The sequence below is a fragment of the Streptomyces sp. NPDC039480 genome (genome assembly GCF_055597165.1).
In genome coordinates this window covers 486,501-541,076 of sequence record NZ_JBVITX010000002.1, presented here as the reverse complement: position 1 = coordinate 541,076, position 54,576 = coordinate 486,501, and the positions used below count along the sequence as shown (strand labels likewise).

Below are 54,576 nucleotides of genomic sequence, written 5' to 3'. Positions count from 1 at the left end.
GCGACCTGGCCCAGGTCGGCGGGGCCCTCGGCGAGCAGCGGCAGGATCGAGAGCGCGCGGTCGACGGTCTGGCTCATGGGTTACGTACCTCCTCGTCGGCCTCGGTGTCCTCCGGGGCGTGATCCGTCCAGCCGGGGCCGAGACGAAGTGTCTCCCAGGCGGCGTCGTCCAGGGCGGCGAGGCGGTCGGCGTGTGCGCGGGCGGGGGGAGGGGCGAGATCGCCGGGGACGGTGAGGGCGGCGGCGGCCATCAGATGGCCGTGGCGCAGGCGGTGCGCGGGGGGCAGCCCGCGCAGGGTGGCGGAGAGGAAGCCGGCGGCGAAGGCGTCACCGGCGCCGACGGGGGCGACGACGGCCACGCGCAGGGCGGCCTGGAACACGGGGTCCTCGCCGTGCCGGAAGACGGTCGCGCCGCGGCTGCCCTGCTTGACGACGAGGGTGGCGGGCTCGGGCAGGGCGGCGCGGATCGCGTCCGGGCCGCCGGTCACACCCCAGGCCGTCGCGGCCTCGTCCTCGCCGACGAAGACGAGGTCGGCGCCGCGTGCGAGGTCGAGCAGGACGGCGGGCCCTTCCGGGGCGCCCTTCCACAGTCCGGGGCGGTGGTTGACGTCGAAGGAGACGAGCGGGCCGCGGTCGGCGCGCCGGGCGCAGAGGTGGCGTACGAGATCCAGGCAGTCGGCGGAGAGCGCGGGCGTGATGCCCGACAGGTGCAGGATGCGGGCGGCGGTGAGGGCGCCCTCGTCGACGGAGCCCGGGGACATGGCGGAGGCGGCGGAGCCCGCGCGGTAGTAGACGACCTCGTGGGTGGCGGTGTCGCGGTCGTCGGCGGTGCGGAAGTAGATGCCGGTGGGGCGGTGCGGGTCGCGGCCCACGGCGGAGGTGTCCACTCCGTAGCGCGCGATCGTCTCGACGAGGTGGTCGCCGAAGCCGTCGGTGCCGACGCGGCTGACCCAGCGGGCGGTGTGCCCGGCGGCGGCGAGCGCGCACACGACGTTGGACTCGGCGCCGCCGATCCCGCGGTCGAAGGAGGGCACGTCGGCGAGGCGTCCCGGCCGTGCGGGCAGGAAGGTGACCATGGACTCGCCGAGCGCCACGACGTCCACCGCCGCGCGGGCGTTCGTCTCCTCGGCGGGCCGTGCGGCTGCCTGTGCGGTCACGATCTTCCAGCCCCTCAACCGACTCTCCGGATCCGTTGACCCGGCGTTGGCTCGGATGTTAGACAGCGGTAAGCGACATACGCAATCACTGTTGCACATGCTGCAACGCACCTCTGGAGGAGGCGCCCATGGCCGCCGACGACGCCGTCGACACCGCCCCCGAAACCGCCGGCGACCGGTCCGCCGACGCGCTGGCCGCGCTCGCGGACGAGCGGGTCGACCACCGCTTCAAGGGGTTGCCGCCGGACGCGGCGGGCCTCACCGTCGGCGAGCTCGCGGCCCAGCGCAGGAACCTCTTCACCGGCGGCTTCACCACCCCGGTCCTCGCACTCTCCGCCGAGCGCCTGGAGCACAACCTCGCTCTCATGGAGACGTACGCCGAGCGCCACGGCCTCGCCTTCGCGCCGCACGGCAAGACGTCCATGGCCCCCCAGCTCTTCGCCCGCCAGATGGAGCGCGGCGCCTGGGGCATCACGCTGGCCGTCCCCCACCAGGTGCGCGTGGCACGGGCGTTCGGCACCCCCCGGATCTTCCTCGCGAACGAACTGGTCGACGCGGCCGCGCTGCGGTGGGTGGCCGGCGAGCTGGACTCCGACCCCTCCTTCCGCTTCATCTGTTACGTCGACTCCGTCCGCGGCGTCGAACTGATGCACGCCGCCCTCGGCGAGGCGGGCGCGAGCCGCCCGGTGGACGTCGTCATCGAGCTGGCCGCGGGCGACGGGGCGCGCACGGGTGTGCGGACCGAGGCGGAGTGCTTCGAGATCGCCAACGCCGTCGCCGCCGCGGACACGCTGCGGCTCGTGGGCGTCGCCGGGTACGAGGGGGAGGTGCCGGAGGCGTCGGCCGAGGCGGTCACGGCGTGGCTGCGCCGGCTCGTCGCACTCCTCGTCGACCTCGACAAGGCGGGACGGTTCGCGGACCTGCCGGAGGTCGTGGTCAGCGCGGGCGGCAGCGCGTGGTTCGACGCCGTGGCGTCGGTCTTCGCGGAGGTCCCCGAACTGTCGCTGCCCGTCCTGAAGTTGCTGCGCTCCGGTGCGTACGTCTCCCACGACGACGGTCACTACCGGCATCTCACGCCCTTCAACCGCGTCCCCGAGGAGGGTGCGCTGGAGCCCGCCTTCCGGCTCTGGGCGCAGGTCGTATCGCGGCCCTCCGCGGAGCAGGCGTTCACCAACGCGGGGAAGCGGGACGCGGCGTACGACCTGGACCTGCCCGTGGCGCAGGTCGTCCACCGGGACGGGGTGGAGCGCCCCGCGACCGGGATCACGGTCTCCGGTCTCTCCGACCAGCACGGGTGGCTGCGGACCTCGCCGGAGGCGGAGCTTGCGGTGGGCGACTGGCTCGGCATGGGTCTTTCGCACCCGTGCACGGTGTTCGACAAGTGGCAGTTGATTCCGGTGGTGGAGGGGGATGGGGCGGTCGTCTCCTACATCCGCACATTTTTCTGACGGGGGCGTCTGGGGGGGTGTCCTGTCCCGCCGCTCCGCGGCGGATACCTCCCACCCACCCACCCGTTCACCCCGCACCGCAGAGCGGGAGTAGGGGCCGGCCACCCCTGGCGGCCCGGGGCCACCTGCGGCCCTCGGGTGGACACCCCTGACCCGCCGCTCCGCGGCGGAAACCTCCCACCCACCCACCCGTTCACCCCCACCGCAGAGCGGGAGTAGGGGCTACACCCACCCACTCACCCCATCGCCGCCGACGGCGGGCCACCCCCGCTGGGGCCACCCGCACCCGACGACGAAAGTCGCACGGGTGGTGCGGGTGGGAACAGTAAGCCCCGGCCGGAGGCCGGGGGCACCACCGAGCACCCGCAGTCAAACGCAATGCAGAGGAAGGCACCCCCATGGACCTGGTGATCCGGGACGCACGCGTCATAGACGGCACCGGAGGTGCCTCCTACCGCGCCGACGTCGGCGTACAGGACGGAAGGATCGTCGAGATCCATCGGGAGGGGGAGGCGGCGGGGCCCCGCCCGACAGGGCAGGCCACCCTCGACGCGCAAGGCCTCGCACTGGCACCCGGCTTCATAGACATGCACGCCCACAGCGACCTCGCCCTCCTCCGAGACCCCGAACACACCGCGAAGGCCGCCCAGGGCGTCACCCTGGAGGTCATCGGCCAGGACGGCCTGAGCTACGCCCCCGTGGACGACCGCACGCTCGCCCAGGTCCGTCAGGCCATCACCGGGTGGAACGGGGACGGCAGCGACATCGACTTCTCATGGCGTACCGTCGGCGGCTATCTCGACGCCCTCGACTCCGCCCACGGCGGCCGCGGCACCGCCGTCAACGCCGCCTACCTCATCCCCCAGGGCACCGTCCGCATGTACGCGCTGGGCTGGGACGACCGCCCGGCGACCCCCGCCGAGCTGGAGCGGATGAAGCAGCTCGTGGCGGAAGGGATGAGCGAGGGCGCGGTCGGGATGTCGTCCGGCCTCACCTACACCCCCGGCATGTACGCCGACGACTCCGAGCTGACTGAACTCTGCAGAGTCGTGGCGGCCCACGGCGGCTACTACTGCCCTCATCACCGCAGTTACGGCGCCGGCGCCCTCCAGGCGTACGAGGAGATGGTGACCCTCACCCGGACCGCCCGCTGCCCGCTCCACCTGGCCCACGCCACCATGAACTTCGGTGTGAACAAGGGGAAGGCGCCGGACCTGCTCGCCCTCCTCGACGAGGCGCTCGCGGACGGCGCGGACATCACCCTCGACACGTACCCGTACACCCCGGGCTGCACGACCCTCGTCGCCATGCTGCCGAGCTGGGCGAGCGAGGGCGGGCCCGACGCGATCCTCGCCCGGCTCCGGGACGACGCGACCGCCGAGAAGATCCGCCACCACATGGAGGTCATCGGCGCCGACGGCTGTCACGGCGTACCCATCGAGTGGGACACGATCGAGATCTCCGGAGTGAGCGATCCGGGGCTCGCGTCCTGCGTGGGGAAGACGATCCAGCAGTCCGCCGACGCACGCGGCGAGGCCCCCTGGATCACCGCGCGGCGTCTGCTCATCAACGACAATCTGGGTTCGACGATCCTTCAGCACGTCGGCCATGAGGAGAACGTCCAGGCGATCATGCGGCACCGTGTGCACACGGGCGGCAGCGACGGCATCCTGCAGGGCTACAAGCCGCACCCGCGCGCGTACGGCACGTTCCCGCAGTATCTCGGGCGGTACGCGCGGGAGCTCGGCGTCATGTCGCTCGAAGAGACCGTCGCCCACCTCACCGCACGGCCCGCCGCGCGCCTCCGGCTCCCCGACCGGGGTGTCGTCCGGGAGGGCTACCGCGCCGACCTGGTGCTCTTCGACCCGGAGACGGTCGCCGCGGGGTCGACGTTCGAGGCTCCGCGGACGTATCCGACCGGCATTCCGCACGTCCTGATCGACGGCCGGTTCGTGATGCGGGACGGCCGGCGCACGGACGTCCTCGCGGGACGCGCCGTACGCCGGACGCCGTGACGCGTCAGGCAGGACGGGGCAGCTTGCAGCCCTTGCGGCCCAGGTCGATCTTGCTGCCCTTGCCGACGCAGGGCACGATGCCGTACGTCTGCTGGGCGTAGTTGATGCCCTTGCGCACGGTGACGTTGCCCTTGCGGTCGATCTCACAGGGGTTGTTGACGGTGCAGCGCTCGCCGTCCTCGTTCCCCGTGTTGTTGACCGCGGTGACCTTGCCGGTCTTGTGGTCGATCACCGGCGAGCCGGACGTGCCGCCGATGGTCTGGCAGGCGGGGGTGTAGCGGACCGAGTCCTTCCAGGTCCACTCGCCCTCCTTCATGCGGTACACGAATCCGTCGATGTTGCAGCTGTAGGTCTTCTTCCAGTACCCGGAGACCACCGTGACGGCCCGCCCCTTCACCGGGTGGTCGTCCTCCAGCTCCAGCGGCTTGATGCCGTACTTCCGCGTGATGTCGCGGTAGCTGCTGGTGAGCCGGTAGAGGGTGATGTCGGTGTCCGTCATGGTCGCGTAGGCGATCTTGGACGCCTTGAGCGTGGCGACGTCGTTCGCCTCCGCGTCGAGCAGCTTGAAGGTGCGGGTGGACGGCCGGTCCACGACGACCTCACCGGCGGCGGGGAACCCGGTCTCCAGGCAGTGGCCGTTGGTGAGGACGAGCGCCGGGTCGCTCGCCTTCGACTTGGGCGCGCGGACGACGGAGCCGGAACAGTTGCTGAGCGCGACCGTCCCCGCGAAGTCGACCGCCTTGGGCTTGGCCTTGCCCTGCGCCTGCCGGGCCGGCCGGTCGTTCCCCCCGGTGTTCCCCGCGAACGCGGGTATCGCGCTCGCCCCGGTCAGCGCCAGGGCGAGCAGTCCGCCCGCGACCACGTTGCTCTTCTTGCCCATCTGTGGAGCCCCCCTCATGACGTACGCCTGTCGTGTGATTGTCAGACGGCATTCTTGGGGTCCCTGTGCAGCCGGAACAAGGGGTGGAACTCTTCCATTTCACCCACGTGGTGTGATGCGGACAGAGTGCGCACCGGGGCCCGAACGGAGCGTCAAGGTGCGGGACTTGGGGCGCCAGGACTGCTGCTCGCCGCCCGTCACCCGCGCTCCCTCGGGGAAATGCCGCGCCGGCAGATACACCTCCGTACCGCCCCGCACGCCCGCCTTCCCCCGCCAGCCGACGGTCAGCGTCTTCCGCGCCTCGTCCCAGCGGTACGCGACCGGGTCCCCCGCGACGGCCCGCGGGTAGGGCCGGTCGAGGACGGGCAGCAGCGCGGTCGGCCGCATCTCGGTGTCCCACGGCGCCCAGCTCCCGGGGTCGTTGGACCAGTACGCGAACCCCGCCCCCATCCCGTCGGCCATCCGCTGCACCTTCTCGACGTACTCCATGGCTCCCGGCAGCCCCACGTCGAGCCCGAACTCGCCGATGACCACGGGCGCCCCGAGCCGCCGCGCGGTCTTCTCCGTCTGCTCGCGCCAGGACCGCAGGGACGCGTCGACCTGCCCCTTGGCGCTGCCGGTGTAGCCGCCGCCGAGGTCCATGGGGAGGGGGTAGAGGTGGGGCGCGTACGCGATGCGCGCCGCGTCGCCGTCGCCCCGCGGGTCGTCGAGGCGCGGAAGCCCGGTGGCGAAGCCCCAGTTGGCGCCGATGGCGGACGGTTCGACGAAGAGCCAGTGGTCGCGGTCGACGGTGCGGATGGCGTCGATGCCGTCCTGGTAGAGCCGGGCCAGCGGCCCCGACTCGAACGCGGGGCCCTGCACGCTGCCGCCCCACGGCTCGTTCATCAGGTCGTAGCCGATGACGGTGTCGTCGTCGGCGAAGTGCCTGGCCACCTCCCGCAGGGCGCCGACGTAGTGCTTCCGCAGGTCACGCCCGCCGCCTTCGACCGTCCCCCAGAAACGGTCGAAGGCGCGGACGGTCCCGGGCTCGGCGTAGCCGAGTTCCCAGGGGTCGGTGGGGGCGGACGTCAGCCCGTCCGTCTCCGTGGCCCACGGGGGCGCGCCGTTTCCCCCGACGCGCGGGCCGTACAGGTCCTGGTGCATGTCGAGCAGCACGTGGTAGCCGCGCTCGCCGTACCACCGCACCCGCTCGGCGACCCGCTTCAGATACGTCCTGTCGTACGTCCCCGGAGCCGGCTCGACCTTGCGCCACTGGAGGAGGAAGCGGACGAAATTCGTGCCCAGCTCGCGCCGTTCACGTGCGACGTCCTTCTCCGCGATCCACGGCATGCCGTCCGCCGCCTGCTTGGCGCTGCTCGCCGTGGACAGCCCCCGCAGGACCAGGGCGCGCCCCTGCCGGTCGGTGATCCACCGGTGGCCGCTCGCGGTGTCGGCGCGCCCCGCCCCCGCGCCCTCCGGGCCGACGGCGACCAGCAGCGCGGCCGCGACGGCGAGCACCACCGCACCGACCGCCCAAGTGCGCCATGCGGCAAGGGACTTCATGGCCGGGATGGTAGATCGCGCGACCCCCGCCGCAACAGACCTGAGCATTGTTCACTTTTTCCGGCCGGGACCCTGCCCGCGGCGGCCGTGGCGGCCTACAGTGGCGCGCCATGCGGACGACGATCGACGCGGTGCGGGCACGGGCGGACGCCACGGCGGTGGTGGCCGGTGTCTGTCTGCTGCTCGTCCTGGCGCACGGCAGTGCCACGCTGCTCACCGCGTTCACGGCGCGGGCGGGTCTCTCGGTCGTGCCGAGCGCGCTCGGTGTGCCCTTCGCGCTGCCGGGCCTGCGGGCGACACCGCTGGGCGCGACGGACTGGTCCTGGCAGCTCTGCGAGAACTTCGCCGCCCTGCTCCTGATCGCGGCGGCCGCCGCGCGCATGCGCCGTCACCTGCGCGTGCGCCCCGGCGCGGGCAGGGGCCGCCGGCTGCTCGCGGGCTGGACGGCGCTCATCGCGGGCGCGGCAGTGGCGGGCGCGTGGCGTGGTCTGGTCGCGGCCCGCATGATCGAGGCGGACGCCTTGGGCTGGCTGCTGCTCCCGGTGACGGGTGCCCTGTTCGGCGCCCTGTGGGGGCTGCTTCTCGGCTGGCTGCCGGGCGCGGCGGCACTCGCGACGCGACGCCCGGCACACGCCGCGCCTATGTGAGCCGACCCGTCAGACGATGGTCGTGGGCCACGCCGTCTCGACGGGCTCGGGCGCGGCCGGGGCCGGTGCGGGGCGGCAGGTGAAGCCGAGGCCCGTCAGCGCCCTGGTGACCTCGGCGGCCGAGAAGTCGCGGCGGTCCTGCCGGGTGACCACTTCCCCCACCTGCTTGACGGGGTAGTGGCGGCGGCCGATGATCACGGACTCGCCCGTGACGGGTTCGGGCTTGACGCCCTTCATGGCCGCTTCGACCTCGCTCTTGAAGAGGTCGAAGGGGAAGCGGGCGATGACGCAGCGCATGGTGCCTCACAGAGGGAGAGGGCCGGTGAGTGAGTCGAACGGGGCTCCGGGCCTGCCGGGCAGGCAGGCCCGGTCCGGGTTCAGGCCGCGGAGTCGGTCCGCGTGCGGGCGGCGTAGGCGCGGCGCGCGCGGCCGTCGCGGGGGCGGCGGCCGCGGGAGGAGGAGGAACCGCCGCGTTCGGAGGCCGCCTTCGGCGGTGCCGGGATGGTCACCGGGGTGCCCGAGGGGGCCTGGGCGCCGGTGATGCGCGCCAGTTCCGGCTCGCCGGAGGCCACTTGGGCGGTATGCGGCCGGATGCCGGCGGCGGCAAGGAGGCGGCTCATGTCGCGCCGCTGCGCCGAGGTGACCAGGGTGACGACGCTGCCCGAGCCGCCGGCGCGGGCGGTGCGGCCGCCGCGGTGCAGGTAATCCTTGTGGTCGGCGGGCGGGTCGACGTTGACGACGAGGTCGAGGTCGTCGACGTGGATGCCGCGCGCCGCGACGTTCGTGGCGACGAGCGCGGTGACCTGGCCGGACTTGAACTGGGCCAGCGTGCGGGTGCGCTGGGGCTGGGACTTGCCGCCGTGCAGGGCCGCCGCGCGCACGCCGCTGCTCAGCAGGTGCGTGGTGAGCCGGTCGACCGCGTGCTTGGTGTCGAGGAAGAGGATCACCCGGCCGTCGCGGGCGGCGATCTCCGTGGTGGTGGCGTACTTGTCGGCGCCCTGGACGTGCAGCACGTGGTGCTCCATCGTCGTGACCGCGCCGGCCGACGGGTCGACCGAGTGGACGACGGGGTCGCTGAGGTAGCGGCGGACCAGCAGGTCGACATTGCGGTCCAGGGTGGCCGAGAACAGCATCCGCTGCCCGTCGGGCCGCACCTGGTCGAGGAGCTCGGTGACCTGGGGCAGGAAGCCCATGTCGGCCATCTGGTCGGCCTCGTCGAGGACGGTGACGGCGACCTGGTCCAGGTGGCAGTCGCGGCGCTCGATGAGGTCCTTGAGCCGTCCCGGCGTCGCGACGACGACCTCGGCCCCGGCGCGCAGCGCGCCTGCCTGCCGGCCGATCGACATGCCGCCGACCACGGTGGCGAGGCGCAGCTTCACCGATCTGGCGTACGGGGTGAGGGCGTCCGTCACCTGCTGGGCGAGCTCGCGGGTGGGGACGAGGATCAGGGCGAGCGGGCGGCGCGGCTCGGCGCGCAGGCCCGCCGTGCGGGTGAGCACCGCGAGGCCGAAGGCGAGGGTCTTGCCCGATCCGGTGCGGCCGCGGCCGAGGACGTCACGGCCCGCGAGGGAGTTCGGCAGCGTGGCGGCCTGGATCGGGAAGGGGGTGGTGACGCCGAGTCCGGTGAGGGTCTTCAGCACGCCGTCCGGCAGGCCGAGCGCGGCGAAGTCCTCGACGGGGGGCAGGGCCGGGGTGACGGTGACCGGCAGCGCGAACTCCCCCTGGAGGGCGGCGGGGCGGCGGCCTCGTCCCTTGGCGCGGTTGTCCGGGCGTCGGCTGTTTGTGCGACTTGAGCGGTTCATGAAGAACCTTCCTCGATGCGGCGCGTATCGAGGAATTCTCAGAGGCACCGACCGGTGCCGAGAATCGCTGGAACGGCCGGGGTAAATGAAAAAACATTCCCGGCCGCCGGTGAATTAATCCCGAATCGGCCGGTGAAAAGCGTCGCACTCTCCGATGGGACCACCGGGGTGCCGACCGCTCGAAACCTCGAACCATCAATCTGCCGGGGAGACGGACTCCCCGGAAACGCAACGAGCTGGGGCCCGCACCCAAGGTGCGGGCCCCAGCTACGAAGTACGCGTGAGCGTCAGCGTCAGCGTCAGGCGGGAACGATGTTCTCGGCCTGCGGGCCCTTCTGGCCCTGCGTGACGTCGAAGTTCACCTTCTGGCCCTCCTGCAGCTCACGGAAGCCCTGGGTGGCGATGTTCGAGTAGTGGGCGAAGACGTCAGCGCCGCCGCCGTCCTGCTCGATGAAGCCGAAGCCCTTTTCCGCGTTGAACCACTTCACGGTGCCAGTAGCCATGTCATATCTCCTTCGGGGCAGTGCCCAGTGGAGCCCACACTGTGCGGACTCCGCGTCGCCGCGATGATTACCCCGTCCGGAAATGACCGGCAATACAAAGTGCCCCAACCGGCACATAAAGCCGACGGGAGCACTTGGAGTCTCTGGAAACCACAACTGCAACTGATAACGACAGTAGCACGGCATCGCGCCCGGCGCATGGTTTTCCATATCGCTCGCCGGTCGGCTGATAAACCCTCATCGCGCATCACGCGAAATTCTCCATTTGCCGTCACAGATATGTGGTCGGCGCGAGACAGCGTTTGGCGGGCGAAGGCCCGGGAGACGGCCGGCCTCAGGACGCGGGCGCCCCCTCGGACTCGGACCCGGCGGGACGGCGCAGCTCCTCGTTCATCCGCAGGGCGTCCTCCAGCTGGTCCTCGAGGATGACGATGCGGCAGGCCGCCTCGATCGGCGTGCCCTGGTCGACGAGCTCACGGGCGCGCGCCGCGACCCGCAGCTGATAGCGCGAGTAGCGACGGTGGCCGCCCTCGGACCGCAGCGGCGTGATCAGGCGGGCTTCGCCGACCGCCCGGAGGAAGCCGGGCGTGGCGCCGATCATCTCGGCGGCCCGGCCCATGGTGTAGGCGGGGTAGTCGTCGTCATCGAACCTGTCGTTGCCGTGCGAGGGGTTCTCTGGGGGCATTTGCACCTCTTCTGGAACGCGTCTAGGGGCCTGGTGCCGTACAGCACCAGGCCCCGAGGGGTTTTCACGCCATCTACCGGCCCCGCGGGCCGGACATCTGTTACCGCATGGGCGCCCGGCTGAACGGACGGGCACTGCTCTTCGTATGGCTATGTCAGGAACTCTAACAACGGGACTTCCGCATGTCTATTCCAGCCGCGATAGATTTTCGGAAGCGGAGGAGGAGGTATCCGAGCACCCACCGGCCCCGCCACGTCGGTAGGCTGACCAGTCATGTCGAAGCCTGACGAGCTGCTCGTTGACATCGCCACCCTGGTGGAGTCCGAGCACAGCAATCAGATGTCCCTCACCGTGGTCGTCGCCGGCGCGGTCATCACCGGACGACTGGCCCCCGAAGCCCTGTGGCGGCGCCGTGTCGCCGAAGTCCTGAAGGACTCCGACCGGCTGGCCCCCTTCGCCTCCGCGTTCGTGGCCCCCGAAGCGGAATCCGGCCCGCCGCGGGACACCGAGCCGCCCACCCACCTGCACTTCCACCTGGCCCGGATCCTCCAGGGCAGCGTGGGCCTGCCCGAGACCGGCGGTATGTACCGCATCGCCCTCCGGGACGTGAGCGCCTGGACCGTGGGAGACCTCAGCTACTCCGACAGCTGACCGCCCACTCCCCAGCCGAACCGAAACCCGTCACCGCTCCCGTCGACAAGCCCCGCCTCAGCGCAGACCTGAGTCGGGGCTTGTCAATTTTCCTCCTCCGGGCTATATAGATTTCCGTAGGGCATCGCACCCAGCACCTGAGGAGAGGAGTGACCCGTGATGCTCATGCGTACCGACCCCTTCCGCGAGTTCGACCGTCTCGCCCACCAGGCCTTCAGCAGCGCCCGCCCGGCCGGCATGCAGATGGACGCCTACCGCCGGGGCGACGACTTCGTGGTCCATTTCGACCTGCCGGGCGTCGACCCCGAGTCGATCGACCTGGACGTCGAGCGCCACGTGCTGAACGTACGGGCCGAGCGCCGCTCCCCCGCCCCCGAGGGCGTGGAGATGATCGCGGCCGAGCGGCCCACCGGCAGCTACTCCCGCCAGCTGTTCCTCGGCGACACCCTGGACACGGAGCGGATCGACGCCTCGTACGAGGCCGGTGTCCTGACGCTCCGCATCCCGGTGGCCGAGCGGGCCAAGCCACGGAAGATCCACATCAGCGGCGGCGGCGACCGCAAGCAGATCGACAGCTGACCGCACGGCTCAACCGCACAGCCGACGCGAACGATCGACGACGACAACGAAACGGAGGAGAAGGGCACGATGGGGTGGAGCGAACTCATCGAGACGGTGAGGGAATCCGGCCAGTACGGGAGCGCCGCGGAGGCCGAGCGCGTGACGCGCGTCGTGCTGGCCGCACTCGGCGGCCACGTCATCGGGGACGAACGCGTCGATCTGGCGCGGCAGTTGCCCCCGGAGGCGGCGAAGCTGGTCGCCGAGCAGATTCCCGCCGTGCGGCCGCTCACGGCCGCGGAGTTCGTCGAAAGCGTGGCGCTGCGTCTGGAGGGGGCCACGCCGGCGACCGCCCGATGGGACGTCAGCTCCGTCCTCACCGCCGTGGCGCGGGCGGTCGACGCCGACCTCGTCGACCGTCTGCTCTGCCTGCTGCCGTCCGGCTACGCCCTGCTGTTCGGCAGGGCCGAGCTGGCACCGGCCGCCTGAGGGCCCGCCGCCCTGAGGCCTGAGCGCCTGAGCGCCTGACGCACGGGTGCCGCCCGGGAGCCCTGGGAAACGGGGCTTCCGGGCGGCACCCGCGGCCATGACCGCGGCGGCTCACCGTGCGGTTGCGGCTACTTGACCCCGGCGGGCTTCGGCAGCTGACAGCCCGCGCGGCTCAGGTCGATCTTGTTGCCCGCGCCGACGCAGGGCACGATCCAGTACGTCTGCTGCGCGTAGTTGATGCCCTCGCGAACGGTGATCCGGCCGTTCTCGTCGACCTCGCACGGGTTGTTGTCCGTGCACCTGCCACCGCTCTCGTTGCCGGTGTTGTTGACGGCGACGACCTTGCCGGTCGCGTCGTCGATCACCGGGGAGCCCGATGTGCCGCCGATCGTCTGGCAGGCGGGGGTGTAGCGGACCGAGTCCTTCCAGGTCCAGCTCCCCTCCTTGAGGCGGTAGGCGAAGCCGTCGATGTTGCACTTGTACAGCCTTTTCCAGTAGCCGGACGCGACGGTGATCGCCCGGCCCTGCTCGGGCCGCGCCGCGTTCAGCTCAAGCGCCTTGATGCCGTACCGGCTCTCGATGTCGCGGTAGGTGCTGGTGAGTTGGTAGAGCGACATGTCCGTGTCGGTCATCGTGCCGTACGCGATCTTGCTCGCCCGGACCGTTCCCGCGTTGCCTCCGGAGGCGTTGAGCAGGGTGAAGCTGCGGGACGACGCCTTGTTGACGATGACCTGTCCCGGCGCGGGGAAGCCGCCTTCCAGGCAGTGCCCGTTGGACAGGACGAGCGCCGGGTCGCCGGGCTGCGAGGAGGGCACACGGACGACGGATCCGGAGCAGTTGCTGAGCGCCACCGTTCCCGCGAAGTTGACGGCCTTGGCCTTGACCTCGGCCGCGGCCTTCGGTGCGGCGGGCGGTTCGTTGCCGACGGCCGCCGCTGGTGCCGCCGTCGCTCCGAGTATCAGAGCGGCGAAGCACACACCGACGAGAGGCTTCTTCATGTGGGGGGTCCCCTCTGAATGACTGAGTGACCGAAATTCCTTCGGTTTTGTCATGCGCATTGTTGAGGTACCCGGGGTGCGAGGACAAGACCGCGAACGGACACAACCGACCGCTGACAGGACACTCCCCCAGCGCCCCCGCACGCCCCTCTTGTGTCCGAAAACACGAAGCGGCACGTCCCGCCCGGCCTTAAGCTCGCGGACATGCAGGTCATCCAGTCGACGAAGCTCTCCAACGTCTGTTACGAGATCCGGGGCCCGGTCCTCGAGGAGGCGATGCGGCTGGAGGCGGCCGGGCACCGCATCCTCAAGCTCAACACCGGCAATCCCGCGGCCTTCGGCTTCGAGTGCCCCCCGGAGATCCTGGAGGACATCCTCCGCAACGTCGGCGACGCGCATGGCTACGGCGACGCGAAGGGCCTCCTGGCCGCCCGCCGCGCGGTCGTCATGCACAACCAGACCCTGGGCATCGAGACCGACGTCGAGCACGTCTTCATCGGCAACGGCGTCTCCGAGCTCATCGTGATGGCCATGCAGGGCCTGCTCGACGACGGCGACGAGGTCCTCGTACCGGCGCCCGACTATCCGCTGTGGACCGCGGCCGTGTCGCTCTCCGGCGGCACCGCCGTGCACTACCGCTGCGACGAGCAGTCGGACTGGATGCCGGACCTCGTCGACATCGAGCGCAAGATCACCGACCGCACCAAGGCGCTCGTGATCATCAACCCGAACAACCCGACCGGCGCGGTCTACGACGACGCGATGCTCCGCGGCCTCACCGACATCGCCCGCCGGCACAACCTCCTGGTCTGCTCGGACGAGATCTACGACAAGATCCTCTACGACGGCGCGACGCACACGCCGACCGCCGCCATCGCCCCGGACCTCCTCACCCTCACCTTCAACGGCATGTCGAAGGCGTACCGCGTGGCGGGCTACCGCGTCGGCTGGATGGCGATCTCGGGCCCGAAGGCGCACGCCTCCTCGTACATCGAGGGCCTGACGATCCTCGCCAACATGCGCCTCTGCGCGAACATGCCCGGCCAGCACGGCGTCGTCGCCGCGCTGAGCGGACGGCAGACGATCAACGACCTCGTACTGCCGGGCGGCCGGCTCCTGGAGCAGCGCGACACGGCGTACGACCTGCTGACACAGATCCCCGGCGTGAGCTGTGTGAAGCCGAAGGGGTCGCTCTACCTCTTCCCGCGGCTCGATCCGAAGGTCTTCAAGATCAAGGACGACCGGCAGCTGGTGCTCGATCTGCTGCGCGCCGAGAAGATCATGGTCGTGCACGGCACGGGCTTCAACTGGCCGGAGCCCGACCACTTCCGCGTCGTGACGCTGCCGAGCGCGCCGGATCTCGCGGAGGCGGTCACCCGGATCGGCCGTTTCCTCGACGGCTACAGCCAACCGTGACCGGCCGACATTGGGACCTACTCAACTTTAGACAGGATCTAAGCTAGGATGGCTTTCAAGCAACCGTCTGGAGGCCGTCCCATGTATGAGCCGATCCGCACCAAGTCGGTCCACTCGATGGCCGACGACGCGGGCTACCCCCACCGCTCCCGCGAGGAGGAGCTGGACATCCAGCTCGCCGGGCACCTCGCCGCGCTGCTCGCCGTCACGGACGAGCTGCGCGCCCTGACCCCGTCCGCCGACCTGGACGACGCCGCCGAGCAGCTGGCGCACCAGGTGGCGCGGCTGCGCGGCGGCGCGCTCCCGCCCAGGTCCGCGGTCGCAGCCGCGATTCACGAACCCCACCTGTCCGCCCTGCACCAGCGCGCCCACGCCCTCGCGGGCCGCGCCCTGGTCGTGGCGGCCTCCCGCGCCGACACCGCGGCGGCGATCCTGGCCGCCGGCCGCATGGACGCCCACGCGGACGCCACGCGCCTGGTCGGCGCCCCCTGATCGGCCCCGGTCCGCGGCCGGGAAGGCCGCGGACCGGGCGCCACCAACCCCGGCGGCGGCCGGGGTGCCCGCCGCCTAGCCGGTGATCCTCACGGTGGCCCGCGCGGTCGAGGCCTCGTGCAGCGCGTCGCCCGCGTAGCTCACCTCGTAGACCGTCCTGCCCCGCTTGCTCGGCAGGTCCCTGAGCTTGAACGTGCCGTCGGCCGCGACCGGCGCGGACGTCAGCTCACCCGTCGTGCCGAAGCGGTCGGTCCGCGTCACCTTCAGGCTGATCCCGGACGGCAGCGCGCGGCCCTGCCCGGTCAGCCTGCCGGTGATCTCCACGCCGCCCGCCCGGGTCGCCTCGGCGGGCGCGGTCAGCTCGACCGCCGTCGGGGCCTTGGCCACGTCCACCGTGACCGTGACGTCCTCGGCCGGGCGGTGGGTGACGTCGCCGAGGAACCGCAGCGTGTACGTCGCCTCGCCGAGCCGGTCCGGCACGTCGAGGACGGTGAAGCTGCCGTCGGCCGCGACCTTGGCCGCCGCCACCTCCTGCGTACCGTCGGCGTCCTTGCGGACCGCGGTGACCTTCACGGGCTCCGCGGGCGCGGTCCCGTCCAGCTCCAGCCTGCCGCGGATACCGAGGGGTTCACCGACCACGGGCTTCGCAGGCGTGGTGCCGATCGTGCCGGTGAAGCGCGAGTCGTACTGCGCGGCGGGCGGCTGGATGATGTGGAGCCAGTACTCGTGTCCCGCGGCGCTGGTGGTGACGGCGAACAGCCGCTTCCCGTCCTTCGACCAGTCGAGACCGCGCGGCACGACACGGTTGCCGTCGAGCGGCCCCTCGAAGGCGAACTCGAACGGCGTCACCCCGTCCGCCGGGTCGGCGGGCTGCACCAGCAGGTCGGCGGTGCTCCCGGTGGCGGCCGCACCGCGTGCCACGTACTTCCCGTCGCCGCTGAACGCCACCGCGGAGGACGTGGCCCCCTCGGGCAGCGCCTGGTAGGGCGTGCCGGCGTCCGACAGGTCACCGGCGTTCAGGAGCCGGGTGCCGTACGCGGCGTCCGCGACCGCCACCCGCTTGCCGTCCGCGCTGACCGCCAGGTCCTTCAGCTGCAGCGCCCCCTTGCCCTCGCTGTCGCCGAAGCGGCGCACGGCGTCGCGCACGGGGTTGTCGCCCTCGGCGTCGAAGGCGGCCAGGAACGGGTCCTTCTCCGTGGAGCTGGGCTCCTGGCCCATGAAGAACCGCTTCGTGTCGCCCGGCGCGGCCTCCAGGGCGAGCCTGCCCCTGGCGTTCCAGCCGGTCCGGCCGTGGACGCCGCCCACCAGGCCGTCCAGGTCGCTCCGCGTCTCGGGGCAGTCGGACACATAGGAGCCGGACTGGGTCGTCCACCAGGCCTTGTCGCCGGTGACGGCCACCTCGCGGCCGCAGGTCTCCTCGTACGCGTTGGAGACCACGGTCGGCTTGAGCGTGGCCGCGTCGTACGTCACGATCCTGGCGCGCTCGCCGGTGTAGAGCGTGTTGCCGTCCGCGCTCAGCGCGAGGCCCGAGACCCGGGTGTCCGTGGTCTTCTTGGAGACGAGGTGCCCCTCGAAGTCGTAGACGGCGATGACGCCCTTGTTGTCCCAGCTGCCGCGATTGTTGTCCGAGACGTAGACCCGGTCGTGCACGGAGTCCACGGCGATCGCCGAGTACGAGGAGATCGGCAGCTTCACGACCTCGTCCGACGCGGTGGCGGCGTGCGCCGCGGGCGTGCCCACCGCGACGAGCCCGGCCGAGCCGAGCGCCGCGACGACCGCCGCCCCCGTCGCGCGCCTCAACCGCTGAGTCTTCTTCAACTTGGCCCCCCACAGGCTTGTTTGACGGCCCGTGACGATCACCGGCCCCCGTGCGGGTCATTGAAACATGTGAGAGTCATGTAAAGGCAAGGTGTGAAAGTTGCGAATGTCGGCGGTCGGGGACGGGTGCGGACACGCGGAGGGGCCCCGCACGCCGTTGTGCGGGGCCCCTCCGGGATGCGCGGGGATTCGTCAGCCGAGGCGCTTCACCAGCGCGCGGTACTCGTCCCACAGCTCCTTGGGCGTGTGGTCGCCGAAGGTGTTGAGGTGCTCGGGGACCAGGGAGGCCTCCTCGCGCCAGACCTCCTTGTCGACCGTGAGCAGGAACTCCAGGTCGTCCTTGGCCAGGTCGAGACCGTCGGTGTCCAGCGAGTCGACCGTCGGCAGGATGCCGATGGGGGTCTCGACGCCCTCGGCCCTGCCGTCCAGGCGCTCCACGATCCACTTCAGGACGCGGCTGTTCTCGCCGAAGCCGGGCCACACGAACTTGCCGTCCGCGTTCTTCCGGAACCAGTTGACGTAGTAGATCTTCGGCAGCTTGGACTGGTCCTTGTCCGCGCCGACCTTCACCCAGTGCGCCATGTAGTCGCCCATGTTGTAGCCGCAGAACGGCAGCATGGCGAACGGGTCGCGGCGCAGCTCGCCGACCTTGCCCTCGGCGGCGGCGGTCTTCTCGGAGGCGACGTTCGCACCGAGGAAGACGCCGTGCTGCCAGTCGAAGGACTCCGTCACCAGCGGCACCGCGCTGGCGCGACGGCCGCCGAAGAGGATCGCCGAGATCGGCACGCCCTTGGGGTCCTCCCACTCGGGCGCGATGATCGGGCACTGCGAGGCGGGGGTGGTGAAGCGGGCGTTGGGGTGGGCCGCGGGGACGCCCGCCTCCGGGGTCCAATCGTTGCCCTTCCAGTCCGTGAGGTGCGCCGGAGTCTCTTCCGTCATCCCCTCCCACCAGACATCGCCGTCGTCCGTCAGCGCGACGTTCGTGAAGACGGAGTTGCCCCACAGCGTCTTCATGGCGTTGGCGTTGGTGTGCTCGCCGGTGCCGGGCGCGACGCCGAAGAAGCCGGCCTCGGGGTTGATCGCGTAGAGCCGGCCGTCCTCGCCGAACCGCATCCAGGCGATGTCGTCGCCGATGGTCTCCACGGTCCAGCCGGAGATCGTGGGCTCCAGCATGGCGAGGTTCGTCTTGCCGCAGGCGGACGGGAACGCGGCGGCGACGTACTTCGACTCGCCCTGCGGCGGGGTCAGCTTGAGGATCAGCATGTGCTCGGCCAGCCAGCCCTCGTCGCGGGCCATGACGGAGGCGATGCGCAGGGCGTAGCACTTCTTGCCGAGCAGGGCGTTCCCGCCGTAGCCCGAGCCGTACGACCAGATCTCGCGGTCCTCGGGGAAGTGCGAGATGTACTTCGTGGAGTTGCAGGGCCACGGGACGTCGGCCTCGCCCTCCTGGAGGGGCGCGCCGAGCGTGTGGACGGCCTTCACGAAGAAGCCGTCCTCGCCGAGCTCGTCCAGGACGTGCTGACCCATCCGGGTCATGGTGCGCATGGACACGGCGACGTACGCCGAATCGGTGATCTCGACGCCGATCGCGGACAGCGGCGAGCCGACCGGGCCCATGCAGAAGGGCACGACGTACATGGTGCGGCCGCACATGGAGCCGCGGAAGACACCGCCCCGCTCGTCCTTGCCGCGGAAGATCTCCCGCATCTCCGCGGGGGCCTTCCAGTGGTTGGTCGGGCCCGCGTCCTCCTCCTTCTCGGAGCAGATGAAGGTGCGGTCCTCGACGCGCGCGACGTCGGTCGGGTCGGAGGCCGCGTAGTACGAGTTCGGGCGCAGAGTCGGGTCGAGCTTCTTGAAGGTGCCCTTGGTGACGAGCTCCTCGCACAGGCGCTCGTACTCGGCCTCGGATCCGTCGCACCACACGACGCGGTCGGGCTGCGTCAGTTCGGCGATCTCGTTGACCCAGGAGACGAGCTCCCGGTGGTTGGTCGGGGCAGTGCCCAAGGACAGGGGAGCCGCGATGTCGCGCGCCACGATTGCTCCTAATCGAGGGGTTTTCAGGATGTATGCCCCGTGGGGGCTGCGACCCGGACGCTTCACGTGTACGTACTTTGGCGCTCATCCGGTGCCGACCGCACTCATTTGATCATCCGACGCTCGCGCGCATCTGTCCAGAGGGCTTCACACCTGAGCGGCGTGAGCATCGCCACTTGTACGGGTACGGGTGCGAGGGCGCGGTTCCGTCCCCTTCTGGCGTGGAACCGTCCCCTGTGGCCGGGGCCGCTCCCCCTGTGGCCGGGAACCCTCCCCCCGTGGCCGAGAACTCCCCGCCTGATTCCGGACTTACGGGCCCGTAGGTACGATGCGACACATGACCGCTCACGTCCCCGAAGCGATCCCGCAGCCCGCGGACGACCACTCGGCCGACTCCGACAACCCCTCGCTCGTCCCGTCCCCGGACTCCATGCCGCTCCCCGTGAAGCCGAAGATGCGCGGCTGGCTGCACGCGGGCATGTTTCCCGCGGTGGTGGTCGCGGGCCTGGTGCTCACCGCGCTCGCGGACTCCTCCCGCGGCCGCCTCGCCTGCGGCATCTTCGCCCTGACCGCGTGCCTGCTGTTCGGCGTGAGCGCGCTCTACCACCGGGGCGACTGGAGCCCGAGGGCCGACGGCGTCCTGCGCCGGCTCGACCACGCCAACATCTTCCTGATCATCGCGGGCACGTACACCCCGCTGACCCTGCTGCTGCTCCCCGACGCGAAGGGGCGGTGGCTGATGTGGGGCATCTGGGGGGCGGCCGTCGCCGGCATCGCCTTCCGGGTCTTCTGGGTCGGCGCCCCGCGCTGGCTCTACACCCCGTGCTACATCGCGATGGGCTGGGCCGCGGTCTTCTTCCTGCCGGACTTCATGCGCACGGGCGGCATCGCGGTGCTCGTCCTGGTCATCGTCGGCGGCGTGCTCTACAGCGTGGGCGGCGTGATCTACGGCATCAAGCGCCCGAACCCCTCCCCTCGCTTCTTCGGCTTCCACGAGGTCTTCCACTCGCTGACCCTGGCGGCCTTCGCCGTGCACTACGTGGGCATCTCCCTGGTGGCCTACCAACACGGCTGACGCTCCCCCTGCCATGTGAGTGGCCGCGACTCCCCAGTCGCGGCCACTTTTTTCATGCCCGCGACGGCGACTGATATTGACAGCACGCATCTTTTGACAGTTACTCTCATTTCATGGTGACTGTCACAGGTAACTCCGCCGCCGTGCGGCAGGACCCCCGCCGCTGGTGGGCCCTCGCCGCCCTGGTCGCGAGCATGCTCGTGCTCGGCTTCGACATGACGATCCTCAATGTGGCGCTGCCGACGATGGCCGAGCAGCTCGGCGCGAGCACGGGCGAGCAGCAGTGGATGGCGGACGCCTACGTGGTGGTCTTCGCCGCCCTGATGCTGCCCGCCGGGCTCCTCGGCGACCGGTTCGGACGCCGCAGGATGCTGATGACCGGGCTAGGGATCTTCCTGGCCGGCTCGCTGATCGGCGCGCTCGCCGAAGACGTCTCGCTGGTCGTCGTGGCCCGTGCCGTCATGGGCGTGGGCGCCGCCCTCGTCATGCCGCTCGCCATGGCCGTCCTGCCCGCCCTCTTCGGGCCCGGCGAGCGGACCAAGGCCGTCGGCATCGTCTCGGCCGCCTCCGCGCTCGGCGCGCCGCTGGGGCCGATCGTCGGCGGCTGGCTCCTCGACCACTTCTGGTGGGGCTCGATCTTCCTGATCAACGTCCCCATGGTCGCGATCGGCCTCGCCGCCTGTCTGTTCCTGCTCCCCGAGACCAGCGACCCCGCCGCCCCGAAGGTCGACGTCGTCTCCACCGCCCTGACCGCCGCCGGTCTCGGCGCCCTCATCTACGGCGTCATCGAGGCGCCGGGGCGCGGCTGGGGCGACCCGCTGGTCGTCGCGATGCTCGCCGGTGCCGCCCTTCTCGTCGCCGCGCTCGTGCTGCGGGAGCGACGGGCGGCGCGGCCCATGCTCGACATGTCTCTGCTGCGCAACCGCGGCTTCTTCCTGAACACGATGGCGGCGACGCTGGTGATGTTCGTGCTGTCGGGCCTGATGTTCGTGCTGCCGCAGTACCTCCAGGCCGTGCTCGGCAACGACGCCTTCGGCACCGGCGTGCGGATGCTGCCGATGATGGGCGGTCTCCTCGTCGCCGCGAAGGGCGCGGAGCCGGTCGTCCGGCGCTTCGGGGCGCGGGCGGTGATCAGCGGCGGGCTCGTCGTCCTCGCCTTCGCCGCGATACTCGGCAGCCGCACGGACGTCGACAGCGGCTACGGCTTCACCGCGCTGTGGCTCTCGATCGCCGGTCTCGGCTTCGGCTTCGCGATCGTGCCGGCCATGGACTCGGCGCTCGGCGCGCTGCCCGTGGAGCGCGCGGGCTCCGGCTCGGGGCTGCTCATGACCGTACGACAGGTGGGCGGCGCCCTCGGGATCGCGCTGCTCGGCTCGCTGCTCGCCGGGGCCTACACCGACCGGCTCGACACCGGCGGCCTGCCGGGACCCGCGGCCGACGCCGCCGGTGACTCGGTGGTCGCCGCGCACGGGGTCGCCGAACGGGCCGGGGCACCGGGGCTCGTCGAGTCCGCGAACTCCGCGTACGTCCACGGCATGGGCCTCGTCCTGCTGGTCAGCGGAGTCGCCGCCCTGGTGACCGCGCTGTTCGTCGCCGCGCTGCTGCCCAGGGCCGGGGCCGATGCACGACAATGACGTCATGACGGCCGCACGTATCCCCGCACCCACGGGCGCCCCCCGGCCGGGCCTCCGTGAGCGCAAGAAGCTCAAGACCCGCCTCGCGATCCGTGAGGCGACATACCGGCTGATCCGGGCGCAGGGGTACGAGGCGACGACGGTCGAGCAGATCGCGGAGGCGGCGGAGGTGTCCCCCTCCACCGTCTTCCGCTACTTCCCGACCAAGGAGGACATCGTCCTCACCGACGAGTTCGACCCGCTCCTGGAGCAGGAGTTGCGGGAGCGTCCCGCCGACGAGCCGATCGTGGAGTCCCTGCGGCACGTGCTGCGGCGGGCCGTCGGCCTCGGTCACACCGAGGAGCCCGAGGTGTCGCGGCTGCGGACGAAGCTGATGATCGAGGTGCCCGCCGTGCGCTCCCGGATGCTGGAGAGCATGTCGGTCACCGGCGGCATCCTGCGCCGCGTCATCGCGGAGCGCACCGGCCGGGACGCGGACGAGCTGGAGGTGCGGACCTTCGCGATGGGGCTGATCGGCGCGCTCACCGAGACCGCCGCGTACTGGGCGGAGCACGACCACAAGGACGACCTGACCGCGCTCGTGGACCGGACCCTCGACATGCTGGCGCACGGGTTCCCGGAGGCGGGAAATTCCCGGTGACGCCCGGCCCGGCATGCCATCCTGACGGCATGAACGGTCCGGAGATCTCCATCAGTTTCGCCCCCGAGCTGGGGATTTTCGTCCCGCAGACACGCAGGGGCGGGCCCACCGCGGCCGTCACGGACGGGGTGTCCACGCTCGGGCACGTCGTCGAGTCGCTCGGCGTCCCGCTGACGGAGGTCGGCGCGCTCGTCGTGGACGGCCGCGGGGTCGCCGCCGGACACGTGCCCGCGGCGGGCGAGACGGTGACCGTGCGCGCGGTGACGCGCCCGCAGCCGGTGCCGGGCGCCCCGCTCCGTTTCCTCCTCGACGTCCATCTCGGCACGCTGGCCCGCCGCTTGCGGCTGCTCGGCGTCGACGCGGCGTACGAGAGCACCGACATCGGCGACCCGGCCCTCGCCGCGCGCTCGGCGGCCGAGCGGCGCGTCCTGCTGAGCCGCGACCGCGGCCTGCTGCGCCGCCGCGAGCTGTGGGCGGGGGCGTACGTCTACAGCGACCGCCCCGACGACCAACTCCGCGACATCCTCGGCCGGTTCGCCCCCGAGCTGCGCCCCTGGACCCGCTGCAGCGCCTGCAACGGCACGCTCAGGCCGGCCACGAAGGAGGAGGTGGCGGACCTCCTGAAGGGCGGCACCCGCGGCACGTACGACGTCTTCGCCCAGTGCGAGAGCTGCGCCCGGGTGTTCTGGCGCGGCGCCCACCACGACCACCTGGAAGACATCGTGGACCGCGCGATGGAGGAGTTCGGCACCCCGGCCCACCGCTCCGCGGCACGGACGGCCTAGGCGGCACCCCCCGGCTCGAACGCCCGCGCCACCGCCAGGCTGTCCTCGTAGACGTGGTGCCGGGTGACGAGCCCGTCCTCGACCGTGAGGTGCAGGGCGAACCGCGCGCGGTACGCACGTCCCGTGGGGCGGGCGGTCTGGCGGATCTCGCCGAGCACCACCGCGTCGGCGCCGTCGACGAGGACGCGCTCGACTTCCGTCGCCACCTCCTCGGGCACGTGGTGCTCGGCGAGTTCGCGGTAGTGCGCGGCGGCGTCGGCCCGGGTGGTCCGGTGCCGGATCCACGGCGTGGCCGCCCTGCCGTGCTCGGACTCCGGCCAGTCCAGCTTCCAGTCGCCCCGCTCGGCGTACAGCTCGGCGATCCGCTCGGGGTCGCCCTCACCGATCCGCCGCAGCAGTTCCTCGACGACTGCGCGGGTGCTCCGGCCTGCGGTTGTGGGTGTGGGTGTGGGTGTGGACGTGGGTGCGGGTGCGGGCGTGGCGGACATGGCCGGCCTCTCCGTTCCGGCCCGCGCCCCGTCCGGCGCGGGAAGATCGCCAGTCTTTCCTGCGCGGACGGGGCGGGCGATTACCTCGCGGGTAATGGCGGCCCGGCGACGGTTGCGGGCTAGGAGAGCAGGCTCGCCAGCTCCGCCGGGTCCGTCGTCGGGGCCGTGCAGACGAAGCCGCGGCAGACGTACGCCGTCGGGCGTCCCTCGACCAGGGGGCGGTCGGCGAGCAGCGGGAGTTCGGTGCTGCCCGCCGGGCCCGCGGCGACGACGGCGCCGGGTGCGGTGCCGAGCAGTGCCGTGCGGTGCAGGTCGCCGAGGATCTCGCCCACGACCGCCACCTCGCGCGGTCCGTCGAGCGCCGCCTCTGCGACCGCGAGGCCGTGGCCGATGAAGCGCGGCACGCGCGGGCCGAGCGCCTTGACGATGCCCAGCGCACGCTCCGCCGCCGTGCGGTGCGGCTCGGCGCCGGTGTGGGCCGCGTACGAGAGGAGCGCGCCCGCGGCGGCCGTCCACCCGGACGGCGCCGCGTTGTCCGTCGGGTCCTGCGGGCGCCGGATGAGCCGCTCCGCGTCCGCCGCCGTGTCGTACAGCGCGCCGCTCTCCGCGTCCACGAACTGCGCGAGGACATGGTCGAGGAGGAAGCCGGCGAACTCCAGCCAGACCCCCTCACCGGTGACCCCGGCCAGCGCGAGGAAGCCCTCCGCCACGTCCGCGTAGTCCTCCAGGACGCCCGCGTTGGCGCCGACCTGGCCGTCCTTGGAGGTGCGGGCGATCCGTGCGCGCGGGTCCATGTGGAGACGTACGAGAAGATCGCCCGCGGCGACGGCGGCCGCGATCAGGTCAGGACGGTCGAAGTACGCACCGACCTCCGCGAGCGCGGCGATCGCGAGGCCGTTCCAGGCGGCGACCACCTTGTCGTCACGGCCCGGCGCGGGCCGCTCGGCACGCGCCGCGAGCAGCCGCTCCCGCACGGAGGCGAGGCGGGAGGCGTCCGCCAAGGGGGCGTCCAGGGCGGGGAGTTGGAGGACCGACGCGCCCTTTTCGAACGTGCCCTCCTCCGTCACACCGAAGCAGGTCATCGCCAGCTCCGCGTCCTCCTCCCCCAGGACCTCCCGCAGCTGCCCCGGCGTCCACACGTAGTACGCGCCCTCGACATGCGCGCCCGTCGCCGGGTCCTCGCTGTCCGCGTCGAGCGCGGAGGCGAAACCGCCCTCGTTCGTACGGAGTTCGCGGACCATGAAGTCCGCGGTCTCCAGGGCGACTCGCCGCGCGAGCTCGGAGCCGGTGGCCCGCCACAGATGGGCGTAGGCGCGGCACAGCAGCGCGTTGTCGTACAGCATCTTCTCGAAGTGCGGCACGACCCACTCACGGTCGACGGAGTAGCGCGCGAAGCCCCCGCCGAGCTGGTCGTAGATGCCGCCGCGCGCCATCCGCTCGCACGTGTCGGCGGCCATCTGCAGCGCGCCCTCCGCGCCCGTGCGGCCGTAGTGCCGCAGCAGGAACTCGACCGCCATGGACGGCGGGAACTTCGGTGCGCCGCCGAACCCGCCGTGTGTCGCGTCGTAGTCCCGGGTCAGGCCGAGCAGCGCCTGCGCGAGCTCGTCCTCGCCGGGCTTCTCGCCCGAGCCGTGGGTGAGCTGCCGCTCCCCGAGGTCCCGCACGATCTTCCCGGCGACCTCGGCGACCTCGCCGCGCCGGTCCGTCCACGCCCGGTGGACGCCGTCGAGGACCTGCGCGAACGACGGCATGCCGTGCCGCGGCTCCGGCGGGAAGTACGTACCGAAGTAGAAGGGCTCGGCGTCGGCGGTGAGGAAGACGGTCATGGGCCAGCCGCCCTGGCCCGTCGCGGCCTGCACGGCCTCCATGTAGACGGCGTCGACGTCCGGCCGCTCCTCGCGGTCGACCTTGATGTTCACGAACTTCTCGTTCATGAGCGCGGCCGTCGCCTCGTCCTCGAAGGACTCGTGCGCCATGACGTGGCACCAGTGGCAGCTGCTGTATCCCACGCTCAGCAGCACCGGCACGCCACGCTCGCGCGCCTCCTCGAAGGCCTCGGCCGACCAGGGCCACCAGTCGACGGGGTTGTCGGCGTGCTGAAGGAGGTAGGGGGACGTCTCATGGGCCAGTCGGTTCGGCATGCCCCCCATCCTCGCGCACACCGGGCCCCGATCCGCGGACGCCCTCGCGCCGGGGCCCCGTACGCAGGACACTTGTGACCGCAGGCAACTGTTGCTCTCGGAGGGGGAACCCATATGCGGGACAGCCATCGGGCCGAGGCCGAGCGGCTGTTGGCACGGGCCGTGGAGGAGGAGGTCCGGCGGTCGGGCGGGCGCGTCGACGGGAGCGTCCTGCTCTCGCGGGCGCGCGGCGCGCTGGACGCCATGGCGCAGACGGCCGCCGAGGAGTACACGGCGTACACCGGCGCGCTCGACGAGGCGGACGCCGGCCGCCTCACCTTCGGCCAGCGGTACGCGAAGGAGGGCGCCGGAACTCCACTGCTCGTGGCGGTGGTTGCGGCGCTCGCGGCGGGCGTGTCCGACCTGTCGTTCGGCACGAGCGTCGGCACGGCGCTCGGCACCGGCGCGGTCGTCGCCGTGGCGGGCGCGGCGGCGACGGTCGTGAAGGTGACGGCCTCCCACGTGCCCGCGGCGAGCCGCCGCGCGGGTGAGCTCAGCAGGCCCGGCGGGCCCGAACAGCTGCGGCTGCAGTGGCTCACGGCCCTCGAGGTGCGCGGCATCCGGCCCTTCCTCGACCAGCAGCGGGTCCTCGCCGCATCGACCGGCTCGCACGCCGCGAAGAAGCCGGCGCCCCAGCTGCGCGGCACGGACAAGAGCGCGGCGGCCCGGCGGCGCAATGTGCTGCAGCAGTCCTTCGCGCAACTCCCGGAGACCGCCGCGCCCTTCGTGGGACGGCGGACCGAGCTGGGACAGATCGCGCGGTGGGTGCACGCGGCGCGCGCCAGCACCGACACCCGGCCCACGGTCGTCGTGCTGCACGGCGCGCCGGGCTCCGGGCGGACCTCGCTGGCGGTGCGGGCGGCGCACGACCTGCGGGACCAGTTCCGCGGCGCCTGCGTGGTGGACCTGCGCGGCGACAGCCCGCAGGAGTCCCCGATGTCCACGCGCGACGCCCTGATGCATCTGCTGAATCGGTTGGGCGCCCCCCGCGAGCAGCTGCTCTTCCGGGAGCGGTCCTCGCAGGAGCAGCAGCTCAAGCGGCTCAGCGAGCTCTACCACCAGTATCTGACGGGCGTCGCGGTGACGATCGTCCTCGACGACGCCGGCGACGCCGAGCAGATCCGCACGCTGATCCCGGAGCGTTCGGACAGCCTCGTCCTGGTCACCGCCCGCGAGCCGCTGGAGCTGCCCGCGGACCTGCCCGCCTGGGTGCACCGGCTGCCGGTCGACGCGCTGGACGAGGCGGGCGCCGAGGAGCTGCTGCGCGAGTCCGCGGAGGACCTCTCCGGGCCCTACGACGCCGAATCGGCGGACGTGCTGCGGGAGTTGTGCGGCGGGCTGCCGCTGGCGCTGCGCGCCGCGGGCTCCTCGCTCGGTCCGCGGACGCCGCGCCAGCTGGCCGCCGACCTGTCGGCGTACGGACCGGCCGACAAGGTCGGTCCTGTCGAGCGCGTCCTGTGGCTGCGCTACTCCGACCAGACGGAACCGGCGAGGCGGCTGCTGCGCCGGCTCGCGCTCGCCGGGCGCGCCTCGCTGGGCACGGCCGCCGCGGCGGCGCTGCTCGGCACGGACGAGCAGGAGGCGGCCCGGCAGCTGACCGCGCTGTCCCGCGCGGGCCTGCTCGACCGCCCCCGCCCCCGCAGCGCCCCCGGCGAGGGCGCCGACGCCCCGGCCGGCCGCTACCGCCTGCACGACGTCGTCCGCTCCTTCGCCCGGGCCCGCCTCCTCGACGAGGAGGAGCCCGCCGAGCGCACCGCCGCGCAGGAGCGCCTCATCGCCAGCTATGGGGAGCTGGCCGACACGGTGATCCGGCTGGTCGACGGCAAGACGTCCACGCGCGCCCATCAGTTCGGGCAGCACGGTTTCGCCTCGCTCGACGCGGCCCTGCGCTGGCTCGACGACGAGTCGACGTTCATCACAGCGGCCCTGCGGCACGCGGAGGGCGTCGACCAGCGGGCCGTGCTCAACCTCCTCGGCGCGCTGTGCGACTACTGCCTGCTGCGCGGCGACCTCTACCGCCTCGGTGAGATCAACGAACTGACGCAGGCCATCGACCAGGGCCTGCTCGGCCGCAGCGTGCAGTGGCGCACGGGCATCGCGGCCCGTCAGCTCGGCGAGCTCGACCAGTCGCGCACGACGCTGAACTCCGTCGTCGACCTGTACTTCGAGGCCCACCAGGACGCGGCCGCCGCCCGCGCCCTCGGCTCCCTCGGCATCACCCTGCACCACCAGGGCAATCTCACGGAGGCGGCGGCCCGCCTCACGGAGGCGCTCGACCTCCAGGCCGCCGACGAGCTGGCGGGCGACCGCGCCTGGACGCTGCACGCGCTGGCCGCCGTCGAGCGGGACCGCGCCCACCTGGCGCACGCCCTCGGCATGCTGGAGACGGCGCTCGCGCTGCACCGCGACAGCGGCTCTGTGCACGGCGAGGCCTGGACGCACTTCCAGCTCGGCCAGCTCTGCCTGCGCATGGGCGACGTGCCGCGCGCGGAGGGCGAGCTGCGCACCGCCCTCGACCTGTACGGCCGCACACGGGACGCGCGCGGCGAGGCCTGGGCGCTCACGCAGCTGGCGCGGGCCCGCCTGGTGGACGGCGACCCGTCCCCCGCCGTCGACGGGCTGCGCCACGCGGTGTCCCGGCACCGCGACAACGACGACGCGCGCGGCGAGGCCTGGTCGCTGTACTACCTCGGCCAGTCCTTGGAGGAGACGGGCAGCCTGGACCAGGCGGTGCGGGAGCTGGAGCGGGCCCGCACGATGTTCTCCCGGATGCGGGACGTGTACGGCCTGGCGTGCGCGCGGCACCACTCCGCGCGGGTGACCCGCGACCAGCGGGCCGCCCAGACGGGCTCCCTGCGCAATTCCGGCTTCGCCCGGCAGCTCCTCGTGGACGCCCGCGCCGACTTCCAGCGCATCGGCGTCGCGCACGGCGAGGCCTGGACGTGTCTGGAGCTGGTCGTCGTCGACGCGGGCAACAACCGCAGCCAGCAGGCGCTCGCCCTGTGCGACGAGGCCATCGAACTCTTCGCCTCCTACGGCGACCGGCGCGGCGGCGACTGGGCCCGCTTCCTGCGCTGCACCCTGCTGCCGTACGCGTCGCCGGGCGGCTGGGAGATCGGCACGGCGGTCGCCCAGGAGGAGCTCGGTCAACTCGCCAGGGCCGGCCATCCGACGCGGGACGGCAAGCTCGCCGAGTACGTCCAGGCGTACGGCCTGCTCCTGGAGCGCGGCGCCGAGCTGGAGACGGGCTGGCAGGCGTGGCGGCTCGGCATGGTGCCGAGCCGGCATGCGCGCGAGGTGATGGGGGTCGACGTACCGCAGCCGAGCTGAGCCGACGCGTCACAACCAAGCTGCGCCCGAAATGACACGAAAGAGGTCATTATTCCTACTGTCGGCCTACGACCGGTGTCGCCGTGCCTGAGCCCGGGTGACGCTCGCAGAGTCCGCTTCTCCTCCTACGAAGAGGTATTCATGCGTACTCGCTCCATCCTCACCACAGCCGCCTTCGCCGCCGTCACCGTGATCGGCGGTGCCGGCGCGGCCGTCGCCGACCCCGACCCGGTCAACGCGGAGGTCTCCAACTCCCCCGGCATCATCAGCGGAAACGCGGTCCAGGTCCCGGTCGACGTCGACGTCCCCATCTGCGGCAACACGATCGACATCGTCGGACTGCTCAACCCCGCGACCGGCAACCACTGCAAGACCAACTGACGGTCGACGCACACAAGAGGAAGGCCCCGCCGGTGCGGGGCCTTCCTTCTTTCCTGTCGCCTGTCGGTTATCGGCGCGGCGCCGGGTACCGTCCGGCGGCGGCCCTGAGTGCGGCGACGGTGAGCGCCACGACCAGCAGGGAGGCCAGCGTCGCGACCGCCGCCGACAGGGTCGGCAGGGGCGCGGTCACCCCGTCGGGCCGCAGTACGTACCTGAGCGTCGTGGAGTCGACCCGGCCGTCCACGAGATGGCCGAGGGTCAGCCCGCCCGCCACGAGGGTGCTCGCCACGGCCACGAGCGGAGACCCGCTCAGGAAGAGGGCCACGCCCGCCGCCGCGCAGACGGCGGAGACGGCGATCGCGGCCGGGAGGCCGAGGCTCGGCGCGTCCGACCAGTTCAGCGGGAAATGAGCGGCCGCACAGAGCAGCAGGAGTACGCCTGCCACGCGACGCAGCCAGACGAGCCGTGTGCTGTCCTGCGCGGCGAGCGGCACCGCGCCGGGGACCGTGCCGGACGAGGACCGGACGGCCTCGTCGGACGGCGTGGCCGTCGTGCCAGCGGTTTCTGCGGCCGCGGCTTCGGCGGCCGCTTCCGCGTCGGCCTCGGCGTCCGCGTTCCTGTGCTCCTTGAGATCGCCGATCAGCTGCATCAGCTCCTCGACGGACCTGGTCGTGCCGGCGGCGTGCACCACCTCGGCGCCGCTGTGCGGATCGTGCGGGGGCCGGGACAGCAGGTGGACGAGCCGGCTCACCTCCGGAATGGGGCGTTCCTCGGCGGCGTGCCGGATGGCCTGGTTCATGGGCTCGGCGGGGTGCTCCGGCGGACCGAGCAGCTCCACCAGCCGGGTGACGTCGTCGACGGACCGGGCCACGGCTGCCAGGCGGAGCACCGACGCGGCGGTCGGCATGTTTGCCGGTGACTGCTCCAGGCGGGTGACGAGGTCGACGACGTCGTCCAGCGGCCTGGAGACCACGGCGACGCGTATGAGGTCGGCCACCGCGCCCTCGTCGGTCTCCGGCACCACCTGTGCCGGGGGTCCGTCGTCGACGTCGTCGTCGTAGGCGGGCGGGTCCTGCCGGACGACGTCGCGGTCGAGCTCGACGGCTCCGTCCACGGTCGGGTCGGGTGTCGGGTCGGCTGTGGGGTCTGCCGTCCGGGGCCACGGGGCGGGCTGGTCACGCGTTGGGGCGCCGAGCTGCGCGGTACCCCAGTGGACCGACGTCGAGAGCAGCGGTTCGCCGGTACCGGGAGAATCCCCAGCGGCGGCAGAGAATGACTCAGCGGCCATCTTCTCTTCTCCATTCCAGCGGGACGTCCTCGCCCCGCGCGTGAGCGTGTATCCCGTTCTATGCACGCTTCATGCGCCCCGCCACTGGAGAAGCCGCCCGGCGGCACGTACTCGATCACTGGGGAGATGGGGGGAGCGCTCGCCGTCGGTGCCCACGGACGAGCGGCTCTGTTCCGGCACACGGCCCACGATCGTTTTGCCCGCGGGCCGGGCCGGTGAGATCTGTGGGGTCCGTTCTTCACCGCAGAGAGGCACCCATGCGCACGCGCTCGATCTTCATCACCGCGGCCCTCGTCACGGCCACCGTCCTCGGCGGCGCCGGCGCCGCCACCGCCGACTCATCGCCCGGCGCGGTCGCCGTGGGCAAGGCCAAGAACTCCCCCGGCGTCCTCAGCGGCAATGTCGTCCAGGTGCCCGTCGACCTTTCCGTCAACGCGTGCGGCAACACCGTGAACGTCGTCGGCCTCCTCAACCCCGCGGCCGGCAACACCTGCGTCTCGAAGTAGCCCACCGCCCCGTCGCGCGCTGACACGACGGGGCACCTCTCTACTTCCCGCTGTCGGACTCCCGCTTCGCGGCGCCCGCGTCCTCGCCCGCCGCCGCGCCGACCGGCTCCTTCGCCGCGGGCTCCGTCTCCGCCGGCTCCTTGAAGTCGACCTTCCGCATGTGCCGGTTCATCGACTTCATCAGGCCCCAGACGGCCAGGGCCATCACCGCGAAGACGATGAAGCCCAGGACACCCGGAGTCACCTTGTCGTCGTCGACCTCCTTGGCAAGAGGGACGAGATGCGTCATTGCCAGATGTGCGTTCACGCTAGGCATTGTCGCGGATGCCCGCAAAGAGGTCGTCCTCGGGGAGGGATGTATCGACGAGCGACTTCGCGAGCTCGTACTCCTCCGTGGGCCAGACCTCCTTCTGGATCTCCATCGGCACCCGGAACCACCCGCCGTCGGGGTCGATCTGCGTGGCGTGCGCGATCAGGGCCTTGTCACGGATCTCGTAGAAGTCGGCGCACGGAACGTGCGTGGTCAGGGTGCGCTCGACCCGCTCGAACTCGTCCCAGCGCTTCAGCCAGTCCCCGTACGGCGACTCCAGGCCGCGGTCGAGCATCGCCTGATGCAGCGCCTCGGTGCGCGGGCGGTTGAAGCCCTGATTGTAGTAGAGCTTCTGCGGCTGGAAGACCGGGCCGAACTCGCTCTCCGGGTACTTCTCGGCGTCCGCCGCACCGTCGAAGGCCACCATCGTGATCTTGTGGGTCATGATGTGGTCGGGGTGCGGATATCCGCCGTTCTCGTCGTACGTCGTGATGACCTGCGGGCGGAAGGAACGGATCTGGCGCACCAGCTCGCCGGCGGCCTTGTCGAGGTCCTCCAGGGCGAAACAGCCCTCGGGCAGCGGCGGCAGCGGGTCGCCCTCGGGCAGCCCCGAGTCGACGAAGCCGAGCCACTCCTGCTTGACGCCGAGGATCTCGCGCGCCTCGTCCATCTCCTTCTTGCGGACCTCGTGGATGTTCTCCTGGATGTAGGCGTCACCCTGGAGCTTGGGGTTGAGGATGTCGCCGCGCTCCCCGCCCGTGCAGGTCACGACGAGCACGTCCACCCCCTCGGACACGTACTTGGCCATGGTGGCCGCGCCCTTGCTCGACTCGTCGTCGGGGTGGGCGTGCACGGCCATCAGTCGAAGCTGCTCAGTCAAGACTCGATCCTCAAGTAATCGGGCGCCCTCGGTGATCCGGCGCAACACGCGGCTTCTATAGTGACGGAACCGGGGGGCGGAAAATTCCGGCATCCACTGTTCCTGGAGGACGATCATGGCGGCGGTGGGCTCGAAGCTCCCCGAGGGGCCTTCCGAGGGCTCCTCCACGGGTGTTCCCGAGGGGCGGTACGGCCGCTCCCGCACGGCCGACGAGGCCGCGGACCGCAAGCTGAAGATCGTCGGATCGGTGCTCGGCGTGCTCCTGCTCGGCGTCGTCGGCTGGTTCGGTTACGACTACGTCAACGGTACGAAGGTCAGCGCCGAGGTCATCAAGTTCGACGTCGTCTCGGACCGGTCCGTCGAGGCTCACCTCGAAGTCCGCAAGGACACCGACGCCCGGGGCTACTGCACCCTGCGCTCACAGGCGGAGTCGGGCGCCGAGGTCGGCCGCGCGGACTTCCGCTTCGACCAGCGCACGGACCGTATCGACCAGGTCGTCACTCTGCGTACGACAAGCAGGGCCACCAGCGTCGAGCTGCTGGGCTGCCACTCCGACTGACGTCGGCCGACATTCCGCGTTGACCGCGCTCACCTGCACTGACGCAAAGCTGACGGCTTATGTCCTCCCCCTTGGGCGCCTGAATTGTTAGGCTCGTGGTTTCGCCCACCCGTGAAGGAACATCCTTCTGGGTAGGGCGATGCTTTGTATTCCCAGTACCTACGAGGAGCACCTGTGACCCAGACCAGCGAGAACGTCACCTGGCTGACCCAGGAGGCGTACAACCAGCTCAAGGCCGAGCTGGAGTACCTGTCTGGTCCTGCGCGCACCGAGATCGCGGCCAAGATCGCCGCGGCGCGCGAGGAGGGCGACCTGCGGGAGAACGGCGGGTACCACGCGGCCAAGGAGGAGCAGGGCAAGCAGGAGCTCCGCGTCCGCCAGCTGACCCAGCTCCTGGAGACGGCGCGGGTCGGTGAGGCGCCGGCCGACGACGGGGTCGTGGAGCCCGGCATGGTCGTCACCATCGCCTTCGACGGCGACGAGGACGACACGCTGACCTTCCTGCTCGCCTCCCGTGAGTACGCGAGCGGCGACATCGAGACGTACTCGCCGCAGTCCCCGCTGGGCACCGGCGTGAACGGCAAGAAGATCGGCGAGAACGCGAAGTACGAACTGCCGAACGGCAAGTTCGCCTCCGTGAAGATCCTCGCCGCGAAGCCGTACGCGGCCTAGCGCGCTCCCAGAGCTCCGGCCACGACCGAGCCCCCGGCACCCTGAACGAGGTGCCGGGGGCTCGGTCATGTGCGGTCAGGCCGTCGCCGAGCGGTACTTGCGGACCGACAGGGTGCGGAAGATCAGGATGATCAGGACCGAGTAGATCACCGAGGCCCAGACCGGGTGCTGCATCGGCCAGGCGTCGGACGGGGACACCCCGGGGTTGCCGAAGAGCTCGCGGCAGGCCTGGACGGTCGCGCTGAAGGGGTTCCAGTCGGCGACATGCCGCAGCCAGGGCGTCATCTTGCTGGAGTCCACGAACGCGTTCGAGATGAAGGTGACCGGGAAGAGCCAGATCAGGCCACCCGAGGTCGCCGCCTCCGGAGTGCGGACCGAGAGGCCGATGAGCGCGCCGACCCAGGTGAACGCGTACCCGAGGAGGAGCAGCAGGCCGAAGGCGGCGAGGGCCTTGCCGATCCCCTCGTGGATGCGCCAGCCGACGAGGACCGCCACGATCGCGAGGACCAGGAGGGTCAGCGCGGTCTGCACGAGGTCGGCGATGGTGCGGCCGGTGAGGACGGCGCCGCGCGCCATGGGCAGGGACCGGAAGCGGTCGATCAGGCCCTTGTGCATGTCGTCGGCGATGCCGGCGCCCGCGCCCGCGGTGGCGAAGGTGACGGTCTGCGCGAAGATGCCCGCCATCAGGAAGTTGCGGTAGTCCGCCGGATCGGTGCTGTTGCCGATCATCATCGAGCCGCCGAACACATAGCTGAACAGCACCACGAACATAATCGGTTGAATAAGCCCGAAAATGACCATTTCGGGAATTCGGGACATACGGATCAAGTTGCGCTTAGCAACTACCAGGGAGTCCCTGACGGACTGGCCGATGCCGCCGGCGGGCCTGGGGGCCGCCGTGCGCACGGTGTCGCTGACGGTGCTCACTTGCTGGTCTCCTTTCCGTTGCCCTCGTCGGCCAGCTCGGCGACGTGCCCGGTGAGGGAGATGAAGACGTCGTCGAGGGTCGGGCGGCGCAGGCCGATGTCGTCGATCTCGATGCCGCGGGTGTCCAGCTCGCGGATGACCTCGGCGAGCAGCTTGGCGCCACCGGCGACGGGGACGGTCAGCTTGCGGGTGTGCTCGGCGACGGCGACCTCGCCCTTGCCGAAGCCGCGCAGCACCTCGGAGGCGGTGGCGATGTGGTCGCGGTCGTGCACGACGACCTCGACGCGCTCGCCGCCGGTCTGGGCCTTGAGCTGGTCGGAGGTGCCGCGGGCGATGACGCGGCCGTGGTCGACGACGCAGATGTCGTGCGCGAGGTGGTCGGCCTCTTCGAGGTACTGCGTGGTCAGGAGCAGTGTCGTACCGCCCGAGACGAGTTCCTGGATGACTTCCCACAGCTGCTGGCGGTTGCGCGGGTCCAGGCCGGTGGTCGGCTCGTCCATGAACATCACGGGCGGCGAGACGACGAGTGCGGCGGCGAGGTCGAGGCGGCGGCGCATGCCTCCGGAGTACGTCTTGGAGGGGCGGTCGGCGGCGTCCGCGAGGTTGAACCGGTCGAGCAGTTCGCCCGCCCTGGCCTTCGCCTCCTTGGCCTTCATCTGATAGAGCTGGCCGACCATCTGGAGGTTCTCACGGCCTGTCAGATACTCGTCCACGGCGGCGAACTGGCCGGAGAGGCCGATCGAACGCCGCACTTCGTTGGGGTGCTTGAGGACGTCTATGCCCGCGACGACCGCCTTGCCGCTGTCCGGTGTGAGCAGCGTCGTCAGGCAGCGGACGGCCGTGGTCTTGCCCGCGCCGTTCGGCCCCAGGAGGCCGAGCACGGTGCCTTCCGGGACATCCAGATCGACGCCGTCCAGAGCCCGTACGTCGCCGAAGGTCTTCACCAGACCTTCGGCGTAGATGGCGCCTGGCATGAGATTCCCCCTGAGGTGGGTGACTTCCGGTGACTTTCTACGGAAAGCTTAGGTTTGCCGGACTTCGCGCGCCCGACGACGGGTGACGCAGAGCACACCGTAACGCGATACATCGCGTCGGCTCACCTCATTTTCGAAAGATGGTCCCGGAGGGGCGGCTTCAGCCGATGACGGTGTACCCCGCGCCCCGCAGGGCCGTGCCCACCTCGGTGCAGTGCTCGGGGCCCTTCGTCTCCAGATGGAGCTCCACCTCGGCCTCGGTGATCCCGAGCCGGGGGTCGGTGCGCACATGACTCACGTCGAGGACGTTGGCGTCCACCTCCGACAGCACCCCGAGCAGCGTGGCGAGCGCGCCGGGGCGGTCCGTCAGGCGCAGCCGCAGCGAGAGATAGCGGCCCGCCGCCGCCATGCCCTGGCGCAGGATGCGCTGCATCAGGAGCGGGTCCACGTTCCCGCCGGACAGCAGCGCCACCACCGGCCCCTCGAACGCCTTAGGGTCGCTCAGGAGGGCCGCGACCGGACTCGCACCGGCCGGCTCCACGACCATCTTGGCCCTCTCCAGGCACAGCAGCAGGGCGCTGGAGAGCTCGTCCTCGGAGACCGTGACGACCTCGTCGACCAGCTCCTCGACCAGCTGGAACGGTACGTCGCCCGGGCGGCCGACCTTGATGCCGTCCGCCATCGTCGTGGGGGTGCCGATCGACACCGGGTGCCCCGCGGCCAGCGAGGGCGGATAGGCCGCGGCCCCCGCCGCCTGCACGCCCACCACCTTCACGTCCGGGCGCAGCGCCTTGACCGCCACCGCGATGCCCGCCGCGAGGCCGCCGCCCCCGATGCCCACGACGAGGGTGCGCACCTCCGGGCACTGCTCCAGGACCTCGAGGCCGACCGTGCCCTGCCCCGCGATGATGTCCGCGTGGTCGAAGGGGTGGATGAAGACGGCGCCCGTCTCGTGGGCGTACTCCTGCGCGGCGGCCAGCGTCTCGTCGACCACCTGGCCGTGCAGCCGCACCTCCGCTCCGTAGTCCCGCGTCGCCGCGACCTTGGGCAGCGGCGCACCGGCCGGCATGAAGACCGTGGAGCGCACGCCGAGGAGCGAGGAGGCCAGCGCCACGCCCTGCGCGTGGTTGCCCGCGCTGGCGGCGACGACACCGGCGGCGCGCTCCTCGGGGAGCAGGCCCGCGATCCGCACGTACGCGCCGCGCAGCTTGAAGGAACCGGTCCGCTGGAGGTTCTCGCACTTGAGGTGCACCGGCGCCCCGACCAGCTGCGACAGGTGTCTGCTGCCCTCCATGGCCGTCATGCGGGCCACTCCGGAGAGCATCTTCTGCGCGCCGCGCACGTCGTCGAGGGTGACCGTCGGCAAGGAGTGGGGCGTGCGGTAGCTCATGACGGCAAGTCTTGCAGCCGGCGTCCGGGTCCTCCTGCGGCGACCAAGGGACGAGACCGTTCTGAGCGTGGGTTTGCGCAGCGCAGGTACGGTACGCGCCGCGGCCGCGTACCCTGTCCCCCAACCCACTGCCCTCGCATGAAGTGAGCCCCCGGCCATGCCCACAACTCCGGACATGACGACCGCCAGCGATCCCGCCCTCCTGGACAGCCTGCAGCACCAGGTGGCGGTCTTCGCCCGCCGTGCGGAGCAGACGCGCCTCGGCGGCGTAGGACAGGTCCGCAACTCCATGGACCGAGCCGCCTATCTGCTGCTCAACCGCCTCGACAAAGAAGGCCCGATGGGCGTCAAGGCGCTCGCGGCGAGCATGGGCATCGACTCCTCGACCGTCACCCGGCAGGTCGCCCCGCTGGTCGACACCGGGCTCGTCAAGCGCACCTCGCACCCGGAGGACGGCCGTGCCGTGGTGCTGCAGCTCTCCCCGCGCGGCCAGGCCAGGCTCGACGAGGTGCGTTCCTCGCGGCGCGAGCTGATGGCCGAGCTGACGCAGGACTGGGAACCGCAGGAGCGCGAGAGCTTCTGCGCGCTCCTCACACGCTTCAATTCCGCCCTCTCGGCACGGCAGTCGTCACAGCCGGCTCCCGGAGGGGAAGTTCCGGCCACTCCGGAGTCTTGACCCCGGACCCGCGTCTGGCCTCATATGAGACCGGAGGCCCCGTGCTCGTGGCCTCCGGCCGGGAGGCGCGGTGCGAGAGCGGCAGGCGTTGCGGAACGCCCGCCGTGCCCGGGAGTTCGAGGCGTTCGTCGCGGGCGCGGCAGGGCGGCTCCTGCATGCCGCGACGCTCCTCACCGCCGAGCCTCCGGACGACAACCCACGCGCGCGTGCCCTGCTGACCGCCGCCCTCGCGCACACGTACGCGTCGTGGGACCGGCTGCGCGGCGAGGATCCGTACGACCGCACACGCCAGCAGGTCGCCCTGCGTTTCGGCCGTGCCGCCTGGCGGCGCCACCGCGGCCACGGCGGGGTCCTGGCCCGGCTCAGCCCCCAGGAGCGGCTGATTCTCGTCCTGCGGATGTACGAGGGCGTCGCCGAGGAACAGACCGCGGCGCTCCTCGGCCTGCCCGCCGACCGGGTCGCGTCGATCTGCGCCCGCGCGATGGCGACGGTCCTGCACCCGCCGCGCGGTCCCGCGCCGGCCGGGGCTCAGATCGGGGCGGTGCCCTCATGAGTCAGTACGAGCGCAAGGAACAGGCGATCCGGCGCCTCCTGGAGGGCACGGCGCCCGCCGTGCCGCCCGAACTCCACGACGACGCGGTGCGGCGGGGCGGCCGGGCCCTGCGGCGCCGCAGGGCGGCACGGCGGCTGTTCTGGACCCTGCTGTTCGCCGCCGCGGTGGCGTTCGTCGTGTGGGCGTCGCTGGCCCGGCCGTGGGTGGAGCCGCCGTCGGACACGACTCCACCCCTGACGCGCTGGGGCTGACCTGCGGGTGCTTACTGGCCGAGCGCCTGCTGGAGGTCGGCGATGAGGTCGTCCGCCGACTCGATGCCCACGGAGAGGCGCACCAGGTCAGCGGGGACCTCCAGGGCCGAGCCGACCACCGAGGCGTGCGTCATGCGGCCCGGGTGCTCGATCAGCGACTCGACGCCGCCCAGGGACTCGCCCAGCGTGAACAGCTTGGCGCGGTTGCAGACCTCGACGGCCGCCTCCTCGCCGCCCTCGACACGGAACGACACCATGCCGCCGAAGGACCGCATCTGCTTGGCGGCGATCTCGTGACCGGGGTGCTCCGGAAGGCCCGGGTAGAGAACGCTGCTCACGCGCGCGTGCCGGGTCAGCATCTCGGTGACCTTGGTGGCGTTCTCGCTGTGCCGGTCCATGCGGACCGCGAGGGTCTTGATGCCGCGCAGCACCAGCCAGGCGTCGAAGGGGCCCGCGACGGCCCCCATCGCGTTCTGGTGGTACGCCAGCTCCTCGCCGAGCGCCGCGTCACTGACGACGAGCGCGCCGCCGACGACGTCCGAGTGGCCACCCATGTACTTCGTCATGGAGTGCACGACGACGTCCGCGCCGAGCGCCAGCGGCTGCTGGAGGTAGGGGCTCGCGAAGGTGTTGTCGACGACGAGGCGCACACCGGCCTCGCGGGCGATCTGCGCGACCGCCGCGATGTCGGTGATGCCGAGCAGCGGGTTGGAGGGGGTCTCCACCCAGATCACCTTCGTACGGTCGGTCAGCGCCGCCCGTACGGCCTCGGGGTCGGAGGTGTCGGCCACCGACCACTCCACGCCCCACCGCGAGACGACCTTGGCGAACAGGCGGAAGGTGCCGCCGTACGCGTCGTTGGGGATGACGACGTGGTCACCCGGGCTGAGCAGCGTACGGAGAAGGCAGTCCTCGGCGGCGAGGCCGGACGCGAAGGCGAGTCCCCGGCTGCCGCCCTCCAGCGCGGCCAGGTTCTCCTCCAGGGCGGTCCTCGTGGGGTTGGCGCTGCGGCTGTACTCATAGCCGCCGCGCAGGCCCCCGACGCCGTCCTGCTTGTAGGTCGACACCTGGTAGATGGGCGGGACCACGGCGCCGGTGAGGGGGTCGGCGGTGTTGCCCGCGTGGATGGCCACGGTCTCGAAGCTCTGCGTGCTGTGCGAGTCACTCATGCGGCCTGAGCGTAGTGCGCGCGGGAGCCCTTCTGCCGGGTCGGTCCGGGTACGTCCCGGCAGGTTGGCCAATTGTCCGACCCGTCTGGTTCGCTTGTGTCATGGAGATTCTCTGGTTCCTGTTCGCGGTGGTCATGATCGGTGCGGTCCTGGGGCCCGTGCTGCTGCGCAGGCGCGGCGGAATCCGGCAGGTGGCCCCCGGCTCGCCGGACGCCGCGGACCCGGCGGACTACGGCTTCCTGCGCCAGGAGGAGCTGGACATCCGCATGCCGGGGCCGGACGCCGATCTCCTCGAAGTGCTCGACCTCGTGCAGCGCACGCAGGAGTGGAAGGCCGCCTCGCAGCTCCTCGCCGGCACGGAGACGCACGGCGAGCGGCGCTGGCAGCGCGTGCAGGCCTTCGCGGGCGCGGCCTCGCTGGAGCTGCAGCGGCGGCCGGGCGGCGTCAGCGACAGCCCGGGCGGGCAGTGGCTGCGGGTGTGGCGCGCGGAGGCGCCCAAGGACGCGGGCGGTGCCGCGGTGCACGCGGAGTTCCTCGTCCAGCAGGCGTGGCGCACCGCGGTGCAGGGGACGGACGAGTTCCGGATCATTCTGGAGGAGGCGAAGGAGGCGTGCGCGCAGGCGGCGCTGCTCTCCCCCGGCGACCCCGTGCCGTACATCATCGAGCTCTCCATCGCGCGCGGACTGGCGTATCCCCGTGAGGAGTTCGACCAGCTGTGGCTGAAGATCCTGGACCGCGCGCCCGCCCACATGGGCGCGCATCTGGCGGCGCTGCACTACTGGTGCGAGAAGTGGCACGGCTCCCGTGACCTCGCCCACGACTTCGCGGAGGCCGCGGCCGCCCGCGCGCCCCGCGGCTCCCTGCTCGCGGCGCTCCCCCTCTTCGCGGTGTACGAGCACCTGCCCGAGGTCAACCTCGTCCGCGGGTTCTACGAGAGCGAGGTCGTCACCAAGGCCGTCGAGGGCGCGATGTTCGCGGTGCACTCCGCGCGCGCGGACGACCCCATGCTGGCGCACGTCCGCCACCTCCTGGTGTTCTTCCTGGTCCGCTCCGAGCGCTGGGCGGAGGCCATGAACCAGCTGGTGCACGTGGACGGCCACATCGGCGCGCTGCCCTGGACCCTGTCCGAGGACCCCGCGTCGGACTACGCGGTGTACCGCGCCCTGGCCGTCGCGGGGTACGAGGCGAACGGCGGGAGTCCGGCGACGCTGCCGCACTGACGGCGCTGACGGCGCTGACGGCACTGACGGCACTGACGGCACTGACACCACCGGCCGGTGCGCGGGGGCCGGTGCCGGACGGAATGCGGCGCCCCGTCCGTACGTTCACCGGGTAGACCCCTGTCACCCACGAGGAGACCCGCATGATCTTCGGACGCACGCCCGAGCTCCCCACCGCCGAGCAGGCCCTCAAGGGCCGGGCCACCCCGGAATTCGAGGTCCCCTCCCGCCACACAGTGCTCGGCAACCCGCTGCTCGGCCCCTACCCCGACGGCCTGGAGACCGCGGACTTCGCGCTCGGCTGCTTCTGGGGCGCGGAGCGCAAGTTCTGGCAGACCGAGGGCGTCTGGACGACGTACGTCGGCTACCAGGGCGGCTACACGGAAAACCCCTCCTACGAAGAGGTGTGCTCCGGCCTCACCGGCCACACGGAGGCGGTCCGCGTCGTCTTCGACCCGTCCAAGGTCTCGTACGCCACGCTCCTGAAGCTGTTCTGGGAGTCCCACAACCCCACGCAGGGCTTCCGCCAGGGCAACGACGTCGGCACGCAGTACCGCTCGGCGATCTACACGCACTCCCCCGTCCAGGAGGAGGCGGCGACCGCGTCCCTGGAGGCGTACCAGAAGGTCCTGACGGCCGCCGGCTACGGCACGATCACGACGACGGTCCTCCCGGCCGCCACCCGCCCGTTCTGGCCCGCCGAGCCGTACCACCAGCAGTACCTGGACAAGAACCCCGACGGGTACTGCGGCATCGGCGGTACGGGCGCGGTCCTGGACGCGCCGTCGGAGACGAACTGGGGGCGGGCGTGCCCGACGGGCATCGCGCCGGCGCCGAGCCAGAACTGACCGGCTCCCTGCGCCCCCGCCCGGACCGCCCCGGGCGGACGGTCAAGTACCGCCTGCTGAAGACCGCCTGGGGCATCGCCGTGGACCTCACGGCGGAGGCCTCGCTGACGGCGGCGCCGCCCGCGCACGCGCACGCGGAGTGCGTCGGTGCGCAGGTGTGGCTGGACGTCTCCCCCGTCCTCGCCCACCCGCCCACCGACCGCACGGGCCGGCGGCTCGCTCCGGAGGAGGCGGCGTGGCTGCGCCACGGGGTGACGCTGGCCGCCCCCGCGGTGGCGGCCCGGCATGCTCCTCTGCACACCACGGTCACCGTCCACCATGTCTGGTTCCCGGAGACGGACTACCAGCCGGAGGGGCTCGCGGCGGCGGTGATCCAGTGGCTCGAAGAGGAGTTCGACCTGCCTTCCCACGGGGTGGACGCCACGTTCGACCGCCCCGCCAACCGGTACGTGTACGCCTGGTAGGCGCCCCTGGGTTCAGTCGCCGACCCCGAGGTCCCGCCGCATCACGCGCCGCAGCTCGGCGATCGCCGCGTCGTTCCCCGCCTCCAGCTCGGCGTAGCTCTCACTGTCGGCCGTCACTCCGTCGAGGACGCGGTCCCGCGTCGTCCGCAGAGCGATGAAGGCCGACCTGGCGGCAGCCACGACATCGCGCGGGGCGATGATCGCCAGCTGGTGCCGGATTTCGTAGGCGCCCGGCACCAGAAAACGCTCCCGGACCTCACGCGCGTGCTCCTCGCTGCCAGGGGCCGCACCAACCGCCCCCTGCGCGCACTCGTGCAGCGCCGTGCGGACACGCGACAGCGCCGCCGTGTACTCCGCGTACAACTGCCTCCGCGTCGCCGTCTCACGATCCGCGCTCTCGCGCCGCCAACGGGCCCGGTCGGCGAGCAGCGTCGCGCCGACGCCGATCACCGCGCCCAGCAACGTACTTACCGGCGATATCCACTCCACGAGGACACGACCCTAACGGCGCCCGGCCCCGCCCCGGGCCCCTCTGCCCTCAGCGAATCTGCTGCCGGCCGAGATTTCTGACAGGTGGGCCCCCGCCGGTCAACAGTGAAGTCAGGGCGCGGCCTCGGGGCCGCCGAACTTCTGGGAGGCGTGATGTCTGTACGGGACAGTGGCTGGGACTCGGCGCGGCCGCGGGGTGAGGACGGGGAGACCGCTCCGTCGCGGTTCGACGACCATCTCGCCGCCCAACTGCTCAACCAGCGGATCGTGTTCCTCGGGACGCAGGTCGACGAGGTCTCCGCCAACCGCGTGTGCGCGCAGATGCTGTTGCTGTCGGCGGAGGACCCGAAGACCGACATCTCCCTCTACATCAACAGTCCGGGCGGATCCGTCACCGCCGGGCTCGCCATCTACGACACCATGCGGCTCATCCCGAACGACGTGGCCACGCTCGCCATGGGATTCGCCGCCAGCATGGGGCAGTTCCTGCTCAGCGTCGGCACCGCGGGCAAGCGGTTCGCGCTGCCCAACGCGCGGATCATGATGCACCAGCCGTCCGCGGGCATCGGCGGCACCACCGCCGACATCGCCATCCAGGCGGAGAACCTGGAGTTCACGAAGCGCACCATCGAGCGGCTCACCGCCGCGCACACCGGGCAGAGCGAGGAGACGATCTCGCGGGACGGCGACCGGGACCGCTGGTTCACGGCGGAGCAGGCCAAGGAGTACGGGATGGTCGACCACGTGGTCGAGTCGCTGGAGGACGTGCGGCCCGCGGGGTCGAAGCGCCGTATCGGCCTGGGCATCTGAGGAGGGGGACGAAGCAATGAGCCAGTACACCATTCCGACCGTCGTCGAGCGCACTCCGCAGGGCGGCGAGCGGGCGTACGACGTCTACAGCCGGTTGCTCTCCGAGCGGATCATCTTCCTCGGGACGGAGATCGACGACGGCGTCGCCAACGTCGTCATCGCGCAGCTGCTGCACCTGGAGTCCTCCGCGCCGGAGCGCGAGGTCGCCATCTACATCAACTCGCCCGGCGGTTCCTTCACTTCGCTCATGGCGATCTACGACACCATGAGCTTCATCTCCGCGCCGATCTCGACGTTCTGCGTCGGCCAGGCCGCGTCGACGGCGGCCGTGCTGCTCGCGGGCGGCGACCCGGGACGGCGCTTCGTGCTCGACCACGCGCGCGTGCTGCTCGGCCAGCCCGCGAGCCGCGGCCGGCAGGGCACGGTGTCCGACCTCACCCTGGAGGCGAAGGAGATGCTCCGGATCCGCTCGCAGGTCGAGGAGGTCCTCGCCCACCACACGCACCACGACGTCGCCACGCTCCGCGCCGACATGGACCGCGACAAGGTCTTCACCGCCCAGGACGCGGTCGCCTACGGCCTCGCCGACCAGGTGCTCAGCAGGCGGACCCTGCCCGCCGCCGCCTGAGCGGCGGCGGGCGGGGTCCGGCCATCAGGCTGCCAGGCGCACTTCGCCCTGGTAGGACGCCCTGGCCGGCCTCACGCGGGGAAGGCCGGCCAGGCGCGACTGGGCCAGTGAGAGAACATCGGACAGGCCGAGGCCGAGTGCGTGGGCGGCGGCCGCGAGGACCTCGGACGAGGCCTCCTTGCGGCCGCGCTCCACCTCGGAGAGGTAGGGCATGGAGATCCGGGCGGCGTCGGACACATCCTTGAGCGTGCGCTCCTGCGCGAGGCGCTCGGTGCGCAGGACGTCTCCGACGACGTCGCGCCAGAGGGGCTCCTTGGCATCGGACCGCCCCGGCTGTGCGGAGTTCGGCGCCGCCTTGAGCGGGCGCAGGTGGATGACGCGGGCTTCGTTCGCCTTCTGGGGCTCTTGGCTGCTCACTTCCTCAGCCTAGGAGCGATACGGCCGCGGGCGCAGCGTGCGGGGTTCCGCCGCCCGCGAAATCACTGGCTGCCCGGACTCCGCACCGAGCCCACCGACGACGCGTCCCGCCCCCAGCTGGCGAGCAGCCGCAGCCCCTGCGCGGACGCCGAGTCCGGCTCCGCGTGGTACATCAGCAGCGACTGGTCGCAGTCGTCCGGCAGGCGCAGCGTCTCGAAGGAGAGCGTCAGCTCACCCACCAGCGGATGGCGCATGCGCTTGACGCCGTGGCCCTTCTCGCGGACGTCGTGCGTGGCCCACAGGCTTCTGAACTCCTCGCTCTTCACGGAGAGTTCGCCGACGAGCGAGGACAGCTCCGGGTCGTTCGGGTAGCAGCCCGCGTCCATGCGGAGGTAGCCGACGATGTCCGACGCCTTCTTGTCCCAGTCCACGAAGAGCTCGCGCGAGCGCGGGTCGAGGAAGCAGATGCGCGCCCAGTTCCGCTCGGCGGGCGCGAGGTCGCCCCAGTCGCCGAAGAGCGCCGCCGCGAGCGCGTTCCAGCCGAGGATGTCGGAGCGGCGGCCGACCACGTACGCGGGCACGTCGTGGATGGAGTCCAATAGCTGCTGGAGCGCGGGCCGCATGGGCTGCGGGCGCGCGGCCTTCTTCTTCTTGAGCGTCTTGGGCTTCGCGAGGCGCGTCAGGTGGGCCTGCTCGGCGTCGGTCAGCCGCAGGGCGCGCCCGATCGCGTCGAGGACCTCGCCGGAGACGTTGCGGCCGTTGCCCTGCTCCAGGCGGGTGTAGTACGCGACGGAGACCCCGGCGAGCTGTGCGAGCTCCTCGCGGCGCAGGCCGGGCACCCTGCGGTGCCGTCCGAAGTTCGGCAGGCCGACGTCCTCGGGCTGCAGCCGCGCCCTGCGGGTGCGCAGGAACTCGCTGAGCTCGGCCCTGCTGTCCAGCGGCCGCGCCTCGGGGATCTCGTCGTCCATGCTTCCAGTATCCAGGCTCGGGTGCCGGGTCGTACGCCCCTGAGCCTGACCCCGCCAGTGGTAGGCACAGTGGTCGTAGGCAGAACGGGTGTCTGGGTGACGTCCCAGGTCAGTGGCAGTGTCGAAGGCATGACTGAGCAGATCACCACCGTTTCCGCCTACGCCGCTCCCGCCCCCGAGGCGCCCCTGGAGCGGACCACCGTGCCGCGCCGCGCCGTCGGCGAGACCGACGTCCTGATCGACATCAAGTACGCCGGGATCTGCCACTCGGACATCCACCAGGCCCGGGACGGCTGGGGCGAGGGCATCTACCCGATGGTGCCCGGCCACGAGATCGCCGGCGTCGTCACCGAGGTCGGCCCCGGTGTCACCAAGTTCTCCGTGGGCGACCGCGTCGGCGTCGGCTGCATGGTCGACTCCTGCCGCGAGTGCGAGAACTGCAAGGCCGGCCTGGAGCAGTACTGCGTACAGGGCAACGTTCCGACGTACAACGGGCTCGGCAAGGACGGCGAGCCGACCTACGGCGGCTACTCCACGCACATCGTCGTGGACGAGGCGTTCACCGTCCGCATCCCCGACGGGCTCTCCCTCGACGTGGCCGCGCCGCTGCTGTGCGCCGGCATCACCACGTACTCCCCGCTGCACCGCTGGCAGGCGGGCCCCGGCAAGAAGATCGCCATCGTGGGCCTCGGCGGTCTCGGCCACATGGCCGTCAAGATCGCGCACGCCATGGGCGCCGAGGTCACCGTCCTCTCACAGTCCCTGCGGAAGAAGGACGACGGCCTGAAGCTGGGCGCCGACCACTACTACGCGACCAGCGACGACGCCACCTTCGAGCAGCTCGCGGGCTCCTTCGACCTGATCCTCTCGACGGTCTCCGCGCCGCTGCCGCTGGACAGGTACCTGGGCCTGCTGCGCTCGGAGGGTGCCTTCGTCAACGTCGGCGCCCCGGAGGAGCCGGTCTCCCTCAACCTGTTCTCGGTGATCGGCGGCGGCAAGACCCTCGCGGGCTCCATGATCGGCGGCATTCAGGAGACGCAGGAGATGCTGGACTTCTGCGCGGAGCACGGGCTGGGCTCCGAGATCGAGCTGATCCGCGCCGACCAGATCAACGAGGCGTACGAGCGGGTCCTCGCCAGCGACGTCCGCTACCGCTTCGTGATCGACACCGCGACGATCTGACTCGGCCGCGCGCCCTAGACCTCAGGGCGCACCCCGGTGGGCCCGGCGACCGATGTGCCGCCGGGTCCGCCGGTCCTACCGTGGTTCCCGGACCGGAGAACGGCAGGACCGGCAGACCGGGAGGTCGCACGATGTCGATCGAGCTCAACCACACCATCGTCACGGCGCGGGACAAGAAGGCGTCCGCCCAGTTCCTCGCGGACATCCTCGGCCTGGAGGTGGGCCCCCAGTACGGGCCCTTCATCCCGGTGGAGATCCCCAACGGCGTGACCCTCGACTTCTACGAGGGCGACGGCGGCCCGTTCGTGCCGCAGCACTACGCCTTCCTGGTCTCGGAGGACGAGTTCGACACCATCTTCGGACGCATCAAGGAACGCGGGCTCACCTACTGGGCCGACCCGTACCACGAGCGCGTCAACGAGATCAACACGAACGACGGCGGCCGCGGCGTCTACTGGGAGGACCCGGACGGCCACAACCTGGAGATCATCACCAGGCCCTACGGCAGCGGGTCCTGAGCCAGAAACGCGAGCACCGGCCCGGTCGCCACGTCCGCGAACTCCTCGAAGTACGCGTGCCGGGCACCGGGCACCAGCAGCGTCCTGGCGTCCGGGATGCGGGCGGCGAGCAGCGGCGCGTTGGCCGCGGGGTTGAACGTGTCGTCCGTGCCGTGGACCACGAGCGTCGGCGCCCCGATCCGCGGCAGCGCGTCCCAGGCGTCGTGCCGGGCACTGGCCCGCAGATGGCGGCGGCGGGCGTACGCGGGCATGGTGGCGTCGCCCAGCGTGTGGAACGTCCGCCCGGGGTGGACGCGTTCCTGCTCGGCGAGCCAGGCCGGGGTGTACATCAGCTCCAGCAGAGCGCGGCGCACGGCGTCCGGGTCGGCCCCGGTCAGGGCCGAGCGGACCTCCGGGCCGCGCTCGACGCCGTGCCGGCCACCGGGCGAGGTGCAGCCGAGGACGAGGCGGCCGACGCGGGCGGGGTGATCGGCCGCGACCCACTGGGCGATGCGCCCGCCCATGGACGTGCCGTAGACGTGGGCGCGGTCGATGCCCGCGTGGTCGAGGACGGCGAGCACGTCACGGGCGAGGTTCGGGGTGCTGTACGTGTCGGTGTCCGGGCGGTCGCTCTCGCCGGTGCCGCGGTGGTCGAGTACGACGGTGGTGAAGCGGGCGGCGAAGTCGTCGCGCACCGGATCCCACCAGTGGTGGTTGTTGGACTGCCCGGCGATCAGCACCAGCGGCTCGCCGGAGCCGTGCAGTCGGTAGTGGATGGCGGTCCCGTCGGCCGCCCGGGCGAAGGGCATGGCCGGTCACTGTCCTCGCAGGTCGGCGACGAGGCGGAAGCGCTCCAGGACGAGCGGCGTCGCGTCGTCCACGGTGAAGCCGGGGTCGCCGAGCGCGGCCCGCATGTCGGCGCTGTGCCAGAACTCCTCGTGCCCCGCCCGCCATTGGGCCACCGTCCCGTACCCCTCGCCCTCGTCCACGGCGTGGGCGAGGTCCACGTCGCCGAGCGGCACGACGCGGACGTCCGTGATCTCGATGACGGCGACGGGCCGGTCGTCGGAGTCGACGACGGCCGCGCGCTCCCCGACGACGGGCAGCGGGTCGCCGTCCCGTTCGTAGTCGGCGAGCAGTCCCGTCGTCGAGGTCTTGGACCCGTCGAGGACGGCCGCCACGAGCCGGTCGCGCAGCGGACCGGGAAAGGCGAACTCGGCCGTGGGCAGCGGCTCCCGGCGCCCACCGGTGCCGCCCTCGCGCTCCGTGATCTCCGTCATGGGGTCACAGTAGGCGCCGCCACACCCCAGTCCCACAGCGACTGCAGGACCGTCGCCAGCTCCCGGCCGTGGGGCGTGAGCGCGTAGGTGACCGTGGAGGGCCAGCCCGGGGTGCGGGTCCGGTGGGCCGCGCCCGCGGTGGTCAGTTGGGCCAGGCGGTCCGTCAGGACCTTGTCGGACAGCTGCGGGAGCGCGGCGGCCAGTTCGCCGTACGTGTGGGTCTCGCGGCGCAGCAGTTCACGGACCACGAGCGTGGTCCAGCGGCCGCGCAGGGCGGCGAGCGTGATCTCCACGGGGCAGTCGGGGCTCGGGATGGTGACCTCGGCGCGGGCGTCGTCGGGCAGGCCGGGGCGCGCGCCGCTTACCGTTCGGTGAGTCACGAGAGGGCCTCCTACGGTGCAGCCATGACTTCCACGACGGTATCCACCCTGCCCACCCGCCCCGAGGACGTCCCCGCCGCGTTCGCCGCGCGGTTCAACAGCGGCGATCCGGAGGCCGTGCGCGAGATGTACGAGGAGGGGGCCGTCTTCGTGCCCGAGTCGGGCGTCGCCGTGCACGGCAGCGCCGGGATCGCCGCCGCGAACGCGCCCTTCCTCGCCCTCGGCCTGCCGATCTCCGTGCGGCCCCGGCACGTGCACGTCTCCGGGGATGTCGCGCTGCTCGTCGTCGACTGGGAGATCGAGGGCGACGAGGGCGGCGGGGTCGGTGCGACCGCCACGGACGTGGCACGACGCGGCGCCGACGGGTTCTGGCGATACGTGATCGACAGTCCCTTCGGCGCCGCGCCGTCAGAGGCGGGGGCCTAGCGGCCCGGCACCCCTACCAGTCGTCGTGCGCGTCTACTTGCCGTAGTAGGCGTTGTAGATCGACAGCGTCGACTTGTTGCCCTTCTTGTCCGTGATCTTGGCGTGGAACGAGATGCCCTTGTCCTTCGCCGGGTTCTTCACGTGGATCTTGCCGTTGGTGACCTTGGCCTTCTCCCACGTCTGCCCGTAGTCGTACGAGACGTACGCGGACAGGGACTTGAGGTTGGCGCCGGCCGCCGCACCCAGGACCTTGACCGGCACGTACTGCTTCTTGCCGGCCTCCGCCCTGCTGCTCAGGTCGACCGCCGGGCTGAACCGCGCCGTGGAGACGGGGAGCTTCGCGCTCTCCACCTTCTTGGAGCGGAACGTGAAGCTCGCGTCGATGCGCGTGGAGGCCGCGGCCACCTTGACGCTGCGCTTCACCGACGTCGAGAGCTTGTACTCGGCGTCGGCCGACGGCACCTTGAACGGCTTCTCGCCGGTCAGCGGGTCGGTGTTCTCGCCGACCTGGGTGCCGTTGCGGGACAGCGTCGTCTTCACCGACGTGTAGAGCGACGACCCCACGTGGGTCTTGCCGTCGGCGAACAGCGGGAGGTAACCCGTGATCTCGTTGCCGTCCCGGTGGACGCCGAAGTCACCGCCGATGCGCGGCCCGAACACGGCCGTGTTGAAGATCTTCTCGTAGCTGCCGCCCGCCTTGAAGGTCTGCGGGGCGCCCAGGCTGTAGACGGCCTCGACCGTCGGCCAGCCCTCCGCGTCGTTCGGGCCGTTCTGCTCGAACTCCAGGCCCCACTTCACCTTGTCGCCGGTGGACACGTACACCGTGCGGTTGGTGCGCAGCTTCGTCGGGACGGCGATGGACCAGCCGCCGCTGGTGTCGGGCAGCTCGCCGAACGCGCGGAGCGAACCCGTCTTGCCGCTCGTGGAGGCACCGAGACCGGCCTTGACCGTGGCCAGTTCACTCGTCTTGTAGTGCTTGGTGTAACCGGTGGCGAGCTGCTTCACCGCGCCGCCGGCGATGGTGTTGTACTCCGTGTTGTCGCCCTTGGTCCAGACGGCCGCCCACTGCTGGCTGAGCTTGACGCCGGTCGGGGCTGCACCGACGGCGCCGGTACGGAAGTTCTTGTACTCGTCGAGCAGCCAGCCGAAGCTGCTGGACAGGTCATCGGTCTCGACCATGTAGTCGGGCGCGGCCAGCACACCCTTGGCGTCGGTCGCGGGCACGGTGACGTCGACCGGCTTGGCGGTCCGCGCGTCGACCGTCACCGTGGTGTTCTTGGTGATGTCGAGCTTCGGCTGGGCGAGCCAGTCGACGCCCTTGCCGAGGTCCTCCAGGTCGACCGCGACGTTCGAGTCGAGGATGTAGCTGCCCTTGGGGACCCGCACCTTGACGGTGCCGGACGCGTCGTACGGCGACAGGTCCGTGCCGACGGCCAGGCCGAGGATGCCCTGGAGGGAGGCGGAGTACTGCTTGGTCGGCTGTCCGTCACGCCCGAGGTGCTTCAGCGTGAGGGTGTACGACTCCACCTCGCGGTCGACCGCGGCGGCGGTGCGGACCGACTGGCCGCCGCCGTTCGCCACGACGTACGCGGAGTAGGCGCCGTCCACGGTGCCGCCGAGCTTGGAGTCGGCGGTCAGGTCGACGGACGCGGTGCCGCCCGCGGGGACGGTGACCTTCTTCGCGCCCAGGGTGAAGAACCCGGCCGGGGCCGGGCGGCCCTTCGGGTCGGTGGCGGTCACCGTGAGGTCCAGGGTGACGTCGTCCTTGCCGAGGTTCTTGTACGTCACCTTCTTGGTGACCGGCTTGTCGTCGGTGTGCGGCCACTGCTGCGTGCCGAAGCTCACCGACACCGGGTCGGCGATCACCGTCTGCTTGATCGCCTTGTCCACGGCGATCCGGCCCGAACCCTGCTGGAACGGCGTGTACTTGCCGCCCTTGGTGGAACCGGTGAGCGCGCCCTTCAGCTCGGGCTGCTTCCAGTCCGGGTGCTGCTGCTTGAGCAGGGCGGCGGCGCCCGCGACGTGCGGGGCGGCCATCGACGTACCGGAGATCGTCAGATAGCCCTCGGGGTTCTGGCCGACCTCCTTCTCGATGACGGAGCCGGGCGCGGCGGCGGCCGTGATGTCCACGCCGGGCGCGGTCACGTCGGGCTTGATCGCACCGTCGCCGACCCGCGGGCCCTGGCTGGAGAAGTCCGCCAGCTTGTCGTTGTCGTCGACGGCGCCCACGGTCAGCGCGGCGTCCGCGCTGCCCGGCGAACCGACCGAGCCGACGGTGCCGTCGTTGCCCGCCGAGATCGCGAAGAGGATGCCCTTCTCCGCGGAGAGCTTGTCGACCTGCGCTTCGAGCGGGTCGACGCCGGGGGCGTCGGGGCCGCCGAGGCTGAGGTTGACGACGTCGGCGCCCTCGGCCACCGCCCAGTCCATGGCGGCGATGATGCCGGAGTCCTCGCCGTAGCCGTCGTCGCCGAGGACCTTGCCGTTGAGCAGCTTCGCCCCGGGAGCGACGCCCTTGAACTTCCCGCCGGACTTGGCGCCCGTGCCGGCCGCGGTGGACGCGACGTGCGTGCCGTGGCCGTAGCGGTCCTTGGCGTCCGCCGACTCCGTGAAGTTCTTCTCGGCCACCACCTGGTCCTTGAGGTCCGGGTGCGTGGCGTCGACGCCCGTGTCGAGCACGGCGATCTTGACGCCCTTGCCGTCGTACCCGGCGGCCCAGGCCTTGTCGGCGCCGATCTGCTTGACGCTCTTGTCGAGCGTCGCCTTGCGGATGCCGTCGAGCCAGACGTGCTCGACGCCGGACGCCGCGGTGCGCGCGCCGTCCTTGCCGCTGGTGAGCGCGGCCCACAGGTCGCCCGCGTCCTGCTTCGGCGTGCTGAGCGCGTCCGCGTTCAGCGCCTTCAGGGTCCTGCGGACGGTGGTGTCACCGGCGTCGCGGACCTCGGCCTTGGCGGCGGTGGCGGCTCCCTTGTAGCCGACGATGACCTTGAGGGCCTTCTTCTGCGCCGCGCGGTTGCGCTTCTTGTTCAGCTCCGTGACGTCGAACAGCCGCTGGTCGATGGTGCCGTCGGCTATCAGACGCTGCGCGTCGGCGGGTATCAGCAGCGTGTGTCCGCCGCTGCGCCGCACCTGTACGGGTATGTGCTCGCGGCCCTTGGCGCGCTCGAGTCCGACGACGCGGCCCTCGGCGTCGAGGACGGCGCGGTCACCGGTGATCAGCGTGACGCGGTCCTTGCCCACGGCGTTGCCGAGGGTGCCCTCCGCCCCGGCCGACTGTCCCGCGGCTGCCGGCGTCGCGGCCGCGGGGCTGGTCATGCCCGCCGCGAGAGCCACGGCGACCGCCGCGGCGACACTGGCTCCGCACGCTCTTTTCACTTGTCTGTGCAAGTCTCCCCCTGGAGGTTAAGGGGCTGCGGCCCCTGGAGGTCGAAGTATGCCGAGGGGCGAACACCTGCTCAATAGTGAGGCTGGAGTGCGGAGTTGATGCTGTCCGAAATTGGTGTGCCTTAACGGCAATTGGCCGGATCAAGCCAATTGAGTGCCGATGGCGCGCGCTCGGGTGATGTGCTCATGTCCGCGGTTGCCGCGCACCCCCGCGGTGGAACGACAAACGCCATGAGCCCGACGATCTCGACGCGACCTTTGCGCCCGCGCGGCGCGATCCGGCTGGCCTGCCTCTCCGCCGCCCTGTCCCTGACCACGGCCGCGTCGGCCGACCCGCACCCGCCGGGCCAGCGCCCCGCCGCGAACGGGACGGACGTCCTGCGAAGCGAGACGGACGCGACGGACGTACTGAGGGAACGCACCGTCGGCCTCGACCTCGCCGACCACCAGTGGCTGTGTACCTCCGGCGGCTTCGGCCGCCCCGCCGAGCACGCTCTCGGCCTCTTCCCGGGCATGCGGATCACCGTCGTCCAGGAAGGCCGCGAAGTGGACGGGGACACCGTCACATGGACCGGTCACGTCAAGGGGGAACCGGACCGGCGGGCGGTGATCGCGGCGAGCCGGGTGTGCGGGCACGACGACGGGACGCCACCGGAGACGCGCCCCGGCGCCCGCTCCACCCGGAGCACCGGGCCGGTCGTGGATGCCCTGATCGACCTGGGGGCGCGGGCGTACCACGTCACGACCCTGCCGGGAGAGCCGGGAGAGCCGGGAGCGCGGCCGCGGCTGCGGATCACGGAGGAGGACCCGCGGGCGCGCCGCGGCCCCACGCCCGACGACACCACCAGCACCACCAGCACCTCCGGCAACTCCGAGACCTCCGCCACCTCCGGCACCTCCACCGACGAGGGACCCGCTCGCGACCTGCGTGACTCCCTCGATGACCGCGCCCCGGCCGACCCCGCGGCGCCCGCCGTCATCGACGTCCTGGCCGGGCACACGCCGGCCGCGGTGCGGCGGGTGGGCGGCGAGCAGGCGATGGCGGCCCGCCTCGGGATGGCCGAGTCCTACATGAACCAGGCCCTCGCCGACAGTGGCGTGGCGGCCAGGATCGACATCGTCGGCAGGTACGACACCGGCTACCACGGTGACCAGACGGCCGACCTCATGCTGGAGAAGCTCTCCGACCCCACGGACGCCGACCTGGGCGCGACCGCGCACCGCCTCCGGGAGCGGCTGGGCGTCGACCTGGTCACCGTCGTCAACGACGTGCCCGTCGGCTCGTCGGGCCGGGCCGCCCTGCCCACCGGGGGCCGGATGGACAGCGAGCTCGCCTACTCCGCCGTCGACGTCCAGTCCCTGGTCAAGTGGTACAACCTCGGGCACGAACTCGGCCACAACCTCGGCCTGTTCCACGACCGCACCACCCTCGCCGGACACAACCGTCCCGGCGCCTACCGCCGGCTGCTCAACTCCCCGAGCGGCACCGGCTGGATCACCCCGCGCCGCGACCGCCACTCCCTGATGGCCTACGCGCAGAGCTGCGGTGCCCCCTGCGGCCCCGTCAACCAGTACTCGAACACGCAGAACACCGTCGACGGTCAGCCGCTGGGCGACGAGGACAACGACAACGCCTCCCTGGCCCGCAGGACCGCCCCGATCGTCGCGGGGTACCGCACGTCGGGAGTCGCCCGCGTCCGCCACCCGCTCACGCTCGAAGCGGCTCCGAACGGCACGGTCCGCCCCGCCCTCCACGGCCCCTACGCCCCCGGGACCACCGTCGG

The 54,576-nt window shown here is 71.6% G+C and carries 55 protein-coding genes and 1 pseudogene (2 of these 56 running past the window's edge); 29 read left to right on the top strand and 27 right to left on the bottom strand.

All coding sequences use genetic code 11. The features are described 5' to 3' along the window. Both ACZ56E_RS08520 and ACZ56E_RS08515 read right to left on the bottom strand, forming a co-directional pair. Window positions 1-77 carry the beginning of an IclR family transcriptional regulator gene (locus ACZ56E_RS08520; protein ID WP_471212394.1) on the bottom strand. 700 nt of this gene lie to the left of the window's left edge, so only the first 77 of its 777 coding nucleotides appear in the window; the start codon lies at window positions 75-77; its stop codon lies off the left edge, out of view. Continuing rightward, the gene (locus ACZ56E_RS08515; RefSeq protein WP_471212391.1) at window positions 74-1,156 is read right to left on the bottom strand and encodes a sugar kinase; all 1,083 of its coding nucleotides are present in this window, start codon (window positions 1,154-1,156) and stop codon (window positions 74-76) included. Before ACZ56E_RS08515 ends, ACZ56E_RS08520 begins: the two co-directional genes overlap by 4 nt. A gap of 128 nt (window positions 1,157-1,284) precedes the next feature. On the opposite strand from ACZ56E_RS08515, the gene ACZ56E_RS08510 reads away from it, so the two are divergent. Together ACZ56E_RS08510 and ACZ56E_RS08505 are read left to right on the top strand one after the other, a co-directional pair. Then, a complete protein-coding gene (locus ACZ56E_RS08510; RefSeq protein WP_471212389.1) occupies window positions 1,285-2,604 on the top strand; it encodes an amino acid deaminase in 1,320 nt (439 codons plus the stop codon). Between the two features lie 398 nt (window positions 2,605-3,002). Next, on the top strand, window positions 3,003-4,619 hold the full coding sequence (locus ACZ56E_RS08505; RefSeq protein WP_471212387.1) for an N-acyl-D-amino-acid deacylase family protein: 1,617 nt from the start codon (window positions 3,003-3,005) through the stop codon (window positions 4,617-4,619). Between the two features lie 4 nt (window positions 4,620-4,623). Here ACZ56E_RS08505 and ACZ56E_RS08500 read toward each other — a convergent pair whose 3' ends face one another. Beyond that, entirely contained in the window at window positions 4,624-5,499 is an 876-nt protein-coding gene (locus tag ACZ56E_RS08500) for a trypsin-like serine peptidase (RefSeq protein ID WP_471212385.1), read from the bottom strand. A 99-nt stretch (window positions 5,500-5,598) separates the two neighbouring features. Next, a complete protein-coding gene (locus ACZ56E_RS08495; protein ID WP_471212383.1) occupies window positions 5,599-7,041 on the bottom strand; it encodes a cellulase family glycosylhydrolase in 1,443 nt (480 codons plus the stop codon). A 110-nt stretch (window positions 7,042-7,151) separates the two neighbouring features. Here ACZ56E_RS08495 and ACZ56E_RS08490 point away from each other — a divergent pair, with 110 nt between their 5' ends. Then, window positions 7,152-7,688: a hypothetical protein gene (locus ACZ56E_RS08490; RefSeq protein ID WP_471212381.1), complete on the top strand. Its 537-nt coding sequence runs from the start codon at window positions 7,152-7,154 to the stop codon at window positions 7,686-7,688. Between the two features lie 9 nt (window positions 7,689-7,697). On the opposite strand, the gene ACZ56E_RS08485 is transcribed toward ACZ56E_RS08490, so the two are convergent. The 4 genes from ACZ56E_RS08485 to ACZ56E_RS08470 all read right to left on the bottom strand — a co-directional run bounded on the left by ACZ56E_RS08485 (window position 7,698) and on the right by ACZ56E_RS08470 (window position 10,678). Beyond that, a complete protein-coding gene (locus ACZ56E_RS08485; protein ID WP_471212378.1) occupies window positions 7,698-7,985 on the bottom strand; it encodes an SCO5918 family protein in 288 nt (95 codons plus the stop codon). A gap of 80 nt (window positions 7,986-8,065) precedes the next feature. Further along, entirely contained in the window at window positions 8,066-9,490 is a 1,425-nt protein-coding gene (locus ACZ56E_RS08480) for a DEAD/DEAH box helicase (protein WP_471212376.1), read from the bottom strand. 299 nt (window positions 9,491-9,789) lie between these two features. After that, window positions 9,790-9,993 (bottom strand): cold-shock protein, encoded by a 204-nt coding sequence (locus ACZ56E_RS08475; RefSeq protein WP_046930152.1) that lies wholly within the window; start codon window positions 9,991-9,993, stop codon window positions 9,790-9,792. Between the two features lie 334 nt (window positions 9,994-10,327). Further along, entirely contained in the window at window positions 10,328-10,678 is a 351-nt protein-coding gene (locus ACZ56E_RS08470) for a MerR family transcriptional regulator (RefSeq protein WP_398300666.1), read from the bottom strand. A 273-nt stretch (window positions 10,679-10,951) separates the two neighbouring features. On the opposite strand from ACZ56E_RS08470, the gene ACZ56E_RS08465 reads away from it, so the two are divergent. From ACZ56E_RS08465 to ACZ56E_RS08455, 3 genes are all read left to right on the top strand, one after another. Continuing rightward, window positions 10,952-11,329: a hypothetical protein gene (locus ACZ56E_RS08465; RefSeq protein ID WP_468604939.1), complete on the top strand. Its 378-nt coding sequence runs from the start codon at window positions 10,952-10,954 to the stop codon at window positions 11,327-11,329. Window positions 11,330-11,488: 159 nt separating this feature from the next. Further along, the gene (locus tag ACZ56E_RS08460; protein WP_471212373.1) at window positions 11,489-11,908 is read left to right on the top strand and encodes an Hsp20/alpha crystallin family protein; all 420 of its coding nucleotides are present in this window, start codon (window positions 11,489-11,491) and stop codon (window positions 11,906-11,908) included. A gap of 69 nt (window positions 11,909-11,977) precedes the next feature. Further along, window positions 11,978-12,376, top strand: a complete 399-nt coding sequence (locus ACZ56E_RS08455; RefSeq protein WP_468604935.1) for a DUF2267 domain-containing protein — start codon at window positions 11,978-11,980, stop codon at window positions 12,374-12,376. A gap of 128 nt (window positions 12,377-12,504) precedes the next feature. On the opposite strand, the gene ACZ56E_RS08450 is transcribed toward ACZ56E_RS08455, so the two are convergent. Beyond that, window positions 12,505-13,374, bottom strand: coding sequence for a S1 family peptidase (locus tag ACZ56E_RS08450; RefSeq protein WP_471212369.1), 870 nt, complete (start codon window positions 13,372-13,374; stop codon window positions 12,505-12,507). 204 nt (window positions 13,375-13,578) lie between these two features. On the opposite strand from ACZ56E_RS08450, the gene ACZ56E_RS08445 reads away from it, so the two are divergent. Next, window positions 13,579-14,790 carry a pyridoxal phosphate-dependent aminotransferase gene (locus ACZ56E_RS08445; RefSeq protein WP_471212367.1) on the top strand — a complete coding sequence of 404 codons (1,212 nt, stop codon included), beginning with the start codon at window positions 13,579-13,581 and terminating at the stop codon, window positions 14,788-14,790. Between the two features lie 81 nt (window positions 14,791-14,871). After that, window positions 14,872-15,282, top strand: a complete 411-nt coding sequence (locus tag ACZ56E_RS08440) for an SCO4983 family protein (RefSeq protein ID WP_468087643.1) — start codon at window positions 14,872-14,874, stop codon at window positions 15,280-15,282. A 75-nt stretch (window positions 15,283-15,357) separates the two neighbouring features. Here the strand turns inward: ACZ56E_RS08440 and ACZ56E_RS08435 are convergent, their stop codons facing one another. Then, window positions 15,358-17,100: an Ig-like domain repeat protein gene (locus ACZ56E_RS08435; RefSeq protein ID WP_471212365.1), complete on the bottom strand. Its 1,743-nt coding sequence runs from the start codon at window positions 17,098-17,100 to the stop codon at window positions 15,358-15,360. Between the two features lie 192 nt (window positions 17,101-17,292). Beyond that, a complete protein-coding gene (locus ACZ56E_RS08430; protein ID WP_471212363.1) occupies window positions 17,293-19,134 on the bottom strand; it encodes a phosphoenolpyruvate carboxykinase (GTP) in 1,842 nt (613 codons plus the stop codon). Window positions 19,135-19,471: 337 nt separating this feature from the next. Here ACZ56E_RS08430 and trhA point away from each other — a divergent pair, with 337 nt between their 5' ends. From trhA to ACZ56E_RS08410, 4 genes are all read left to right on the top strand, one after another. Beyond that, entirely contained in the window at window positions 19,472-20,209 is a 738-nt protein-coding gene (trhA, locus tag ACZ56E_RS08425) for a PAQR family membrane homeostasis protein TrhA (RefSeq protein WP_471212361.1), read from the top strand. Between the two features lie 113 nt (window positions 20,210-20,322). After that, on the top strand, window positions 20,323-21,843 hold the full coding sequence (locus tag ACZ56E_RS08420) for an MFS transporter (RefSeq protein ID WP_471212359.1): 1,521 nt from the start codon (window positions 20,323-20,325) through the stop codon (window positions 21,841-21,843). 4 nt (window positions 21,844-21,847) lie between these two features. Beyond that, window positions 21,848-22,483, top strand: a complete 636-nt coding sequence (locus ACZ56E_RS08415) for a TetR/AcrR family transcriptional regulator (protein ID WP_471212357.1) — start codon at window positions 21,848-21,850, stop codon at window positions 22,481-22,483. Window positions 22,484-22,512: 29 nt separating this feature from the next. Then, entirely contained in the window at window positions 22,513-23,268 is a 756-nt protein-coding gene (locus tag ACZ56E_RS08410) for a Mut7-C RNAse domain-containing protein (RefSeq protein WP_471212354.1), read from the top strand. On the opposite strand, the gene ACZ56E_RS08405 is transcribed toward ACZ56E_RS08410, so the two are convergent. After that, window positions 23,265-23,756 (bottom strand): nuclear transport factor 2 family protein, encoded by a 492-nt coding sequence (locus tag ACZ56E_RS08405; protein ID WP_471212352.1) that lies wholly within the window; start codon window positions 23,754-23,756, stop codon window positions 23,265-23,267. The two genes, ACZ56E_RS08410 and ACZ56E_RS08405, sit on opposite strands and share 4 nt — an antisense overlap. A 119-nt stretch (window positions 23,757-23,875) precedes the next feature. Next, window positions 23,876-25,897 carry a thioredoxin domain-containing protein gene (locus tag ACZ56E_RS08400; protein WP_471212350.1) on the bottom strand — a complete coding sequence of 674 codons (2,022 nt, stop codon included), beginning with the start codon at window positions 25,895-25,897 and terminating at the stop codon, window positions 23,876-23,878. A gap of 114 nt (window positions 25,898-26,011) precedes the next feature. Here ACZ56E_RS08400 and ACZ56E_RS08395 point away from each other — a divergent pair, with 114 nt between their 5' ends. Together ACZ56E_RS08395 and ACZ56E_RS08390 are read left to right on the top strand one after the other, a co-directional pair. Beyond that, complete coding sequence (locus ACZ56E_RS08395) at window positions 26,012-29,266, top strand: AAA family ATPase (RefSeq protein ID WP_471212348.1); 3,255 nt, start codon at window positions 26,012-26,014, stop codon at window positions 29,264-29,266. A gap of 141 nt (window positions 29,267-29,407) precedes the next feature. Then, complete coding sequence (locus tag ACZ56E_RS08390; protein ID WP_468604912.1) at window positions 29,408-29,647, top strand: chaplin family protein; 240 nt, start codon at window positions 29,408-29,410, stop codon at window positions 29,645-29,647. Window positions 29,648-29,714: 67 nt separating this feature from the next. On the opposite strand, the gene ACZ56E_RS08385 is transcribed toward ACZ56E_RS08390, so the two are convergent. Continuing rightward, window positions 29,715-30,935 carry a hypothetical protein gene (locus tag ACZ56E_RS08385; RefSeq protein WP_471212345.1) on the bottom strand — a complete coding sequence of 407 codons (1,221 nt, stop codon included), beginning with the start codon at window positions 30,933-30,935 and terminating at the stop codon, window positions 29,715-29,717. Window positions 30,936-31,192: 257 nt separating this feature from the next. Between ACZ56E_RS08385 and ACZ56E_RS08380 the strand changes: the two genes are divergently transcribed. Further along, a complete protein-coding gene (locus ACZ56E_RS08380) occupies window positions 31,193-31,441 on the top strand; it encodes a chaplin (RefSeq protein WP_468604908.1) in 249 nt (82 codons plus the stop codon). Window positions 31,442-31,481: 40 nt separating this feature from the next. Here the strand turns inward: ACZ56E_RS08380 and ACZ56E_RS08375 are convergent, their stop codons facing one another. Next, the gene (locus ACZ56E_RS08375) at window positions 31,482-31,730 is read right to left on the bottom strand and encodes a hypothetical protein (protein ID WP_471213113.1); all 249 of its coding nucleotides are present in this window, start codon (window positions 31,728-31,730) and stop codon (window positions 31,482-31,484) included. Between the two features lie 19 nt (window positions 31,731-31,749). Next, window positions 31,750-32,631 (bottom strand): mycothiol conjugate amidase Mca, encoded by an 882-nt coding sequence (mca, locus tag ACZ56E_RS08370; protein WP_468604906.1) that lies wholly within the window; start codon window positions 32,629-32,631, stop codon window positions 31,750-31,752. Between the two features lie 115 nt (window positions 32,632-32,746). Between mca and ACZ56E_RS08365 the strand changes: the two genes are divergently transcribed. Beyond that, window positions 32,747-33,190: a DUF4307 domain-containing protein gene (locus ACZ56E_RS08365; RefSeq protein WP_468604904.1), complete on the top strand. Its 444-nt coding sequence runs from the start codon at window positions 32,747-32,749 to the stop codon at window positions 33,188-33,190. 174 nt (window positions 33,191-33,364) lie between these two features. Further along, a complete protein-coding gene (greA, locus tag ACZ56E_RS08360; protein WP_468604902.1) occupies window positions 33,365-33,862 on the top strand; it encodes a transcription elongation factor GreA in 498 nt (165 codons plus the stop codon). A gap of 75 nt (window positions 33,863-33,937) precedes the next feature. Here the strand turns inward: greA and ACZ56E_RS08355 are convergent, their stop codons facing one another. From ACZ56E_RS08355 to ilvA, 3 genes are all read right to left on the bottom strand, one after another. Continuing rightward, window positions 33,938-34,789, bottom strand: coding sequence for an ABC transporter permease (locus ACZ56E_RS08355; protein ID WP_468604900.1), 852 nt, complete (start codon window positions 34,787-34,789; stop codon window positions 33,938-33,940). Further along, window positions 34,786-35,763, bottom strand: a complete 978-nt coding sequence (locus tag ACZ56E_RS08350; RefSeq protein ID WP_471212339.1) for an ATP-binding cassette domain-containing protein — start codon at window positions 35,761-35,763, stop codon at window positions 34,786-34,788. Before ACZ56E_RS08350 ends, ACZ56E_RS08355 begins: the two co-directional genes overlap by 4 nt. 160 nt (window positions 35,764-35,923) lie before the next feature. After that, window positions 35,924-37,153, bottom strand: coding sequence for a threonine ammonia-lyase (gene ilvA / locus ACZ56E_RS08345; RefSeq protein ID WP_468604896.1), 1,230 nt, complete (start codon window positions 37,151-37,153; stop codon window positions 35,924-35,926). A gap of 157 nt (window positions 37,154-37,310) precedes the next feature. On the opposite strand from ilvA, the gene ACZ56E_RS08340 reads away from it, so the two are divergent. The 3 genes from ACZ56E_RS08340 (at window position 37,311) to ACZ56E_RS08330 (ending at window position 38,633) form a co-directional block, all read left to right on the top strand. Then, the gene (locus ACZ56E_RS08340; RefSeq protein ID WP_468604894.1) at window positions 37,311-37,829 is read left to right on the top strand and encodes a MarR family winged helix-turn-helix transcriptional regulator; all 519 of its coding nucleotides are present in this window, start codon (window positions 37,311-37,313) and stop codon (window positions 37,827-37,829) included. Window positions 37,830-37,899: 70 nt separating this feature from the next. Next, on the top strand, window positions 37,900-38,382 hold the full coding sequence (locus tag ACZ56E_RS08335) for a sigma factor-like helix-turn-helix DNA-binding protein (protein ID WP_468604892.1): 483 nt from the start codon (window positions 37,900-37,902) through the stop codon (window positions 38,380-38,382). After that, window positions 38,379-38,633: a hypothetical protein gene (locus ACZ56E_RS08330; RefSeq protein WP_362998845.1), complete on the top strand. Its 255-nt coding sequence runs from the start codon at window positions 38,379-38,381 to the stop codon at window positions 38,631-38,633. The genes ACZ56E_RS08335 and ACZ56E_RS08330 overlap by 4 nt, the downstream gene beginning before the upstream one ends. Before the next feature lie 11 nt (window positions 38,634-38,644). Here the strand turns inward: ACZ56E_RS08330 and ACZ56E_RS08325 are convergent, their stop codons facing one another. Next, window positions 38,645-39,802, bottom strand: a complete 1,158-nt coding sequence (locus ACZ56E_RS08325; RefSeq protein WP_471212335.1) for a cystathionine gamma-synthase — start codon at window positions 39,800-39,802, stop codon at window positions 38,645-38,647. A 101-nt stretch (window positions 39,803-39,903) separates the two neighbouring features. On the opposite strand from ACZ56E_RS08325, the gene ACZ56E_RS08320 reads away from it, so the two are divergent. From ACZ56E_RS08320 to ACZ56E_RS08310, 3 genes are all read left to right on the top strand, one after another. Further along, window positions 39,904-41,022 carry a hypothetical protein gene (locus ACZ56E_RS08320; RefSeq protein ID WP_471212332.1) on the top strand — a complete coding sequence of 373 codons (1,119 nt, stop codon included), beginning with the start codon at window positions 39,904-39,906 and terminating at the stop codon, window positions 41,020-41,022. A 143-nt stretch (window positions 41,023-41,165) separates the two neighbouring features. After that, window positions 41,166-41,870, top strand: coding sequence for a peptide-methionine (S)-S-oxide reductase MsrA (msrA, locus tag ACZ56E_RS08315; RefSeq protein ID WP_471212330.1), 705 nt, complete (start codon window positions 41,166-41,168; stop codon window positions 41,868-41,870). Beyond that, window positions 41,831-42,334, top strand: coding sequence for a hypothetical protein (locus ACZ56E_RS08310; RefSeq protein WP_471212329.1), 504 nt, complete (start codon window positions 41,831-41,833; stop codon window positions 42,332-42,334). Before msrA ends, ACZ56E_RS08310 begins: the two co-directional genes overlap by 40 nt. Window positions 42,335-42,346: 12 nt before the next feature. On the opposite strand, the gene ACZ56E_RS08305 is transcribed toward ACZ56E_RS08310, so the two are convergent. Beyond that, window positions 42,347-42,823, bottom strand: coding sequence for a hypothetical protein (locus ACZ56E_RS08305; protein ID WP_471212326.1), 477 nt, complete (start codon window positions 42,821-42,823; stop codon window positions 42,347-42,349). A gap of 153 nt (window positions 42,824-42,976) precedes the next feature. Between ACZ56E_RS08305 and ACZ56E_RS08300 the strand changes: the two genes are divergently transcribed. Both ACZ56E_RS08300 and ACZ56E_RS08295 read left to right on the top strand, forming a co-directional pair. Further along, window positions 42,977-43,633 (top strand): ClpP family protease, encoded by a 657-nt coding sequence (locus tag ACZ56E_RS08300; RefSeq protein ID WP_471212325.1) that lies wholly within the window; start codon window positions 42,977-42,979, stop codon window positions 43,631-43,633. 13 nt (window positions 43,634-43,646) lie between these two features. Further along, a pseudogene (locus ACZ56E_RS08295) lies at window positions 43,647-44,261 on the top strand (ClpP family protease); the annotation flags it as partial. A gap of 24 nt (window positions 44,262-44,285) precedes the next feature. Here ACZ56E_RS08295 and ACZ56E_RS08290 read toward each other — a convergent pair. Both ACZ56E_RS08290 and ACZ56E_RS08285 read right to left on the bottom strand, forming a co-directional pair. Further along, on the bottom strand, window positions 44,286-44,678 hold the full coding sequence (locus ACZ56E_RS08290) for a helix-turn-helix domain-containing protein (protein WP_471212323.1): 393 nt from the start codon (window positions 44,676-44,678) through the stop codon (window positions 44,286-44,288). A 62-nt stretch (window positions 44,679-44,740) separates the two neighbouring features. Beyond that, window positions 44,741-45,646, bottom strand: coding sequence for a helix-turn-helix transcriptional regulator (locus tag ACZ56E_RS08285; protein WP_468604875.1), 906 nt, complete (start codon window positions 45,644-45,646; stop codon window positions 44,741-44,743). A 129-nt stretch (window positions 45,647-45,775) separates the two neighbouring features. Between ACZ56E_RS08285 and ACZ56E_RS08280 the strand changes: the two genes are divergently transcribed. Then, window positions 45,776-46,828 (top strand): NAD(P)-dependent alcohol dehydrogenase, encoded by a 1,053-nt coding sequence (locus ACZ56E_RS08280; RefSeq protein ID WP_471212318.1) that lies wholly within the window; start codon window positions 45,776-45,778, stop codon window positions 46,826-46,828. 131 nt (window positions 46,829-46,959) lie between these two features. Next, a complete protein-coding gene (locus ACZ56E_RS08275) occupies window positions 46,960-47,346 on the top strand; it encodes a VOC family protein (RefSeq protein ID WP_471212316.1) in 387 nt (128 codons plus the stop codon). On the opposite strand, the gene ACZ56E_RS08270 is transcribed toward ACZ56E_RS08275, so the two are convergent. From ACZ56E_RS08270 to ACZ56E_RS08260, 3 genes are read right to left on the bottom strand one after another with little or no spacing between them, the layout of a single operon-like run. Next, window positions 47,328-48,134 (bottom strand): alpha/beta fold hydrolase, encoded by an 807-nt coding sequence (locus tag ACZ56E_RS08270; protein WP_471212314.1) that lies wholly within the window; start codon window positions 48,132-48,134, stop codon window positions 47,328-47,330. The two genes, ACZ56E_RS08275 and ACZ56E_RS08270, sit on opposite strands and share 19 nt — an antisense overlap. A 6-nt stretch (window positions 48,135-48,140) precedes the next feature. Then, window positions 48,141-48,605 (bottom strand): ASCH domain-containing protein, encoded by a 465-nt coding sequence (locus ACZ56E_RS08265; protein WP_471212312.1) that lies wholly within the window; start codon window positions 48,603-48,605, stop codon window positions 48,141-48,143. Further along, window positions 48,602-48,985: a winged helix-turn-helix transcriptional regulator gene (locus ACZ56E_RS08260; protein ID WP_471212311.1), complete on the bottom strand. Its 384-nt coding sequence runs from the start codon at window positions 48,983-48,985 to the stop codon at window positions 48,602-48,604. Before ACZ56E_RS08260 ends, ACZ56E_RS08265 begins: the two co-directional genes overlap by 4 nt. Before the next feature lie 24 nt (window positions 48,986-49,009). Here ACZ56E_RS08260 and ACZ56E_RS08255 point away from each other — a divergent pair, with 24 nt between their 5' ends. Further along, the gene (locus tag ACZ56E_RS08255) at window positions 49,010-49,411 is read left to right on the top strand and encodes a YybH family protein (RefSeq protein ID WP_471212308.1); all 402 of its coding nucleotides are present in this window, start codon (window positions 49,010-49,012) and stop codon (window positions 49,409-49,411) included. A 33-nt stretch (window positions 49,412-49,444) separates the two neighbouring features. Here the strand turns inward: ACZ56E_RS08255 and ACZ56E_RS08250 are convergent, their stop codons facing one another. Beyond that, window positions 49,445-52,783, bottom strand: coding sequence for a S8 family peptidase (locus ACZ56E_RS08250; protein ID WP_471212306.1), 3,339 nt, complete (start codon window positions 52,781-52,783; stop codon window positions 49,445-49,447). Window positions 52,784-53,023: 240 nt separating this feature from the next. On the opposite strand from ACZ56E_RS08250, the gene ACZ56E_RS08245 reads away from it, so the two are divergent. After that, window positions 53,024-54,576, top strand: the 5' portion of a protein-coding gene (locus tag ACZ56E_RS08245) for an InlB B-repeat-containing protein (protein WP_471212305.1). 139 nt of this gene lie beyond the right edge of the window; the window shows 1,553 of its 1,692 coding nt (coding positions 1-1,553); it begins with the start codon at window positions 53,024-53,026; its stop codon lies off the right edge, out of view.

Coding starts and splice junctions, on each gene's coding strand:
- ACZ56E_RS08270 (WP_471212314.1), bottom strand. CDS start 48,134: ATGCCCTTCGCCCGGGCGGCCGACGGGACCGCCATCCACTACCGACTG.
- ACZ56E_RS08465 (WP_468604939.1), top strand. CDS start 10,952: ATGTCGAAGCCTGACGAGCTGCTCGTTGACATCGCCACCCTGGTGGAG.
- ACZ56E_RS08470 (WP_398300666.1), bottom strand. CDS start 10,678: ATGCCCCCAGAGAACCCCTCGCACGGCAACGACAGGTTCGATGACGAC.
- ACZ56E_RS08505 (WP_471212387.1), top strand. CDS start 3,003: ATGGACCTGGTGATCCGGGACGCACGCGTCATAGACGGCACCGGAGGT.
- ACZ56E_RS08420 (WP_471212359.1), top strand. CDS start 20,323: ATGGTGACTGTCACAGGTAACTCCGCCGCCGTGCGGCAGGACCCCCGC.
- msrA (WP_471212330.1), top strand. CDS start 41,166: ATGATCTTCGGACGCACGCCCGAGCTCCCCACCGCCGAGCAGGCCCTC.
- ACZ56E_RS08510 (WP_471212389.1), top strand. CDS start 1,285: ATGGCCGCCGACGACGCCGTCGACACCGCCCCCGAAACCGCCGGCGAC.
- ACZ56E_RS08480 (WP_471212376.1), bottom strand. CDS start 9,490: ATGAACCGCTCAAGTCGCACAAACAGCCGACGCCCGGACAACCGCGCC.
- ACZ56E_RS08450 (WP_471212369.1), bottom strand. CDS start 13,374: ATGAAGAAGCCTCTCGTCGGTGTGTGCTTCGCCGCTCTGATACTCGGA.
- ACZ56E_RS08390 (WP_468604912.1), top strand. CDS start 29,408: ATGCGTACTCGCTCCATCCTCACCACAGCCGCCTTCGCCGCCGTCACC.
- ACZ56E_RS08500 (WP_471212385.1), bottom strand. CDS start 5,499: ATGGGCAAGAAGAGCAACGTGGTCGCGGGCGGACTGCTCGCCCTGGCG.
- ACZ56E_RS08385 (WP_471212345.1), bottom strand. CDS start 30,935: ATGGCCGCTGAGTCATTCTCTGCCGCCGCTGGGGATTCTCCCGGTACC.
- ACZ56E_RS08275 (WP_471212316.1), top strand. CDS start 46,960: ATGTCGATCGAGCTCAACCACACCATCGTCACGGCGCGGGACAAGAAG.
- trhA (WP_471212361.1), top strand. CDS start 19,472: ATGACCGCTCACGTCCCCGAAGCGATCCCGCAGCCCGCGGACGACCAC.
- ACZ56E_RS08440 (WP_468087643.1), top strand. CDS start 14,872: ATGTATGAGCCGATCCGCACCAAGTCGGTCCACTCGATGGCCGACGAC.
- ACZ56E_RS08375 (WP_471213113.1), bottom strand. CDS start 31,730: ATGACGCATCTCGTCCCTCTTGCCAAGGAGGTCGACGACGACAAGGTG.
- ACZ56E_RS08325 (WP_471212335.1), bottom strand. CDS start 39,802: ATGAGTGACTCGCACAGCACGCAGAGCTTCGAGACCGTGGCCATCCAC.
- ACZ56E_RS08320 (WP_471212332.1), top strand. CDS start 39,904: ATGGAGATTCTCTGGTTCCTGTTCGCGGTGGTCATGATCGGTGCGGTC.
- ACZ56E_RS08340 (WP_468604894.1), top strand. CDS start 37,311: ATGCCCACAACTCCGGACATGACGACCGCCAGCGATCCCGCCCTCCTG.
- ACZ56E_RS08445 (WP_471212367.1), top strand. CDS start 13,579: ATGCAGGTCATCCAGTCGACGAAGCTCTCCAACGTCTGTTACGAGATC.
- ACZ56E_RS08300 (WP_471212325.1), top strand. CDS start 42,977: ATGTCTGTACGGGACAGTGGCTGGGACTCGGCGCGGCCGCGGGGTGAG.
- ACZ56E_RS08485 (WP_471212378.1), bottom strand. CDS start 7,985: ATGCGCTGCGTCATCGCCCGCTTCCCCTTCGACCTCTTCAAGAGCGAG.
- ACZ56E_RS08365 (WP_468604904.1), top strand. CDS start 32,747: ATGGCGGCGGTGGGCTCGAAGCTCCCCGAGGGGCCTTCCGAGGGCTCC.
- ACZ56E_RS08400 (WP_471212350.1), bottom strand. CDS start 25,897: ATGCCGAACCGACTGGCCCATGAGACGTCCCCCTACCTCCTTCAGCAC.
- ACZ56E_RS08395 (WP_471212348.1), top strand. CDS start 26,012: ATGCGGGACAGCCATCGGGCCGAGGCCGAGCGGCTGTTGGCACGGGCC.
- ilvA (WP_468604896.1), bottom strand. CDS start 37,153: ATGAGCTACCGCACGCCCCACTCCTTGCCGACGGTCACCCTCGACGAC.
- ACZ56E_RS08415 (WP_471212357.1), top strand. CDS start 21,848: ATGACGGCCGCACGTATCCCCGCACCCACGGGCGCCCCCCGGCCGGGC.
- ACZ56E_RS08410 (WP_471212354.1), top strand. CDS start 22,513: ATGAACGGTCCGGAGATCTCCATCAGTTTCGCCCCCGAGCTGGGGATT.
- ACZ56E_RS08255 (WP_471212308.1), top strand. CDS start 49,010: ATGACTTCCACGACGGTATCCACCCTGCCCACCCGCCCCGAGGACGTC.
- ACZ56E_RS08475 (WP_046930152.1), bottom strand. CDS start 9,993: ATGGCTACTGGCACCGTGAAGTGGTTCAACGCGGAAAAGGGCTTCGGC.
- ACZ56E_RS08455 (WP_468604935.1), top strand. CDS start 11,978: ATGGGGTGGAGCGAACTCATCGAGACGGTGAGGGAATCCGGCCAGTAC.
- ACZ56E_RS08280 (WP_471212318.1), top strand. CDS start 45,776: ATGACTGAGCAGATCACCACCGTTTCCGCCTACGCCGCTCCCGCCCCC.
- ACZ56E_RS08265 (WP_471212312.1), bottom strand. CDS start 48,605: ATGACGGAGATCACGGAGCGCGAGGGCGGCACCGGTGGGCGCCGGGAG.
- ACZ56E_RS08460 (WP_471212373.1), top strand. CDS start 11,489: ATGCTCATGCGTACCGACCCCTTCCGCGAGTTCGACCGTCTCGCCCAC.
- ACZ56E_RS08330 (WP_362998845.1), top strand. CDS start 38,379: ATGAGTCAGTACGAGCGCAAGGAACAGGCGATCCGGCGCCTCCTGGAG.
- ACZ56E_RS08285 (WP_468604875.1), bottom strand. CDS start 45,646: ATGGACGACGAGATCCCCGAGGCGCGGCCGCTGGACAGCAGGGCCGAG.
- ACZ56E_RS08495 (WP_471212383.1), bottom strand. CDS start 7,041: ATGAAGTCCCTTGCCGCATGGCGCACTTGGGCGGTCGGTGCGGTGGTG.
- ACZ56E_RS08405 (WP_471212352.1), bottom strand. CDS start 23,756: ATGTCCGCCACGCCCGCACCCGCACCCACGTCCACACCCACACCCACA.
- ACZ56E_RS08380 (WP_468604908.1), top strand. CDS start 31,193: ATGCGCACGCGCTCGATCTTCATCACCGCGGCCCTCGTCACGGCCACC.
- ACZ56E_RS08350 (WP_471212339.1), bottom strand. CDS start 35,763: ATGCCAGGCGCCATCTACGCCGAAGGTCTGGTGAAGACCTTCGGCGAC.
- ACZ56E_RS08490 (WP_471212381.1), top strand. CDS start 7,152: ATGCGGACGACGATCGACGCGGTGCGGGCACGGGCGGACGCCACGGCG.